Origin of the sequence: Fortiea sp. LEGE XX443, assembly GCF_015206815.1 — a bacterium.
In the GTDB taxonomy this organism is placed as follows: domain Bacteria; phylum Cyanobacteriota; class Cyanobacteriia; order Cyanobacteriales; family Nostocaceae; genus Nostoc_B.
Genome location: NZ_JADEXZ010000036.1, coordinates 1 through 55171 on the forward strand (window position 1 = coordinate 1; position 55171 = coordinate 55171).

Sequence of the window (55171 nt, forward strand, 5' to 3'; positions counted from 1 at the left end):
TGTTGGATGAGGATCTCTTGCCAAATGTTTAAGAATTTGTAATTCTACATCCATTGCCCTACTTTCCTTCCAGAGTTTTTTCTTTTCATCCTTTTATTCAGAATACTCGGAAAGTGACAGAAGAGGGGTATAGCCGTAGTCACTGAGCTTAGGACAGTGTTGATGACTCAAAGCCTTATAGTTACTGGTTTTATACTCAGCACTCAGCACTTTGCTATAAAGTAGCTTGTTCAACTGCACGGATGGAAAGCACAACAGCTTGAGCAGCGCGATCGCTCATGAGTTTCTCTTGGTCGTATCCTAGTACAAGTTCCCACCCATCACGCGGATACTGTTCTGCTAAAGGCAAAGCTACACTATCCAACATCCATTGACCGTGACGTTCATCTTCTTTGATGTGCAGTGCCCAATAACCCATCGCTGCTTCTGACAGTTGCAGTCGTTGCGCCGCAGCTAAATAGTTTCTGTAAGCCGCCGGGCCAGCCACTTCAAAATAAGTTAATGCGCCGCTGTAACGCAGAAAATAACGTTTGCGTTCCGTCGTTAAAAAGTTTTGATTAGCGCCAGCCAACACTTCCCAAGGCACTAAATCAAAGTATCCTTCTGGTTCAGTATTCATGCCAAACTCGGCTAACATTTGGGCAAAAAATGTCGAGTGCTTGCGAGATAAACGCCCATTGCCGTATTCTTCTAGCAGTACCCGCACTAACGTACACTGCACCTCATTCGCCGCACCACCCAAAATCCGCGACAGACGACTACCTTCGACTAAACCATCAAAAGAAGCGATCGCTAATAAGTGACGATAACCAACTTCGCTCATTTGCTCCCGGATGTAGCGACTTTCTGATGACAACGGCGGATCTAAATCGGCGGTAGCGCGTTCAATTAGTGCTTGTTTGACATTTAATTTTTGCAATGCCGGGACATCAATTTGTGCTAATTCCCAATCTTGCCAAGCAGCTTCAATTTGGTTACGGCAGCAACTCAAATAAAGCGATCGCTCGTTTGTGTAATGGCGTAAATCGTCGTACCAAAATAGCTTCAGCCGATTAATCCAATAAAGTATGCGCTGAAGAAACAGATGAGCGTGATCTTCACCATAGCCGTTTTGATAAGCAGCATCAATTGCTGTAGAGAGCGTTTGTTCAAACTCTCTGGCTTTTGCTGCTTCCTGATGTAGTTGATTGTCTAAATCGTCTATTGCCAGTAATTCTAAAAATTGCTGTTCAGCACGTTCATACTGCGTAGCTGTTTTTTCCTTTGGTTGTATAGTCTTTGCTACTTGCTCAAAGTTAGATGAGGTAACTAAATTACTTTGCATGGAATCTTAGATAGCTTTGCCAAAGAGTGAAACTGGTTTCATCTCTAATATCTAAATTTCCACACTTGTAGCTTTCTTAACCTCTTTCCCTGGTTATAAAGAAATATTAAATCGAAAGGAGCAGAAGTTTCTCTAGTCATTAGTTCTTCTCCCCCCTGTTTCTCTCTCCCTTCTACTAGCGTGGTGTTTCTGCTGCGGAATTTGCTTGTGGTGGTGGAAGTTGTTCTAGAGGAATCAGTGTTTCCATCACCGATTTGACAATTGGTGCAGCAACAGTAGAACCATAGGCGTTTTCTCCCTTCGGCTCATCAACTATTGCCAAAATCACATAGCGGGGAGCTTCTACTGGCAAAACTGCTACAAAGCTGGTGATTCTAGCACCAGGGATATAACCACCGTTGGGACTAGCTTTTTGGGCTGTACCTGTTTTACCCCCAATACGATATCCGGCAATTTTTGAAGGTTTACCAGTACCTTCAGACACAACTGTTTCCATCATTTCTACAACTTTTTGGGTAGTTTTAGTTGAAAAAATTTGGCGTGGTGCAGGGAGGGTTGGTGAATAATGTATTTTCCCTTTGCTATCAACTAACCCCCGGACTACATGGGGTGTAACCAATTTTCCACCATTGGCTAAAGCTCCGTGCAGTTGTACTAGTTGTAATGGTGTGAGGGAAAAACCTTGTCCAAAAGATGCAGTTGCTGGTTCAATTGGAGAGGAAATAAATTTTTGTTGACTTTTCAGCGAACCGCTAACTCCAAAAGGCAAATCTGTTTCTAAGGGTTGCCCTAAACCCATACGTTCTAACCAAGTGTGGTAGAGCGAAGGGCGCATTTTTTGGATGATTTTCACCATCCCAATGTTGCTAGAATTTTGCAGAATCTGAGCAATATTAATCCGCCCATAACCATTGCGTTGAGCATTTTTAATTACGCGGTCAGCAACTTTAATAAAACCAGGGTCATTAAAAGTATCATCTGGTTTAATTGCACCATTTTCTAATGCGATCGCCACATTTAATGGTTTGAACGTTGAGCCTGGTTCATAAAGATCAGCCACTGTCCAGTTTTTAAACAGGTCAATCTTGGCTTTGCCGTATTCATTCGGGTTATAAGTAGGCTGAGAAACTAGCGTTAGTAAGGAACCGTCTAACGCATCCATGACAATTACAGCTCCACGTTTAGCCTGAAACTTTTCCACCTGGGCTTTGAGAGCCAGACGAGCAGCGCGTTGTAGACGGGTATCAATAGTTAGTTGTAGTCGTAAGTCATCAGCATGGAGAAAACCTTCAGGAGCATTATCTGGCTTTAATTCGCCCTTGGCAGTTTGCATTAACCGCACCTTCTGCACAGAACGTTCTAGCAGTTTATCTTGACTGTATTCCACACCTGCTTGACCACGACGCTCAAGATCGACATAGCCAACTACATCGGATGTCGCATCTGATTGCGGATATAATCGGGAGTATTTTGGATTTAATTCTAAGCCATTTAAGCGCAATGCAATCACGCGATCGGCAATTTCTTCTGGTAGCGCCGGAATAATCATAATTCCACTTTTGCGGCTTTGAAAAGATTTGACTAAATCAGCCGCATTTTTATCGATGATTGGTGCTAACTTTTCGGCTATTTCTTCATTAGATTTATCAAACAGCTTAGGATGGGCATAAACAGTATACACAGGACGGTCAATAGCCAAGACATTGGCATTGCGATCGGTTACTAAGCGACGAGACATAAAAGGACGCAAGCTCACCATTTGCTGATTGCGAGCTTTTTGGGTTAGTTTTTGTCCTTGAAGAATTTGTAAGTTATATAAGTTAACAGCTAAACCTAATCCTGCTGCTATTAAAATAGCCCACACTATCAAGAGCCGAATTTTGCTACTTTGGATGGTTTCTTGAGCGTTGGGGGTTACTGTTCCCATAAACCTTTGTCGGGAAACCCTCTGTCGCTTTGTAACTGCTGGATTCCTGGAATTTCGGAATTTTAATCTACTTGATGACTTCTGCATCGGCTGCGTCCTTTGTGATTTGTCATTTGTCTTTTGAAAATGACTAAATGACTATTGCCCTTAATATCCCAATGGTGAGGAAGTTGGCTGTCGTGTTGGAGATAATGGTGTTGTGCCAGATGGCGTAGAACTGGGGGGATTAGATGCTGAAGGTAAGAAAATCGTCTTATCGGGCGCAGGTGATACCAATCCCGCACTTGGTTGTTCTGCTTCTTCAGCCATTTTGTTTTTTAGCATGGCGTTGGTTGTTGTTAATTGTCGCTCATTGCGTTGCAGGTTTTGCAAGCGGCGGAAATCTTGATTCCACATTTCTTGGGAATAGACTGTCCAACCATAAACTACGAGAGCCATTGCAACTAACAGAAATGTCACAATAGAGGAATAACGATGAACAGTGTACAATCGCAGCAACCAATGAGGTAAAGCTTCAGCAGTAGGCACAATAGGCAAATTCAAAGAACCTGACTTAGCCTTCTTGGATTGATTTCGGCTCTGAGAAACTTTTGGTTGAGCTAATTCTTGTAACCTGTTGCTTGCAGAACGTCGCTGACGTTTAGGCGATACCACTGAAAATTGATCTGGAAGTGTAGATGCACTTCGACTTGCGGAGCGCCGCCTCCTCACGGTTGAGTTGGAATTTTGCCAGAACCATGTACTGGGTGCAGACACAGCTGATTTACGAGCAGCAGCCATAAATTTTCTTGGATAGGAAATACTGTATTTTAGTCTGTTTATTTAATTTTGCTCAGGTTAGAATTGCCTTTTTTGCGATTTTCATGAGCATAGCTCAAACTTTAGACCTTGTTAGAAGTTTTTTAGGTAGCTAGATCAATATTTGTCTCACTTGAGTATTGCAATAGTTACAATTAGTGATTAACTCTTGGATAACTTGATATTTTAAATAGTGCATCTCAGTCTGGCAATACAAGACAAAAAGCAGCAAGTCAGCGCGATCGCCTGATCATCTTTGGCATGGTAAAGTCTGAAACAGAATAACTCAATCAATAATAATCAGCCCTAGGTAGTGTTTTTAAATATGTTATGGATAGGTCTTTAAAAATTTAGCAATAAATAGGTTATCGTATTCAAAAGGCACGAACTTTTGATTGCCACGATTGGTGAAAGAGGAGTTATGAAAACAAAAATCTTTGGATTAGCTGTAATGTTAAGTTTGGCAGCAGTTCTGGGAGCATGTGAAGGTGGTACTAATACAACCAGTCCTACAACTTCACCAGCTGCTACAGGCGAACCCTCAGATACTGGATCTACACCCACCACTACTACACCAGCTGTTACTACTTCACCCACTGCAAGTCCAACTACAACACCCTAGTACAATAAGGCAAAAGTAAAAAGGCAAAAGTAAAAAGAAAGAGTACTGATACCGCAAGCTTTTTACCCATTTCAAATAGTCTGCTTATTTCCGCCAAGCTGTACTAGTTTTTGGTATTAGATTCAGTTTTAAGCAAGCGTTTGGTATTGAGCTTCACTACAATTGCTTGAGTTAATGAGTAACAAGAGAGAACCTTCGTATTCTTAAGAGAGTAGATACCACACTCAAGCAAACTTCAGATATCTGTCAGGGTAAGACAGTTGTTATATTAGGACACTTGTAATGTCGGATTATACCGCAAGCAAGTGTCCATTTGAATTTGTAGCCTGATATTGTCAATCAATAATTTAGACAGATAAGTTTTTGGTTCATCTCTGCACTGTTTTGTGAGCCTTAAAAGCCGGATGACCAATATTTCAACACAAAAAAGAGAAGAAATCGAAATTAGATGGCAAGATTTGATTAGTATTTCTTTTATTTACCTGCTTAATTTTAACTTTAGGGTGGTGAGATGGGGAAAGGAAAATCGGCAAAGCGAATAATGTTTGGAATTTTAAGTATTACTACGACTATTGGTGTGTGGTTAATTAGCCATTGGGGATCTGCCGTCATGGCCTTACCACCACCAGAAGACATACCAGAGGAGATATTGCGGACAGAAATAATTATAGATGCGCGATCGCCCATTGATGGCAAACCTGTCAGCGCTGCCGAGTACGCAGAACTACAAGCACAACTGCAAATTGCTCCACCACCAGAATTAAACACTAAACTGCGGCAAACCGTCTTTCTGTTACGCATCCGTAAAGCCCTGCTCCAGTTTTTCCCATTCCTAGGCATTTAGTCAGAAGGCAAGAGAATAAAGCTTCATACTTCACACTTCATACTTCATATCGCCCTCGTCCCCATCTGATGTACTATAACGGTGGCGATAAATTGCAAATAAATGTAAAGAATATATATAGATATTACAAAAGTCAGTTTAGTTAATCACTTTATTCAACATAGGTAGCTTCATGTCCATAGCCACGATCGCTCAGGAACAGGTTGACCGCATAGTTTGGAATCAGCATGATGATCCGTTTGAAATACTTGGTTCTCATGCCATAGAACAAAATGGTAAAAAGGTGTGGGCTGTGCGTGCCTATCTGCCAAATGCAAGTGCAGCCTGGGTAATCGTTCCCGAAGAACGAAAAGAATACCCAATGCAAGCCGTACATCATCCCCATTTTTTTGAATGTACGATTGAAACCCCAGAACTAGCCAACTATCAGTTACGGATTAAAGAAGGAGAACATGAACGAGTCACCTATGACCCTTATGCTTTCCGTTCTCCCCATCTGACAGAATTTGATTTACATTTGTTTGCAGAAGGCAACCATCATAGAATTTACGAAAAACTAGGAGCGCACCCCACAGAAATCGACGGTGTGAAGGGTGTTTATTTTGCTGTTTGGGCCCCCAACGCCCGTAACGTTTCGATTTTGGGAGATTTTAACCTTTGGGACGGGCGCAAACATCAGATGCGTAAAGGCCCTACAGGTGTTTGGGAATTATTCATTCCTGAAGTTGGAGTGGGGGAACATTACAAATATGAAATCAAAAATTTTGAAGGACACATTTACGAAAAATCTGACCCCTTCGCTTTTCAACAAGAACCCCGCCCCAAAACAGCATCCATCGTTACTAATTTAAGTTCCTATCAGTGGAATGACGAAGACTGGATGGACAAGCGTCGTCACACAGACCCCCTTACCCAACCCGTCTCCGTTTACGAAGTACACCTAGGTTCTTGGTTACATGCCTCCAGTGCTGAACCTCCTAAATTACCTAATGGTGAAACTGAGCCTGTAGTTATTGTTTCTGAACTTAAACCGGATGCACGCTTTCTAACTTATCGGGAATTGGCAGACCGACTCATTCCCTATGTTAAAGATTTAGGATACACCCACGTAGAATTGTTACCAATTGCCGAGCATCCCTTTGATGGGTCTTGGGGTTATCAAGTCACTGGCTACTATGCACCCACCTCTCGTTTTGGTAGCGCCGAAGATTTCATGTATTTTGTTGACCAATGTCACCAAAATGATATCGGTGTAATTGTTGATTGGGTTCCTGGCCATTTCCCTAAAGATGGGCATGGTTTAGCTTTCTTTGATGGCACTCACTTGTATGAACATGCAGACCCCCGCAAAGGTGAACATAAAGAATGGGGAACGCTGGTATTTAACTACAATCGCAACGAAGTCAGGAATTTTTTAGCCTCAAATGCCCTCTTCTGGTTTGACAGATACCACATAGATGGCATTCGTGTAGATGCTGTAGCTTCCATGCTGTATCTTGACTATTGCCGTAAAGAAGGTGAATGGTTAACTAACCAATACGGTGGTAGAGAAAACTTAGAAGCGGCAGATTTCTTACGTCAAGTAAATCACCTAATTTTTAGTTATTTTCCTGGTGTACTTTCCATTGCAGAAGAGTCAACTTCTTGGCCGATGGTTTCTTGGCCTACCTACACAGGTGGTTTGGGTTTTAACTTGAAATGGAACATGGGCTGGATGCACGACATGTTGGATTACTTCAGCATGGATCCTTGGTTCCGTCAGTTCCATCAAAATAATATTACCTTCAGCATGTGGTACAACCACAGCGAAAACTTCATGCTGGCTTTGTCTCACGACGAAGTTGTGCATGGTAAGAGCAACATCATTGGTAAAATGCCCGGCGATAGATGGCAGAAAATGGCCAATGTGCGCTGTTTATTTACCTACATGTTTGCTCACCCAGGCAAGAAAACCATGTTTATGAGCATGGAATTTGGGCAATGGAGTGAGTGGAATGTTTGGGCGGATTTGGAGTGGCAATTATTACAGCATGAACCACACCAACAATTGAAAAAGTTCTTCCAAGAACTCAACCAACTTTACCGCTCTGAACCATGTTTATACACCTTAGATTTTGCCAGAGAAGGGTTTGAGTGGATTGATTGTAGCGACAACCGTCATAGTGTTGTTTCCTTCCTCCGCCGAGATAAGGATTCTGGCAATTTCATCATAGTGATTTGTAACTTCACACCCCAACCCCATTCCCACTATCGCATCGGTGTCCCAGAAAAAGGATTTTATACCGAGTTGTTCAACAGCGATGCTCGTCAGTATGGCGGCAGCAACATGGGTAACTTAGGCGGTAAGTGGACAGATGATTGGTCAATGCACAATCGTCCTTATTCCCTGGATTTATGTCTACCACCTTTGGGCGTGTTGATGTTCAAATTGGATCAAAAAAAGACATCTGAGGTATTGGAAGGTTAATTGAAAACCTAGGGTGGGCGTTGCCCACCTAGTCCTTGCCAAAACATTAAAAATTGGCACTAATTAGGGATTTCCAGTTTGCTAAGTCAGCCAGAGAGCGATCGCGGTAACGTCCGTAACGCTCCTGTTTACTCTTAATTTTTACACCTAAATCTGGCAAAATCCCAAAATTGGGCGGCATTGGTTGGAAATGTTTGGGCGAAGCCGAACTAATAAATTCTAATAGCGCCCCTAGCATTGTTGTGGCTGGTAAAATCAATGGTTCTTTACCCAAAGCCAGCCGTGCTGCATTAGTTCCCGCCAGCCAACCACCGGCGGCGGCGGCGGTGTAGCCTTCCGTCCCAATTAACTGTCCAGCGGCTAATAAGGTGGGACGTTGCTTAAATTGTAAAGTCGGCTGCATGAGTTGAGGCGCGTTGATAAAGGTGTTGCGGTGCATGACTCCCAGACGCACAAATTCTGCTTTTTCTAAACCGGGGATGAGTTGGAAGATGCGCTTTTGTTCACCCCAACGCAGGTTAGTTTGAAAGCCTACCATATTCCAAAGTTGACCGGCTTTATCTTCTTGTCGCAACTGCACCACAGCGTAGGGACGCTCCCCCGTACGACTATCAGACAATCCCACTGGCTTTAAGGGGCCGTAGCGCATGGTATCTTCTCCCCGTTGCGCTTGTTCTTCAATGGGTAAACAAGCTTCAAAAAATTTCGCCGTTTCTCGTTCAAAGTCTTTGAGTTCTGTTTGTTCAGCTTGGCAAAGTTCTGTCCAAAACCGCAAATACTGCTCCTTATTCATCGGACAGTTGAGATAGGCGGCTTCACCTTTGTCGTAGCGCGATGCCATAAAGGCAATATCACGGTTAATCGAGTCTCCCACAACAATTGGACTCGCCGCATCAAAAAAGCTCATGTATTCCATCCCGGTGAAGCGGCGCAAGTCTTCTGCTAAGTCGGGACTAGTTAACGGCCCAGTTGCCAATACTACAATTCCTTCAGGGATGGCGTTTACCTCACCACGCCGAAATTCCACTAAAGGATGGTTAGATAAAGCTTCCGTCAAGTCTTGGCTAAATTGGCCTCTATCTACTGCCAACGCCCCACCAGCCGGAACCGCGTGTTCATCGGCTTTAGATATGACAACAGAACTTAATTGTCGCAGTTCTTCGTGCAGTAATCCAGTCGCGCGATCGCTGGCCATTGCCCCAAAGGAATTACTACATACTAACTCTGCTAAATGTTCTGTATGATGGGCAGGGCTAAAACGCTTAGGACGCATCTCATGAAAAATTACAGGTACTCCCGCCTGGGCGATTTGCCATGCGGCTTCTGTACCAGCTAATCCACCTCCAATTACTTGTATCGGTTGTTGTTCCATAATCAAATTTGTAATGTATTAGTTCGTTATGTATAATTCAGGGTGGGTTATTGGCAACTCCCAAGATGCGGGGATGGTGTACATGCCTGCCGGATAAGGTGACACCCACGAGTTAGGATGATGTCCTGGCAATACAATTTTGACTCTACTCTCAGACACCCACAAAACATTGTAGATGTAACCGCGAAAGTAGATTTGCTTTCCACTTGTTAAATTATTCTTGCTTGCTTGCTTCATTGCCATCTTGCCTTTATTAACAGCGTGCAGAACGCGGCAGCATGAACTTCTGCCCTTCTGCTGCAAATTCACCACGCACCATCAGCACTCCATCTTCTAGTTGGTAGGGAACAGCTTGGATATCTTCTAAATCCAGCATTTCTGGACTAAAGTAAATGAAAACTTCGGCAATTAATTGGGGGATTCGAGCCAGAATTTCTGTTAACGGATATATTTGCGTTGCAACTACGTCAAAAAGATGCAGTTGATTATTTTCTATGTTCATACAGCAAATTAAATCTAAATCTGCTGCATAATATAAAATTCTACTGCCTTCATTGAAGCAAAATAAAGGTTTTTCGTTAACAACTCCAAGGATATGAGAAACAGGCGATCGCCTTTCTAATAATCTATGCAATAATTCTACATCCTGGTGATCAGCAATATTTAAAACGCGAAAGCCATTGCTACCAACTTGGGCTTTACACTTGGTTTTAAATATGTATTCTGGGATAATGCGAAAGCCAAAAGGGGTGTAAAATTCTGGGTTTGATGTCGTTAATACAAGAGTTTTATATAATTGGTCGCAGTATGTTAATACCTCTTCCATGACTTCACGATAATAGCCGCGTCTCCGAAATTCTGGATGAGTTGCTACTGCATGAATTCCTCCCACAGTCATAGTATCATTCATGATTTGCATGGGAATTTTCAATACTCCGACATGAGTAATAGCTATGTTGTTATGAAAATAGATAAACGGTGTTGAAGCATCTTCCCAAGCTACACCTAATTGCTTAATTTGTACTGCTCCATTGCTGATGCCTGGAAACACAATTTCTAATAATTCAAATAACTTCTCACTTACACCATATTCATCAGCAAATGAACGTTGAAAGCTATATTGACTCATAATGCCAGCATATTTATCAGTTCTTGTATTATATATAATACAAGAATCTAGATTATGGCGATCGCTACATGAACCTTACTCAACGATCAAAATCACTGATTAACTAAAGTAATGTGTCAATTTGTATATATTTTTTACAAAACCGCTTATTGTTTAACTGCTTTGGGATTAATAAGGCAATAAACTTTGTGGTTTTAGTTAATTATGCAGTATCCTCTGGAACTTACCTTCAAATTCTGGGCATTAGCGCCACAAATTTCTATTATTAATGCTCAGGGTAATTTGGTTTTCTACGTCAAGCAGAAACTTTTTAAACTCAAAGAAGCAATTACAATCTTTGCTGATGCTGAACAAACTACACCCTCATACTACATCAAAGCTGATCGCATTATTGACTTCTCGGCTCGCTATGAATTTACCGACACAAACAGTATAAATATCGGTGCAGTTAAACGTCGGGGTTTAAAATCTCTTTGGCGAGCGCGTTATGATATCTTTGATGGTGAGAGTACTTATTTAACTATCCAAGAGAAAAACCCTTGGGTGAAAATTGCAGATGCTCTATTTGCAGAAATCCCCATTTTGGGTATGCTTACTGGTTATGTATTTAATCCTATCTATTTGGTGAGTCGGGCTGATGGTACAGTGGTGATGCGTTTGGAGAAAATTCCTACTTTCTTGTCTAGGAAATTTACCATCAAAGCCGTTGATAAAATTAGCGATCGCGAAGAGCAGCAGATTTTGTTAAGTTTAGTTATGATGCTGCTACTAGAAAAGAATCGTGGCTAATGTAAACAGGCAGAAGAAATTCTCTTTTGCCTGTTTACACTACTAAGAACTAGCCAATCAACTTCTGCCAAGAATTTGGCCCAACAATCCCATCAGCAACTAAACCATTTTGCTGTTGAAATCTTTTGATTGCTGTTTCTGTTTGGGGGCCATAAATCCCATCAGCTTCTACACCCACACGGTATTGCAAATATCTTACAACTGTACCACCAGCGTGATTTGGTCTAATAATACGTTTTGCCAAAATCAAATTGATGGCATTCCATGTAGCTGTATTGGCAACTCCAGATATTGCAATCCCCACAATTTTTTGAAAGTTTTCGACAGCAGAACTAGTTATTGCTCCTAAAGCATTATCTTCAACTAAAGGCTTACCATTTTTATCGGTGATTTTTAACCGATTTAAAGCTTTCTGCAATCTAAGAGTTGTGGTATCAACATTCTGTTCTTCATCTGGAACTGGCGGAACTTGAGTAGTAGGTACTTTACCAGTTAAGCCTTTGACAATTGCACTAGCCATCGCTTCAGAGTTAAAAAGATTCATATCTTTTTGGGAATCTAGGAAGCAACATTCAACCAGAATCGCAGGCATATTAGTATTTCTGATCACAAATAAGTGAGAACCACTCTTAACACCTCGATTAAAAAAGCCTAATTTGACAATTTCATCTAATACAGGTTTTGCCATTCTTCTACTTGTCTCACTACCAGCAAATACTTCTGTACCGTTGGCTTGACCATTAAAGGCGTTAAAATGTATTGAGACAAAGAGTTCCACTCGATTAGCATTAGCTTTATTCACTCTTTGTGAAAGTGAATCTCTTACAGAAGAACTAGGGCGATCTGGTCTACATGGTATGACCTCATGCCCCAATGTTTTTAATTTTTCTATAACTTTGTTGCCTACTTCTACTGTTAAAATATCTTCAACTCTTATACCTCTAGCTCCAGTATCTGGCGGAGAATTATGCCCGATATCAATTCCAAATTTCATGTGCGATTCCTTGTTTTTATTTGATACTAGTTTTAAGGTTGAAAAGCTTGATTTTTCAATTTGAAACAATCAATATTTTCTCAAGTATATTGTCTAGCATAAAAGTTCAATTATCCATTTTTATTTTAACAAACGCTAATTGTTATTGAGTCTATTTATTAACATAAACAAAATTATCACAATTTATTAATTTTATGGTGAGAAAAAAATATGAACTTTATTTCTGGATTAACAATGTAGTACGACTGCTTTACTACATCCAATTTCAGAAGAATAGGCTGTGTCAAATCCCAGATTATAGATCACACTCACTAGATATCTACACTCCGTTTGGTTAATCTTCCGAATATGGTTTAAGCAAAACAAATTAAGAATAGCATGTGATGTGATCCATGCCTGATTCTCGGAGGGTTAAGTTGACCATGCCAATTTGAGCGATCGCAAACCCTAGCATAACTTGAGCAGGCGTTCGTGTGAGTTTGCCCACTGCTATACAATTGGGCTTAGTCTACGATAAGCACTCACAATTCTTGGTGACTGTAACTGTCATTACCCCATTGCCGCTTAACCTTTTGATAATATCAGCTGTGACTTGTATTACCCTCTTAACGAAAAATGCCCATTGGTAAGACTAATGCCAGATGCTAACTGCTCAGAAACTAGCAAAATGACTTACTAAATATGGGGGCAAACAATCGCCGCTAGGGTTGGGTAAAAGTATCTTTTTCGGGGAGTTGGTATGCCAACGGACTTGACTTGGCTAATACGCCGATCAAATCAGATCGGCAAGAGACTTGTATTGGTATAAGCATTTTCGTTAAGCTGGCAACCAAAGATGCAAATTAAGGTCTGAATTGCTTATAAACGTAATTTGGCTATGTAGTCATTGGTCAAGAGTCATTGGCAAAGACAAAGGACGAATGATAAATGACTAAGGACAAACCAACACGGCTTGTCCTGTTTTCGACCCATACCCACTTGAATAAGATAAAAATGGCAAACAACGAAGAATCACGCGGTTTAAAGTCTCTGTTTGATTGGTTTGCAAATCGACGAAAATCAGGTTCTACCAACCCAGAACGTCAAGAACGGGAAATTGCTGATGGGCTGTGGCACAAGTGTTCTAAGTGTGGTGTTTTAACCTATACAAAAGATTTGAGAGCTAATCAAATGGTCTGCGTTGAATGCGGACATCATAATCGCGTAGACAGCGATGAACGCATCCGCCAATTGATAGATAATAATACTTGGCAACCCATAGATGAGCATTTGCGCCCAACTGACCCCTTACAATTCCGCGATCGCAAACCTTACAGCGATCGCTTGCGGGAAATGGAAACCAAACTCGGTCTTATAGATGCAGTGAAAACTGGTCTGGGACAACTCAACGGAATGCCCGTGGCGTTGGGAGTGATGGATTTCCGCTTTATGGGCGGTAGCATGGGTTCCGTCGTTGGGGAAAAACTCACCCGCTTAATTGAAAAAGCCACTGGGCGACGCTACCCTGTAGTAATTATCTGCACCTCCGGTGGGGCGAGAATGCAAGAGGGTATGCTCTCCCTGATGCAGATGGCGAAAATCTCCGCAGCTTTAGACCGCCATCGTGAAGCCAAGTTATTATATGTACCCGTATTGACTAACCCGACTACAGGCGGCGTAACTGCCAGCTTCGCTATGTTAGGCGATATTATCTTAGCAGAACCTAAAGCAACCATCGGTTTTGCTGGTCGGCGCGTGATTGAACAAACCCTGCGCGAAAAACTGCCAGAAGATTTTCAGACAGCTGAAGATTTGCTTAAGCACGGCTTTGTGGACGATATCGTACCTCGTACCCAGTTAAAGAACACCTTAGCTCAGTTAATTTCTTTACACCAGCCAGTCATAACCGCCCCTCATGTGATGCTGTGGGAGACAATGACTTTAAGTTCTACAGCAGTTGAGTAAGACAGGCAAGGGAGCAGGGGAGCAGGGGAGCAAGGGGAAATTTGCTCTCCTCTACTCCCTGCACCCTGCCCCGTTTCCTCTTCCTCACTTTCCTGGTTCTTGCACAAAAAATAGTGGTACAAGTGCAGCTAGGCGCAACAAGCCAGAGAAGGCGAATAATCCGAGTAAGCCGCCCCAAATGGAAAATTGAGCGATAAAACTACCGATAGTTGTGCCTAAAGCACCGCTACCACCAGCTACAGCCGCAGCGATCGCAAAATATATTGACTGATTTTTAATTGGTGCGATCGCTAATTGCAAATTGTTATTACACAAGTCAATCGCTGCCCAAGTCACACCAGCTAAAATATGTAAAAGTGGTAACCACAGCCAAATATCAAGCTGATTAGCATTTATCCCCAACCAAAAAATTGGTGTCAATCCCACCATAATCCCTACAAAAATGAGGATGGGAAGATTACCTACCCTGTCTGCCAATTTGCCCCACCAAATTAGCATTAACAAATTTGCTCCTGCTTGCAAACTGCCATAAACTGTTACCCAACTCACATCTATACCCAAGGTATCTAGCATATAGAGGTTAAAAAAGGGAGCGCTTAAATGAACAGCAAACATCCATAGGCTGATATAAATCAAAAATATTAAAAAGTTATAATTTTTCCAAATACTGTTAGCAGAATGATTTGGGATAGTAGGTGAATGAACTAATTCATCTCTTGAGTTGGGTTTTGTAGACGTAGAACCCAAGGAATTTTGCAATTGGGGATTGATGTCTACTTTAAAGTATTGACAGCCAATACTGACAATTCCAAACACAATCCCCACTAGTAGCACTACCCCATAACCTTGTATAGTCCCACCATACCAATGAGATACACCTAGACCGGCTAAAGGCATACAAATCAAATTCATCAAGCTAACCGCACTATTGCGAATGCCAAAATATCTGCCACGCAATCGCCGGGGAACAATCATCGCCAACCAACTCAGCCACGATGCGCTACCCAAGCCCCCTAAAAGATGGCTGGCTAAGACAATCAACAACGTCAACCAAATCAACTGCTGGGAACTCATCCCTTCCCAACTAAAGATAGCAATAGCGATCGCTAACATCAGCCACAGTAGGCGAGCCGTTCCATATATCCCCACAGAATACCGAAAACGGCTGGTAGTGCGTTCTGAGAAATAAGCACCCAAAGGCTGAATTAAATTCACCAGCATGGGTATAGAACACAACAACCCAAATACTACTGGGCTTGCGTCTAATTCCACCAAAAAATTACTGAGTAGAATACCGCTAGTAGTTATAGAAAAACCTGTTGCTAAAACAGCATCCGCAGTGGAAGCTCGTAAACTAGTCCGAATAGCATCCTTAGGAATGCGGAAACTAGGTTTTGGCGCAGGAGCAGGTGTTGTAGACGTTGTCACAATCTGGGGAATTTCCAGACTCAGAGAAGCCGCTGTTTCAATCTGAACAGAATCCATAGTTTATGATTGGAAGTAATACACTTCAGCGCGGTTTTAGTTACAGATTGAGGAAGGGAAGCTTCCTAATCAGCTTTGGTGATAATTTTTAGATATTTTATCTTGTTAATTCTCAATAAAAATTCAAATTAGTTAAACATCTATCCTGGGCTACAGACGATATAAGTAAAGTGAAAGATACTGTCATCCATCTGTGAAAAGAATCAGCTTGTGGCGATTTTTGGGTGTGGTAATGGCGATCGCGATCGCTGTAATTAGTTGTCACAGTCTACCACTACCAAAATCAAACGCAGTAACCATTAAACTCAGTGGTTGGGCAGGTTCTCCGGTTGAGCAAAAGTTACTAAAACAAGTTCTGCAAGACTTTGAAACACAGCATCCAGATATCAAAGTCAAATATGAGGTCATTTCTGACCAATATATGGACATAATCAAAACCCGCTTGGTCGGAGAAGCGGCTCCCGATGTATTTTATCTTGATGCTTTAGAGGCTCCTTTTTTGATGAGTCAAAATGTTTTGCAACCTCTAGATGCCTACATTAAACCGAAATTTGACTTAGAAGATTTTGAACTGACTTTACTTGATAGTTTTAAATACCAAAACCATATTTATGGACTTCCTAAAGATTATTCTACATTAGCTCTCTTTTATAACAAAAAAGCTTTTACATTCGCAGGTTTAAATCATCCTCCAACTACTTGGTCAGAGCTACGCAGTTACTCTCAAAAATTAACAGGCAAACTCAACAAATATGGTTTTGGGGAAACTCCTGAATTAGCACGACATGTATACAAAATTAAAGCTTTTAATGGGCAAATTATTGATGAGAATGGTTATGCAACTTTTGCTAGTGAAGCCAGTTTAAAAGGATTGCAATTAGTCATAGACCAATATCGCCAAGACAAATCCTCTGCCCAAAAATATGATGTTGGCACAAACTCAGTTAGCGAAATGTTTGGTCAAGCAAAAGTAGCAATGGTGATTGATGGTAACTGGGCAATTCCTTACTTGAAGGAAACCTTTCCTCAACTAGAATTTGCTACAGCAGAAGTGCCTACAATTAATCATAAAAAAGGCACAATGGTATTCACTGTAGCCTATGTGATGAGTAAACAATCACAACATAAAGCCGCAGCCTGGGAGTTGATTGCCTATCTCACAGGCAAAGCTGGAATGCAGAAGTGGGCAGAAACAGGATTTGCCTTACCAACACGCAAATCAGTAGCACAGATTCTAGGTTACGATCAAAACCCCCTGCGATCGCCATTAGTTGCAGGAGTTAATTATGCGACACCGTGGCAAGTAGGTAAATATCCCGCAGCAATAGTAAACAACTTTGATAATCAGTTTGTCAGTGCCTTGTTAGGTCAACAATCATTAAAACAGGCAATGCTAAGGGCGGAAAATGCCGCGAATCAGCAGATTAAAGCGATGGAGTAAAAACTATATTTAATAATAGGACTTACGCAAGAACTCTCTAAAACCTTCTTAACTTTGTGTCCTTTGCGGTTCGTTTTTCCATAATTTTGTGTAAGTCCTAAATAGCAGACAAACTGCTCCTGATAGTAAGGTATGGTAATGCACTGGAAATAGCCCGCGATTTTAACCCCAGTTAGATAGGGTTAGAAAAAATTTTACAATAGAGCAGGTATCTATGCTTATTTCTTTTTAGAAGTTGAATAACCTTGTGATTGAGTTTCTTGGCGTAATTGTTGCCGCCCGTTGGTAATAATTCTTAACATATCTTTGAGGTCTTGCTCAATATTTTCCAAGACATGATCAGCGTATTGATCAGCACCATCTTCAATTTCTTGAGCTTGAGCGATCGCAATTTGACGCATTTGTTCCAATTCTTCCATACAAGCTTGTCGTTTGCTGTCAATTTCGGCAAGGGTTTCTTGCATCATGTCCTCACATTCTTGCTGAGTTTGTCGCCGTAGCTGTTCCGCTTCCCGTTCTGCTTGTCTGAGAATATCGCTTTCTGCCAAAATTTGCGCTCTTTTGGCTTGGGCTGCTTCTACAATCTGCTGTCCATATTCTTCGGCTTCTAACATAACTTCTTGCTTGTGTTGCAGAATCGCTGCTGCTTCCTGAAACACCGATGGCAAAGAAACTCGAATAAAATCAAGCTGTTCAAACAGTTTTTCTTCGTCTATGAGTGTGCGTCCTGTCAGGGGAACTCGCCAACCAGAGAGAATCAAGTCTTCTAGGCGGTTGAGTTCTTGCTGAATATCTACACTTCCGGTTCGGGAATTGTCCCCGTTGGCGACTCCATTGGAATAGTCTGGAGGGGGGGGATAACTGCCGTTGTGGCTAGGTTCGCTGTTGGATAGTTGTGGTTGTAGCATTTGGATATATCTAAAGCAATGTGGGGGGGAACAAGATGATCGACAGAACCACCGAATCTTGCGATCTCTTTTACCACACTACTACTTAAAAAACTATACTCATTTGATGTGGCAAGAAAAACTGTTTCAATTTGAGTAGACAGAGTTTTATTCGTGTGGGCCATCTGTAGTTCTACTTCAAAGTCAGAAATCGCCCGTAAACCCCTTAATAACACTTGTGCTTGGCGCTGTTGGGCATAATTGACGGTTAGTCCATCAAAACTATCTGCTTCGACATTCGACAAATGTTGCGTAGCTATCCGAATTTGTACTAGCCGTTGCTGCACAGTAAATAGTGGTGCTTTATGGGGATTTCGCAGTACAGCCACAACTACTTGGTCAAACAGCCGACTACCACGCTGAATAATATCGAGGTGGCCTAAGGTAATGGGGTCAAAGCTGCCGGGATAGATAGCAATCACAATATATTGGATGTATCAAAGTTATTGAGGTGATTATATCGAATTCTGCTGTGGCGATCGCTCATCTTACTCAATTAATCTAACTCATGCTGAGAAAAGCAATTTCGGATCAATTAATCGAAAGATGATTTGTTAACGGTATTCTCTTGGTTGAGAAATACCGTTAATTGATGGGTTTTCTGATGAAACCACTTAGAACGTAAAGGTGGTTCTTAATGTACCAATTATCGCATCTTCACTATTAGTACTTTGACCAGGATTGGTTAACCAAATCACACCAGGCGTAATCGAAATGTTATCGCTGACTCGGTATTTATAAAAGCCTTCAATGTGATATGGATTGCTGCCAGTACTACTACCAGCATAGGGTTGAGCACCGGCAAAAATGCCTAAAACGTTGCCTTTTTTACCAAAATCAGGTAAGGCTACTCCTAGCCCATAACTCCAAACATCATCATCATCGTTGACTCCAAAGCCTGTAATTTGACTGTAAAGCACAAAACCACTAATTGACAGTCTATCGCTAGGTTTAAAAGCTGCTTCAAAACCATAGGAATTACTAACGAAGGCGTTACCGCTACCGGGAAAATCTTGACGGTTAGCTTGTCGAGTACCTACCACACCAGTAGTTACAGAACCAAAATCAAATAAGGCGCTACCTGCACCATGATATCCGTTAACGTAGGTGGCAGCTAAGGTGAGGCGATCGCCAACATTCAAGTTCAGTTGTGCTAAGGCTGCATAGTTACCATTAAATAAACCTGCACCCGGACTGGGATCATTTGGTTCAGAGGCTAAATAGCCCAAAGTTAATGAAGGTTTAAAAGTTCCACCACCACCAAAGGCTAAGTTTAGCGCCGCACCTGCACCGCCACCGATGCGATAAATTGGACTTTCTGAAGCAAAGGTAGATAAAGCACCATTACCACCATCAAAATCTTCAAAGTAGGGATTGACGGTAGGAACGTAATCACTATGAATACCACCAGTAGCTGCAACATAAACTTGCGAGTTACCCACAGGAAAGTAATAAGCTAACCAATCGATAAACGCATTATTGTTACCACCGAGGAACACGTTAAATGTTTGCGTTCCCTCGGAAGTGTTGTTTGCTAAAGGTAAGACAGTAGCATTACCAGTTGCAATCCGAGTGTGTAAGATATCTTTACCTGTGAAGCTGGTTTGGAAGTCTAGACGCACCCTATTTTGAAAGACGGTGTTGTTGTTGTCGTTGTCGCCAAAGCTATCGGTGACAGCAAAAATTGCCTCACCAACTAGTTTAGTAGTAGTAGAAAATTGATTTGCTTCCAATTCAGCCGTGCGGGTTTCTAGCGCGTCTACTCTACCGCGTAAAGTTGCGAGTTCTGCCGAAAATTCTTCTTGCAAACGCTGAAGAGTTGCCAAGTCTTCTTTTTTTACTAAATCTGCGGTTGCTGTCGCAATCAGTTCATTAACTCTATCTAAACAAGCATTCAAACCTGCGGCGAACTCATAACGCGTCAAGGCACGATTACCGCGATAAGTGCCGTTAGGATAACCTGCAATACATCCGTAGCGCTCAACTAAAGATTGCAATGCTTGGAATGCCCAATCAGTTGGCTGTACATCCGAAAACTGCGAAACTGATGTGACTTGAGATCGTGAATTTTGGTTTTTACCTTCAAGACTGTATTGGTTTACTTGTTCTAAAACTTGATTTTCTTCAGTTTTGGCTTGAGAAACTATTGATGACTCTGTTTCAACTTCAGCAGCTACTACCTTCGCAGAAAATAAAACAGCTACTCCTAAACATACAGGAGATAACACTAGTGTTTTCCACAATAGATGAGACATGTTCTGTTTTCCTCACACTGTTTTGTTAGGATGACGCGATCGCCACCTGTAAAATGTAGTCTAGAATACTTTATTTATGCTTCTGCTAATTTTTGATTTATTGTGTCAAAATAGCCACATTTTCTGATTTTTCTCAGTGTAAACTCTTGTTTTAGCGATTTTAATTCAATTCTCTTAGCATCAAAAGTATCTTGGCTCTATCAGTAAAAATCAAGTTATTAACTGTTGCTGCTAACAAGCGATCGCTCAAATTGAACCGCAGATTAACATCACCGTTTGGACATTTTGGCAATATTTTTTTGATTTTGGATGAATAAGTCAGAGCGATCGCGTTTATTGCTAGAGTATCCTTGTTCCTATTGGATTTTTGATTAAAAATCTAAAAATCATGGCAAAGCTCACCGTTTACGGAATTCCCCTCAGTACTTATGTTCGTACTGTCCGGTTGCTGCTTGAGGAAGCGGGTGTAGACTATACCCTCAAGGGAATTGATATCTTCAAAGGCGAAAACCAGTCGCCAGAGTACCTCGCCAAGAATCCTTTTGGCAAAGTGCCAACACTAGAAATTGATGGGGAAATAATTTACGAAACGCCTGCAATTACCGACTACCTCAATACAGTCTTTGCCAATCATCAGTTCAGCCCATCTGAGCCGATGCTTCAAGCGCGGATGCGCCAGATTATCACAATTATTGATAACTATCTCTATCCTGCTGCGATCGGGACAATTGTCATTCAACGCCTGATTGTTCCAAGCCAGGGCGGTAAAACAGATGAGGATAAAGTAAAAAATGCGATCGCACCTGCACAAAAGGCTATGAATGCAATTGATTCAATAGCTGTTGTTAGCCCATATCTCCTTGGTAGCCAAGTGAGTCTTGCTGATTTCTACCTAATTCCTGTCTTCATCTACCTTTCCCAGACTCCAGAGTACGAGGAAATTACTGCTCAAACTCCCAAACTGCGGACTTGGTGGGATACAGTCAACCAGCTTCAGAGCGTTAAAAAAGTGTGTGCGTAATCGTAGTTCACTCATCAACTTACTCAGAAGCAGCCAGCTAGATTCATCCACATAACTAAAACGGGGAAAGAGTGGTGAGGTTTTTGAGTAATCTTCTAGAGATACACGAAACCTCACACTCTACCCGACAGATGTTTCTACTGAACAGCTATTACTAAATATGAGCGATCGCCACCTGTAGAGTAATTTTGCTAAACTCTCAATGGCAACTATCGAGATAAATTTGGTTCAACAACTGTGGGAAAATTCTCAAAATTACGCTTTACCCAATCCATTCCCACTTCATTATTTAATTTGATCTGCTTTGGCGTGTTAGGGTATATTTTTCCTAAAATCTTTGCATCTTGCTCTACAACCACATCAATTAACCTCAATAAATTGTTTTTGAGTAAGTGTGCAATTGGGGAATGAGCCTTCATATACATCAACACAAATACGCGAGACTGGCGATCGCTTTCTGGAAGATAAAAATGACATTCTTTGAGGCTGAGTAGTTTATCTTCACCATGCAGTAATCCCATAAACGGGAAAAAATTTTCTAAATGAGCTTCTAGTACTTTTGGTAATGCGAATTGAGCAGGATTTTTTAAAATGTCGCGGAAGGTAGGCTGCTTGCGAAGTTGTGACAAGTAAGCATGAGAATGTAACCCCTCATCGATAAACTGTTTTACCTCCACTTGTTCAATCTCGAACAAGTCTCGATGAGTGCCGTTTTGATGATTATAGTCGTGCATGTTCAGCAGTAAACTTAAAAGATCAGTCGGAATACTGCGTTCTCCTGTCACGCCGATGAACTCGTATTCTGCTGCAATCTCATTCATAATTGAGGGAATGGAAATTTTTGGTTCATGATCACCATAAGACCAGATAAAATCTCCTTGAATAATTAAATCCAGTGGTTTAAGCAGAGATTGAGTTTGTTTGTTAGATCCTGGTAGGACAGTGCAGCCTGAATGATTGAATTCCAACGCATGAAATGGACAAGCGATCACGCTACTACCATCAGTCTGCGTTACACACCAACCTTCAGATAGCATTGCACCCATATGAGGACAGGCATTCGGCAAGGCGCTAATTTTGCTATGAATATCTTGCCAAAGCACGTAATCATTACCCAGTAGTGAAATCTTTTTTGGCTGATTGGGTTTCAGCATGGAACGATGTGCTAAAAGCCACGGCGCACCTTGCAATTGATTCATATTCAGCTTACTTACTAATTAATTAGTAAGTTTAGCAAATGCTTGATATTTGGTCAATTTATCAGTAGATAAAGTGACTCTTTGGTAGGATAGAAAAGCAAACGCTCAATTAAGATACAGTGGTTCGACCGAGTAAACGAGTTGCGAAATCAGTCCGCCCATTCCGCGATGCTGAAATGACAAAACAGCAAATTCTCGATGCCGCAGAACAAGAATTTTCCCGGCATGGCTTAAACGGAGCGCGAATGAGTGCGATCGCAAATCTTGCTCAGGTGACAACCGCAACAGTTCATTACTACTTTGAGAATAAGGAAAACTTATATAGAGCAGTTTTACAACGACCGATTGATGAAGTTCAGGCTACACTTGGGCAATTAAACTTTGAGGGTTTATCTCCAGAAGAAGCACTGAAGCAAATTATTCGGATTGCGATCGCCAACGAAGCGAAAAATCCGCAACGACAAATGCTGTGGTTTCAAGAGTCCAGCCAAAATCAAGGAATATATTTTCAAGAGTGCAATGTTTTGAGCCTGCATGAACATTTGCTCAAGGTTTTAGAATTGGGAATGGCGCAAGGATATTTTCGTCCACTCAAGCCGTTTCTGGCTTTGACTCATATCTTGAGTGTTTGTCTGTTTTATTTCACAGTGCATGAAAACTGGAAACATCTCACACCAGAGATTGATCGCCTGAGTCCAGAAATGATAGAGGAACATACCCAAGAAGCGATCGCATTTATTTTGGCAGCTGTGAAGCAAAATTGATTAGGCGATCGTACATCGCTGAGATTGTAAACTGGAGAAAAATTTTGGTAAACTTTGGCTAATTGCAAAGTTGTGCAGCAGCAGATAAACTTGATTTCTAACCAATAATTGTATAGCTGCCAATCTATAATTTCCAACTGAGGCAAACACCGCCCCAAGAGTAAACATGAATTCTGAGCAAAGACTAGACTACCTTTACAAAGAGTATGTTCGACTAAGCCAACAAGCAGAAGAATATATCAAAAGTGCCTTTGAAGATTTTAAATTAATGGGCGTAATTGGGGCAACTATTGCGCTTTGGAAACCTATTGTAGATGTTATAGTACTTGCGAACCCCAAAATTGAATACAGTGGACTTTTATTTTTAGGTTTTCTCAGTCTTCTGTTAATTATTGCGATTATAGGATTCTGGAATCTGATAAAACAATCATTTATAATTTTTTTTGCAGATAATCTTCAAGGTTACGAGGAAGAAATTAGAAAAGAATTAAATGAGGTAGAAAACTCCAGAGTTTTCAGTTTGAATCTTGAAAAGGAAACAAAACTTCTTCACAGTTATAGAGTAACTTTTGCAGCTTTTCTTTCAGTTTTTGCAATTGCAACTACTATCTTACCATTTTTAATTTTACTTTCTTCTAAAATAATTTATTCAACTATTTACTTACTACTATCATTAACTATCTTCGGGATTTATTTTAAAGTACTTAAGAAGTCAACAAGGAAGTATTTTAATGGGTAAGATGTACTAGCCCAGAGCAATCGCATCTAACATTTTGACTAAATATTTTTTCAATTGAGCGATCGCTTTTTTAAATAATTCGGTCATCGCAAAAGCACTCCTACCAAAAAAGTACTAACTATTATTGCTTACTGAACTATTTATTAGCCCATAGCAGGATATCTCCATAAACTTTCGCAACATGGAATACTAACCGGCTTTGAGGAAAGAACGAACTGTTAAAATTGCATCGGGACGTAAAGCTTCTACCGCAGAAATTGGGACAGCTATCACGGCAAGAGATTCGCCAACAGCGTTGAAGACTTCCAGCAAACATCCCTGTTCACCGCCATGAGGGTGAGAAACAAAATCAACTAGTGTGGCAATATCTCCTGTTCTCAGACTATGTTCTGGTAAGTCACGAGTTAAGGCGACTTCCTGGTATAACTCAACTGTCATATCAAGGCTCCCTAAGAGGTTTGAGTGTCACAAACTGGAATTTCCTATCAATTTGTCGTTGTAACCAGATTGTAACAACAGAAAGGCTGACACCATTTACGCCAACTAACTCTCCAGCAACTTGATAGAATACTCCATACTCATTGCTTCCATCTTCAACACCTTCACCTATTGCTATAAGTGACTGGATAGCTGCAATTAATACTTCTGGATTTTCTAGGGTAAATCCAGCCTGTGCCAAAAACTTTGACTTGTCATTCCTAGCTTTTTGCACCAGTAGATAACGATTGATTTTATCATCTGGAATGAGCGCATCTTCAGGAATTCTCACGCCGCTACCTCTACTGCCTTGATCATTAGATCACTATAGAACTTTCACCTAACCACTCGAAAAGCGTAAAATAGGTTACATACACAGCACTGAACGAGTGATACCCGAACCTTGATAAGGTAAATGTCCGTAATAGCTAACAAGGGAAATTTTCAATTAATTTAAATTACAGGTAGCACATACCATGCTTTAGTTCCCGTATTGAGAATCTGAAGCAGTAAACAAAAGTTAGTCCGCAGGAACTTCATCCAAGCTGTAAAAATAACTGTAGATGGATTTGTCACGACTAAGTAACAATTCGGCTTCTAAATTTAGGTTGTGATTATGCGATTGTCCAAAATATCCCGTTCTATACGTCGACTTAGTACCCACATTTTCGCCATATTTTTGGGAGTCTTGCTCACCGTTAGCACTCTGCGGGTGTTACCTTCTTCAGCGGAATCTGCACCCAGTTCAATGAAAATGGGGGATGCACCAGAACTGATTGCCCAAAAGCAATCGCCAGCAACTGCTGCTATAGGTAATAGTAGTTTTGTCACAGCAGCGGTGAATCGTGTCGGGACAGCAGTGGTGAGAATTGACACGGAACGCACAATTACTCGCCGCCGTGTTGATCCGTTTATGGAAGACCCAATTTTCCGGCAGTTTTTTGGCGATGGTTATTCTCAACAATTACCTCCAGAGCAATTGCGTGGTCTTGGTTCTGGATTCATTATTGATAAAAGTGGTTTGGTTTTAACTAATGCCCACGTAGTTGACAAAGCGGATAAAGTTACAATTCGCCTCAAGGATGGTCGCACCTTTGAAGGTAAAGTTCAAGGTATTGACGAAGTAACAGACCTAGCGGTTGTAAAAATTAATGCTGGTAAAGATTTACCCGTTGCACCTTTAGGTTCTTCAAATGCCGTGCAAGTTGGAGATTGGGCGATCGCAGTGGGAAATCCTTTAGGCTTTGATAATACCGTTACTTTAGGTATTGTCAGCACCCTCAAGCGTTCTAGCTCCCAAGTGGGAATTGCTGACAAACGCTTAGACTTCATTCAAACCGACGCGGCAATTAACCCTGGTAACTCTGGCGGGCCATTGTTGAATGAGCGGGGTGAAGTGATTGGAATTAACACCGCGATTCGTGCTGATGCAATGGGTATTGGCTTTGCTATTCCTATTGATAAAGCCAAAGCGATCGCCACACAACTGGAACGAGATGGTAAAGTTGCTCACCCCTACTTAGGTGTACAAATGATCACCTTAACACCTGAGTTAGCCAAGCAAAATAACAGCGATCCCAACTCTACTTTTGAAATACCAGAAGTTAACGGTGTTTTAGTTATGCGAGTTGTACCAAATTCTCCAGCAGCTAAAGCAGGTATTCGTCGTGGTGATGTGGTCTTCCAAGTAGATGACCAAGCAATCACCAGTGCAGAACAGCTACAGAACTTTGTGGAAAATACCAACCTTGGTCAAGCATTACAGGTAAAAATCCAACGGGGTAGTCAGACAAAACAGCTATCAATACGCACAGCTGAGTTACAAAATGCTTCTTCATAAGTGCTGAGTTTGTCAAAAGTTAGATCCCCGATTTCTTTAAGAAGTCGGGGATCTGAATATTAGCAATCATCAAAAATTCACTCATGCTATATAAAAGATTTGGACGCACAGAATTACAGATGCCGGTGTTTTCCTGCGGCGGCATGAGATATCAGTTCAAATGGCAAGATGTTAACCAGTCAGAAATTCCCGCAGACAACCAGAAAAATCTGGAAGCAACTATTCGTCGGGCAGTTGAAGTAGGAATTAATCATATTGAAACTGCCCGTGGTTATGGTAGCTCGGAAATGCAATTGGGGAGGATTTTGCCTAAATTTCCCCGTGAAAAATTGATTGTGCAAACTAAAGTTTCACCCGTAGCTGATGCCAAAGAATTTCGTAAAACATTTGAGCGATCGCTACAATATCTCCAGTTAGATTATGTAGATTTATTAGGTTTGCATGGGATTAATAATGCTGAATTACTAGACTACAGCATTCGTCCAGGTGGCTGTTTGGATGTAGCAAGGCAGTTGCAGGCCGAGGGCAAAGTTAGATTTATTGGTTTTTCGACCCACGGGGCTACAGATTCAATTATTCAGGTAATTAATACTAACCAATTTGACTATATAAATTTGCATTGGTACTACATTAATCAATGGAATTGGCCAGCCATTGAAGCTGCTACTCGTCTTGATATGGGGGTATTTATTATTAGTCCTTCCAATAAAGGCGGGAATCTATACAGTCCACCGCGAAAATTAGTAGATTTGTGTGCGCCTCTAAGTCCAATGGTATTTAATGATTTGTTTTGTCTGAGTCACCCACAGGTGCATACTTTGAGTATCGGCGCAGCAAAACCCCAAGATTTTGATGAACATTTGAAAACATTAGCATTACTGGATGATTCATCAGAAATTTTGCCGCCAATTTTGACGAGATTGGAAGCAGAAGCGATCGCCATTTTAGGAGAAGATTGGGTAAAAACTTGGCATGTCAACTTACCTACATGGGAAAATACACCAGGAGAGATCAATATCCCAGTGATTTTGTGGCTGTGGAATTTGGCCACCGCCTACGATTTAGTAGACTACGCCAAAATGCGCTACAACCTACTAGGCAACGGCAATCACTGGTTTCCCGGTAACAAGGCAGATAAGCTAAAAGAATTAGATTTACGCCAATCTCTTGCCAACAGTCCCCACGCTGATCAAATTCCCCAAATTCTCACTCAATCCCATCAAATGTTGAAGGGTGAAGAAGTGAAACGATTATCACAGAGTTGATGAATAAATGCTTAGAAACACCGGGCGATTGAAAATCGCGGCTATACAGACTAAACCCGCCTGCGCAGGTTTGTAGACAGTCCGTGTGGTGCGCCAAGCGCAGCGCAAGCGTGATAGGCAGACTTTGTTTGTATAGCCCCAGACTTCAGTCTAAGGGGCTATTTGGTTACTTGTGCCGTTTTTGATGCCACTGCCAAGCATGGCTGACAATATCTTGAATGGATGGGTATTGCGATCGCCAGCCCAGAATTTTTTGAGCTTTTTCACTACTACCAATCAAAATAGGTGGATCACCAGGACGGCGATCGCATTCTTTGACTAAAATGGGTAATCCTGTAACTGATTCAGCCGCCGCAATGACTTCTCGCACAGAGAAACCATTCCCATTACCTAAATTGAAAACTTCGCTGTCTCCACCCTTTAATAAATATTCCAAACCCAAAACGTGGGCATCTGCTAAATCGTTAACGTGAATATAATCACGAACACAAGTACCATCAGGCGTGGGGTAATCTGTACCAAAAATTGAGATAAACTCTCGCTTACCCAAGGCTGTCAACAATACCAAAGGAATTAAATGCGTTTCTGGATTGTGGTCTTCACCTAGCAAGCCGTCGGGATTAGCACCAGCAGCATTAAAATAGCGGAATCGAACTGACTTTAAATCATAAGCGACATCAAAATCAGCAAGAATTCGCTCCACCATTAGCTTAGTAGCCCCATAGGGATTAATTGGGTCTTGGGGATGGTTTTCGGGAATTGGAACGACTTCTGGGACTCCGTAGGTGGCACAGGTGGAAGAAAAGACAAACTTGTTAATTGATGCAGCCAACATTGCTTCTAACAAAGTTAGCGTGCCGACAACATTGTTGCGATAATATTTTGCTGGGTCAGTTACCGATTCTCCTACGTAGGCGTAGGCAGAAAAGTGCATGACTGCGGCAAACTTGCGAGTTTTGAATAAATCGTCTAATAAAGGGCGATCGCTCGTATCACCCACGACCAGTTCTACTTGTAAAACCTTTTCTACCAACTCTTGATGACCATAAACCAGGTTATCAAGTATTACCACGTCATAACCCGCTTGCTTAAGAGCAAGTACAGTATGGGAACCGATATATCCTGCTCCCCCTGTGACTAAAATTCTGGGCTTTTCAGGCGACATAGTTTTTCCCTCTGAGTTGACAATTTCTCAATTAATTTAGTCTACTGGTGCTACATGAACCACCTGGAAAATTATAAATAATAGACGCAGTGTGAAAAAATTGCTCTAAAATCACTACGACGGTAGTCTTTAGGTGTAAAGCAGGTAATATTTGCAGTCAAGTAAAAGTGCGATTACAATTTGACGGTCAAATATACATCTTGCTCCAAACCCTAGGCTGACTGCACTAGAAAATTTGAGAGTTAATCTATGTTCATATTGTTAAGCCGCGTACTGCTGTGGCTGCTTGTTGGCACTATCGTATATTCTTTGTTCCAGAGGTTCTATCCTCAAGGGACTTTTGCTGGGCGAGTAGTTTTAGTAATCGTTTTAGTTGTCCTAGCTTTGTCATTCATTAACCCCAATGAACCAGCTGTGGCATCTTTATGGAGGGTGGTATCATTTCCACTCAAGCCTTTGGGAGCATCAGTATTGCTGATGATTTTTGCAGCCCAGAAAATTAAGGGTGGTGGGATAGAGAAACCAGGAGGGTATTTGCTGGGGTGGTCTCTGACAATTTTACTGTTGTCCAGTACACCAGCGATCGCTTACTTTTTGGTCAGAGCGCCAATCGCCACAGTCACTAATCCCACATCTGGAGTACTTGTAGCATTAGCACCAGCAACTATAACTACCGATTTAGTGGATAGTAAATTAGGGCGGACTGCTTTGGCCCAGTCCACCTTAGGCATGAACATCCCACCTTATTTGTTACAAAATCCTCAGCAAATTCGAGACCGAGGTTTGCGACTTGAGGACTTTGTACCCAGTGCTGAAACACTACAACTTACCACCCAAGTCTGGGAAAGTTATCTCAACCAGGTTTACTTTTTCTTGCGTGGTCGCCAGTCCTAGGGTTAAAAAAGTAAAATTAACAAGGCCGCAACGCTACGCCCTAGTGGCTGGCCTTATTTATAGCAGGTGACAGGGAACAGGCTTCCGCCGTGAGCGTCAGCCGAACGGTGACAGGTGACAGGGTTAAAAGTCTTTTAGTGCATGAGTTTTATCATTGGCCGATGTCCTAACTGCCTTGGCTACTGCTATAAAAAAAGAATCCCGAATTCAGAAGACAATTTAGATGGGTCAATTCTCCTCTATACTGACTTCTGTTGCTGCACGCGAGGAAACCTCGCCAACGCAGTTCTCTTTAGAATTTTTTCTAGATAAAATATAAACCTACGATCCGTTGGTTTAGGATGATGGAGTTGCAAAATCGCTGTCATGGCAAAATCTCGACGGCTGGCTAAACTCGGTGCTTACCTGCGTCCTCATTGGCTAGAGGCAACATTGGGCATTTTTGCTTTGTTGTCTGTCAATGGCTTGGGTGTTTATATTCCTTGGTTAATTCGTGGCTGTGTTGATAAACTTTCAACCCAATTTAGCTGGGATCAATTACTACATTATGTAGTAATCATCATTTTGTTGAGTTCAGCAATGTGGTTAATCCGCATGGCATCACGGATCTGGCTGTTTGGCGTAGGACGACAGGTAGAATTTGACCTAAAACAACGGATTTTTGAACATTTACTCAAGCTAGAACCTGCTTATTTTGCTACAAATACCGCTGGAGATTTGATTAGTCGAGCTACCAGCGATGTCGAAAATATCCGGCGATTGTTGGGTTTTGCGGTGCTAAGTTTAGCAAATACTTTTTTTGCCTACACTTTGACTCTGCCGGTGATGCTGACGATTAGTAGAGACCTCACACTGTATTCCTTAGCAGTTTATCCCTTCATGTTCTTGCTGGTACATTTGTTTAGCGATCGCCTACGCAAACAACAAGCAACTGTACAAGAGCAACTCTCTGAGATCAGTGAACTGATTCAAGAAGACATTAGCGGTATTGCTTTAATTAAAATCTACGCTCAAGAAGAAAACGAGCGTCGAGCTTTTGCTAAAAAAAATCAGCAGCTTTTAAAAGCTAACCTGCAATTGGCAAAAAGCCGCAATGTCTTGTTTCCCTTGATTGGTGGTTTAGCTAATATCAGTTCTTTAATCATCATTTGGTTAGGAACAACACGCATTTCTGGAGGAAGTTTAGCAGTTGGTGACTTTTTAGCACTGTTGATTTATGTAGAGCGTTTGGTATTTCCCACTGCTTTGTTAGGCTTCACAATTACTACCTATCAACGAGGTGAAGTCAGTATTGATCGCCTAGAATCGATTTTCAGTGTCACACCCAAAGTTCAAGATGCAGCTGATGCTGTACATTTACCACTGGCCGAAATCAAAGGAGAAGTTACAGCGAAGAACTTCAGCTTTACTTACCCAGAGGCGATAACACCTGCTTTAGATCATGTCAACTTTACAATTTCCCCTGGGGAGACAGTGGCTATTGTCGGAGCAATTGGTTCTGGGAAATCAACTTTAGCCAATGCCTTACCTCGGTTGTTGGATATTGGGACAGGACAACTATTTTTGGATGGCGTAGATATCACCAAAATTGCATTAGCCGATTTGCGGAGTGCGATCGCTTATGTTCCCCAAGATAGCTTTTTGTTCAGTACTACAATCAAAAATAATATCCGCTACGCTGACCCAGTAAGAGAACAACAAGATGTAGAATCTGTGGCTGTCATGGCTCAGATTAATTCCGAAATTACTAATTTTCCCCAAAAATACGAAACTCTTGTCGGTGAACGAGGTATTACCCTTTCTGGCGGGCAAAGGCAACGCACTGCTTTAGCTAGGGCTATGCTAGTTGATGCCCCAGTTTTAATTTTGGATGATGCGTTATCTAGCGTAGATAATCAAACAGCCACAAAAATTCTCAAAAACCTTTCTAGTGGAACTGACCGCAAAACTGTGATTTTTATTACCCACCAATTATCAGCAGCAGCAGCGGCTGACCGAATTTTGGTGATGGACAAGGGCAAAATTGTTCAAACTGGCAATCATATCGAACTTGTGCAGCAAGAGGGTCTTTACAGAACATTATGGAGCCAACATCAAGTCGAAGAATTGCTGCGTTAGTGTTTAATTACTGAAGACGATTTTTAAGGTAGCGAGTATAATTTGTCATTCTTCACCGACAATAATATACTTGTTTCCTATGTTGCAATTTCTCCAGGAATTTTTCGCTGATGGCTCGTTTATTCCACATGGCCATTGCTACCTTTGGCGGCCGAGTTTGGTATGGTTACATATCTTATCAGATGCGCTAACTGCTCTAGCCTATTATTCTATCCCCGTCGCTCTGGTTTATTTTGTCCGCAAGCGACAGGATTTGCCTTTCAAATCGATACTTGTATTATTTGGAGTTTTTATTGTTTCCTGTGGTACAACCCATGTCTTAGAAATCTGGACACTTTGGCATCCTACTTACTGGCTATCTGGTTCTATCAAAGCTTTTACGGCTTTTATCTCGGTTTACACAGCAATTGTTTTAGTGCCAATAATTCCCCAAGCATTAGCTTTACCGAGTCCGGCAGCATTAGAAGCAGCTAACAGCCAATTAAAACTTACCCTAAAAGAATTGGCGAATACCCAAGCACAATTGATTCAAACTGAAAAAATTTCTTCTTTAGGACAATTAATTGGTTGCCTTGCCCATGAAATTAATAACCCGATTAATTTCATTTATGGCAATACCACACTCATCAAGAACTATACGGAAAATTTATTAGAATTAATAGAAATTTATCAGCAAAAATATCCCAATGTAGAACCAGAAATTGCAGATGTTAGTGAGAAAATTGACCTCTCTTTTATCCAGGAAGAATTACCAAAAATCTTAGTTTCTATAACAGTTGGAGTAGAGCGCATTCGCAAATTAGTCTTATCTCTGCGTAATTTTTCAAGACTAGATGAAGCTGAGTTAAAGTTAGTTGATCTTCACGAAGGTATTGATAGCAGTCTTTTGATTTTACAAAATCGTTTGCGAGGCACGGTAAATTATCCAGATATTAAAATCGTTAAAGAATATGGAAATTTACCAAAAGTCGAGTGTTATCCTCGACAAATCAATCAAGTGTTGATAAATATTTTGAATCATGTTACTGAAAATTTAAAAAAATCAATACACGGTAATCAAATATCAACAATTAATCAAAAAAGCACAACTAAAAATCCTCGAATTTATATTTCCACTGAGATTGTAAATAGCAATCAAATTATGATTAAAATTTCTGATAACGGTTATGGAATGACAGACGAAGAAACACAAAAAATATTTGACCCATTCATGAATACTCAACCTACGGCATCAGGGACAAATATGGGATTATGGATTAGCCATCAAATTGTCGAAAATTATGGTGGTCAACTGAAGTGTACTTCCATACCACTGCAAGGTACAGAGTTTTTACTAGCAATTCCAGTACGCATCAATCCCTTAAATCATGTGTAAACCAAGAGATACCAGACTGCTTAAAAAGGCTGGGTATCTAACGCTGATGGCGTTAGTTTTTTTGGTACTTGGGCAGTATAAAGTACCAAAAAACTAATGTGGTATATAGTTATGTTGAAAGATAAATTACTCCAGCGTCACATTGGCGCGATCGCTGCTTTAGCTATCATTAGCTTGCTGAGTTCATGGAGTGGACTACCATTTCACCATGAAATTTATAACTCCTGGGATGGCTTTTTGTGGGGAATGGCAGATCCGGTGCTGGCGTTAGATAAATTAGTTGGTATCTTGACAATTGGTTTACTAGCGGCTGGGAATGTGCGCGGTAGATGGATAGCCGTTGCCCTTGTATAGCAGGTGACAGGTAACAGGTAACAGGTGACAGGGTTAAAAGTCTTTTAGTGCATGAGTTTTATCATTGGCCGATGTCCTAACTGCCTTGGCTACTGCTATATTAGCCAACATTTTCGGAACGGTAATTCATCTATTACAGATAAATTTACCAGTTACAGAAATAGCGATCGCTATTGTCAGCATTGCTTGTGGTATGGTTCTAGTTATGCCAAAGCAGCCTAACTTGTTCACACTGCTAATGCTAACGGCGATCGCTGGTTTATTTCAGGGTTATTTTAATAGTGACTCGATTCTTGAGGCAGGAACAATGCCTTCAGTGATTTATATTTTTGGTGCTGCCTTGACACAGTATGCAGTGGTGATGAGTACTAGAGAAATTGGCACTAAAGTTAGTCAAGCAGAGTTGTCAGGTATTTTGCCAAGAAAAATGAGTTTAGTAGGCTTCGCTATCTGCGCTCTTGGTATTGTCTCTTTGAAACACTGGATAAACTAATTAAACTAAGTATTTGGTGTATGGCTTCTAAGTTTAGCCACAGTTAAGATTTCTCTGCCTTAAAAAGCTCCAACTTTACCAAAGATGACGTGGAAGGTTTTTGTAATCAGAAATAAGTCATACAATGGATGCCATTTTTCTTGGTAACGCAAGTCTAAATCAACTATTTGTTCAAAATCTTTGACATGAGAACGACCATGAACTTGCCATTCACCAGTTAAACCCGGTTTGACATTGAGACGTTGCCAATGGCGCTGATTGTACTTGGCTACTTCGTCAGCAGTAGGTGGACGTGTTCCTACCAAGCTCATTTCACCTACAAGCACATTCCAAAATTGAGGTAATTCGTCTAAGCTGGTACGACGTAAAAAACGCCCCACTTTTGTGACTCGGAAATCATTCTTGTTTTTAAAGATTAATCCGTTAGCTTCGTTTTGGACAAGAAATTTTAGTTGTTCAGCATCGTTAACCATTGAGCGAAATTTACGGAGTTGAAAAGGCCGTCCCTGGAGTCCATAACGCTCTTGAGTAAAGAAAACAGGGCCTGGGCTGTCGAGTTTAATCGCGATAGCGATCGGTATAAACACAACAGCTAAAATTATTAAACCCACCAAACTCCCCAAAATATCCAAACAACGTTTGAATTTAGAATCTACAGAAGAGTGTGGCGTATCTAATTTCCAAGTTTTGTAAGTAGCACCTTGACTGACGCTTTGCAAATGTGTTTGGTACATTATCTAGCCAGATGTATATTAATCAGGGTAAAATCACTTAAATTTGTTTCCGAATATAAACTTTGTATTATTATCAAAAGTGCTTTTATACGGTATATTTACTGAATCTTCATCAAGTTTACTAAACATATGAAATTTTATAAATTTTACATGAAGTATATTTTATCTATCTTTTGGAGGATGTTTAAGTAAATCTAATATGTATAAAAAAATGCGTGAATATTCAAACTAGCTACTAATTTATTAGATGAGCCAGAAAGCTAAACTGAAGTATCTAAGAAAAATATCTAAGTATTATGGGCAGCACATCCCTAAATAAATGATGTAATCAGACTAACTTCAGATGGCACCTCTTGTTTGTAGATATGGGCAGATGTCATGAAATATGTACATCAGCATGAATACATAAAGACACACTGAGGCTAGAAACTGTGACTGGTATTTTTATGATGGGGTCGTGGAGATATGATTTCAGGTGGAGTCGAAGTTAAAGTTAGTCGCTTAGAATCTATTGTTGAACAGATTGGAGAAGCAGTACTTACCACTACTGAGACGATTGAAAGTCTTGCAGAAAGATTAGATCATCTCAGTATGCAAGTTGAAGCCCAAGGAAAGCATTTGCAACAGCAAAGCAATCAAATTTTTGCATTGTGTGATGCCCTTCAAAACCTAGCTCAATCTCAGGATTATACTGTGCAGAAACTCGCCCAACTTACACAAACATTAGACAAGCTAACATCCTTGATTCAAGGGTTAGACGAGGAAGTATGAAGTATGACATTACCCCTAACATTACTGCTTTTTCATCACCTCTAGGGAGAGTATAATATGATCAAATATTCAATTTGAGAGTATAGAAAAATACTTATACTTAGTTGATTCATCTCGCATTTATGCAAGGCTATTTTTCATGCTCAAAAATGCCAGAATCATCAAGTATTATTTTGGCTATTGCATAATCATCTGGGCTACTTGATCCATAACTTGACTAAAGGGATGTTCTGGATGACGTAAGCAGAATAAATCGCTACTGGCTAGTTGAATCAATTCTTCGGACAGTGGTAAAACACCAGCTACAGGTGCGTTGTAGGTTTTTTCTACCTGTTGTTTGAGAACATCAAAATCTAGGGCTGGTAGTGCTTTGTTGATTAACAATAACATCTTTGGTACTTCTAGTTTGCGGGCAACTTCCACTGTTACGGCTGTACCTTGAAAATCTTGGCGATCGGGGCGTAAGATGAGAACCAAGATATCAGAAATGGCAATTGAGAGTAAGGTTTCTTCGTTGAGTCCTGGGTGGGTATCAATAAATAGGTAATCTAATTTCAAAGTAATCAGCAGTTTTTGAAAGCCTTCATTGAGTAAGTTAAAATCGAATCCTTCCCGCAGAACTTTAGTAATATCTCTGGCTTTAATACTAGAAGGTGTTAAATAAATTCGTCCTTTTGCTCCTGCTGTTTGACCTAAAATTGAGGTAACGTCGTAGGCAGATTCTTCAATATTACAGCGTCCCCAAAGATAATCGTTGAGGGAGTATTTAATTTTCTGCTCATCAAAACCAAACAGGACGTGAATACCTGGAGACTGAATATCTGTATCAACAATACCAACCCGATAGCCATAACGTGCAACTATTGCTGCTAAGTTAGCGGTGGAATTTGATTTACCTGTACCGCCGCGAAATGAGTGGATGGATACAATTTTTGACATGGTGAAAATAGTTTTTTTAACCGAACCGCAGAGACGCAGAAAGTGCAGAGTAATAGTTTTAGAGTTTATCCCATATATTTTGAGGCAGTTTACTTTTCTTCTGAGTAGAAAAAAGTGGCTGATAGTGAAGCAAGCCACTAGCATTTAATTCTTGAATAAATCCTTGCTCTATGAGATTTTGCAGATGTTGTTGTGTTAGTTCTTCAGAAATTTTGAGATGAACTGCTACTTCAGATAAAGTAACTTTTTGCTGGTGAGTTATCCAGTTAACAAGTTGTCGCTGTTCGTCGGGTAAGTTCATTACGTCTAAAATATTGTTTTGGGGCGATGATTCGATAAATTCTTGGGGATTCATAATTATTATTTATTTTCTTTCATTTTTTTACTACGACGTTGTAAATCTGCCAAATATTCTAATTCTTCTTGTTCTTCAATTGTTGTTGGTGTTGTGGTTATTTCTAAGTTATGAGTTTGGGGTTCTATAAGCGTGGTTTCTTCAGAGTTGGTTTTGTTTCGCTTGTTGCGTACTTGCTGTAAGTAATCTATTTCTGTAGTTTCGATATTTTTTGGTTTAGAGATTATTGTTTCAGGTAAAAGATTATTGGGATCTAAGTTATTGACAACGGGAGTAATTGTGATTGGTAAGATTTCTTGATGATCTCGAATTCGTAAATCTTTGGCTTTTTGCTGTAATTCTAAAAAGTAGTCACTTTCGGTGATAGCAGCTACTTCTTGATTTTTTTTGTCTTCATCAATGTCAATGTTAATTTTAAGAAAACCTTTAACGGTTTTAACGATTGTGGCGGCGTATCTATCTATTAATACAACACCAACAGCAGTGGCTAAAAGTCCTAAAACTGGGGGGACTAGAGGTATCCAACCAGCTTGAAGAAATATTAGATAGGTGCTACCCAATAGTACAGCGATCGCAACTCCTCCACCCAATACCAAAAGCCAAGGTTTGCGAATCCGCCAAGCTAAAAATCCTCCCACTAATGACCAAGCAAATACCCATAAACCTTCTTGCGATTCGTTCCAAAACCAAAATAGAGGTCGTTTATCCAAAACTGCACTCAATATCTGACTGGCGTTTTGGGCGTGAACTATTACCCCCGGCATTTTTTGGCTATCTGCTGAACCCGCGCTGTAAGGCGTATAAAAAGTATCTTTGACAATTTGGGCGGTGTAGCCAATCATCACAATTTTGTCTTTGATTAAAGCTGGGTCAACTTTATCAGCGAGGATATCTCTGAGTGATACTTGCTTGACGGCGTTTTTAGCAGAACGGTAGTTAAGCAGTATTTGGTAATCTTCTGTATCAATTTTGTGATACCCACCCGATTTTGGTGTTAAGCGTTTGAGAACTGTCGAACCTAATTGCAATTCACCAGATTTTGTTGGTTGTGCTTCAATTCCCTGTTCGGCTAAATAACGCACCGCCATTTGTAAACTTAAGGATGGCAATTGATTTTCTGAGTCAGCAATATTGCAGATATGTTCGTTAGGCTTTGGCAATTTTGAGGCTTTAGGGACGGAAATCAGCATTCCTTGACGGACTGTACCGCCTGCATCTACGGGAAAGTCAGCGATTCCGACTCTATCTTCTGTAACACCGGGTGCGGCGGCGATACCAGGAGAATCTGGTTTACTCAAGACGCAAACAGCTACAATATTCTCTGTTTCTGATAATATTTGTACCAATTCTGTACGACCTGCGGCTGCACCTTGCTTCACATCCCGCAAAATATCTATACCAATGACTCGCGGTTCGTGTTCTTCTAGTTTTGTCAATAACTGCGCCATTGTGCCGTCTTCAATGGGATACTCTTTGCGTGTTTGAATATCTGTATCATCGATACCGACTACTAAAAAGCGATTGTCTGAACCTTCATCAGGGCGCGATCGCATTAACCAATCAAATGCTGCTAACTCCATTCCCTGCAAGCTACCGAGTTCTCGTAACCCCACAACTAATCCAGCGATCGCTACACTGGTAAGAACTACCGTACCTCCAATGGTTAATGCTGTTTGACGTAAATTGCGGAGCCTGGAATCTCGATTTACCATTGGTTTTTCCTCTTGATCTATGAGCTAAAAGTGTGAATGTTAAAAAATAGCCTGATTTTTCCAAGAAATTTGTATTTGGTAAATTTCTTTGTATTAACTAATATCCAATTAATATGTATCCAACTTACCTAGTTTCTTAAGATTGTCATTGTTTTTTAATATTTCTAAATGAAATTGATGTGTGAAAATCAATAAATTAAGATTCCTGAATTTTGTGATGATTCGGGAATCTGATCACGGGAATGCTATAGTGATTTCGCTGAAGCTACAACAATGTAAAATTGACTAGATTCAAGCAGATAATATTGATCAAACGGAACTTTAAGTATTACGAAATAGTCATTAAGAAAAACATACATATTGTAAATAAATATGATCAAAAAAACCTTACTATTAATTACACTAGGCTTAACTCTAATTCCAGATTTGCTACTGACTACAGTCACAACAATAGCCGCACCTACCAATAGCGTTTCCCAACTGACTATTCCACGTCCAAAACCCAGATTTGCACCACGTCGCCGTTCTTTATTAAGATTTAAAGTCCCAGGAATTCGCGGTTCTCGCAATCTCGAAGCCGGAGCAGCACGGGGAAAATGCAGTCCGCAAGATATTAATGGAGTTTTACCACCAAAACCTGCGACGATCGCTGCAAATCAAATTCCGGTGGAACTAACCATCAGCGATCGCCCAACATTTTTTGTGAGTGTACCGCGCACTTCTGCAAAGCAAGCAGTATTTTTACTCAGGGATGAAGCGGGAGAAGAGATAGTTGACAAAACTTTGCCATTAACAGCCAGCAGCGGAATTATGAGCTATACCTTACCTGCGGATTTTCAGGGGTTGGAAGTGGGTAAGAAGTATCGATGGCGCTTTTCTCTACTGTGCGATCCGACAAGAGGCGATCGCAGTGGTGATCCAGTTGCCAGTGGATGGATAGAAAGAACAGAATTACCGGCAACAGTAGCTAAAAAGTTAGAAACAGCAACAAATAAACAGCGTATTCTCATTTATGCAGACAATGGTTACTGGCATGACACCCTCAAAACCCTCGCTGACTTACGTGCTGCTAGTCCCAATGATTTAACTTTAGTACGTGATTGGGATGACCTCTTGCGATCGGTGGGATTAGAAACAATTTCTAAGCAGCCTTTAATTCAACTCAGTATCACCACAGCTTCTAGCCCATAAAAATTCTCTAGTTTGCCTCAAACAAAAGTTCTAGCCCACGAAGGTGGGCTTTAAGATTCTATGACTAAAATTATGGGTTATCATGCTATTTTTATGGTAAAAATTTAAAAAGAGCGCCACCAAAATTAATTTCATTTTTACCTAATAATGTTAAACCAAAAAATCATTAAATATACTTCAAGATTACCTTTGCATTTTCCTTGGTTTATTATTGTTATTTTTTCTGTTTTTGGTTTAATAGGCATTCTCAACCATTCGATGTGGCGAGATGAACTAAATCCCTGGTTGATTGTCAGAGATAGTGAATCTTTTGGGGATTTGATTGCAAATATTCATTATGAAGGTCATCCTGTTCTATGGTATTTTTCTCTGGCATTTCTGAGAAAAATAGTAGATAATCCCATTATTATGCAAGTTTTTCATTTGACAATCACAGTTATTTCTGTTGCTTTTTTTTGCCTATATAGCCCTTTTAACTATCGACAGAAATTTCTGTTTTCTTTTGGTTTTTTTACTTTTTATGAATATCTTTTAATTTCTCGAAACTATGCCTTTAGTATGTTGTTCATTTTTGCATTCTGTACGGTATTTTCATCCAGGAAAATAACTTATGTTTATTTAGCAATTTTATTAGGATTGCTCGCAAATAGTAGCGCTTATGGATTATTAGTATCATTTTCTTTATCATTGACTTTGCTTGCTGAATTTTTATTTGATACTAGACATCGCCAGCAATATTTTAGTCAAAGTCAAAAATATGACTTATTTTTAAGTATTATAATTGTCATATTTTCTTTTATTTTATCTATTTATATTATTACTCCTCCAACAGACTCTTATCTTCATGGAGGTTTAAATAAAGGATGGCAAATACAATTAGATATCCATCATTTTTTGAGAAGCATAGGTAGAATATTTGGTAGTTATTTATTAATTATTCCTACATCAAAAAGATGGCTAGATTTAATTGTTTGTGCCGCAATTGCTGTATTTATTGTAATTTTAACTTTGATTAAATTATCTAAAAAGCCAGTTCCTTTATTTTTTTACATTACAGGTACTTCTCTAATATTTGCCTTTACATACTTGAGATTTATAGGTGTACATCGGCATTTTGGACATTTCTATTTAGTTTTGATAGCAGCTTTATGGCTGGGAAGTTATTATCAAGAGTCTACAGTTTTACTGGATAAACTTTCGATTCGGACAAATTCAATTACATTTGTGCATAAATGGCATCATATTGCATTGATGCTAATTCTTTATATCCAGTTTTTTGGAGGAATTTATAGTTTTTCCAGAGATTTATTTATCCCATTATCTAGCAGTCGGGAAACATCTCAATATATTCAAAAAGCTGGATTAGATAATGAGTTTATTGTTGCCAGTCGAGATGCAAATATGGCTCCTTTATCTGGCTATCTCAATCGAAAGTTTTATTATCCTGAGCTTCAAAAAATGGGAAGCTTTACTTTATTTAAAAAAGGGCGTAAAGATGTAGAACAAGCTGAGATATTAAGCCAAATTAATGATTTATTCAAAAATCAAGGTGAACACAAGAAAATTTTGCTGATTTTAAATAAAAAGCTGAATGTCGGCCGCAATGATTTAAAGATTGTTCCGATTAAAGATTTTCAGAGGGGCTGGGTAGATAATGAACGATATTATCTTTATTGGGCAGAGAGATTTTTTCAGGAGAGATGAGCGAAAAAAGCCCTCTTACTCAGATTTGTGAAAATTGAGAGCTTCAATGACGGTCATTGAACAAACATTGTTGTCCATAGTTTCGGACTGTTCGCCATACTTCTTGAGAGACTGCAAGTTTTGGTTTAGTTACCTTAATCTTGCCGTTTCCTTTCTTTTTTGCTAACTCAACTTAACATATCAATCCAGGGATAATTTTTAGTTAACCATTATATAACCTCAAAATAATTCTTGTTAATTAAGTTAATTAAAATCTGAGACACGCTCTGGTATCTGAGCAACAGGCATCGGTATCAACCTGTTATTAAAAGCAGGTTAACTGGAGTTTAAATAGAGAAAAAACTCATATAGATTGAGTAATTTCTTCAGCATTGAAAAGCGTTGATTACGGCTAAATCTACTCTGATCCAAAAGAGGAACATTTTGATGTCTACATTAAGTCGAAGACAGCTTCTAGTATTTTTTGGTGGTAGTGCTGCGGCTACCGTATTGGGAGACAACCTATTAGGAGGTTTGTCTAATTTTGCAGGAGCAAGCACAACACCACTCAGCTTTACGCCAATACGCTTACCTCATCCTTTACCGATTTATCAAACTAAGTCTAGTTTCTTAGCAACAGGAATTGGACAAGGGCAAAACATCGCTCCGTCTGCAAGTCCAAATTTGCCTAGCTACACCGTTCTTGATGATGTTATCGTACCACCAGAATATGAACGTTACGTCATTGTAGGCTGGGGCGATCGCGTATTCTCTAACCCTGATGAATACGTTGGCTACAACTGCGACTACACTGGTTTCATCTCTTTGGGCAGAACGACAGACGAAGGCTTTTTGTGGGTTAACCATGAATATGTCAGCTTCCCCTTCTCCGGTTTAACCCCAGGCGCACCCGCCGATGTCCAAGCACTAACAACCACATTCCCCACAGTCATTGGTCGGTCTTTACCAGCAGCCAGAAGTGTGGAACTTGATGGAGAATTTTTATACAACCTTGGTGGTTCAATCGTCCGCATCTCTCGCCGCAACCCTGCTAGACGTTATACCGTAGTTAGAGATGCGAGAAATCGCCGGATTCACGGTCTATCTGGCTTGGGAATCAGCAGCGAAAGAACCGATGGATATCAAAACGTTACTAGCTGGGGAAGCCTCAGCTATCAACAAGGCGACCAGAATTTCTTAATTGGTACTGGCCCAGCAGCAACCCAAGTATTTGAAGGCGTGAATGCTGATGGACTGGGTAATAGAATTATTGGTACTGCTTACAACTGTTCTGGTGGTACAACTCCTTGGGGAACCATCCTTAGTGCAGAAGAAAACTTCCAAGGTGGCGGTACATTTTTCGTGGGTGTGACGGAAGCAGTTCTACCCAATGGAAGCCAAACAGGTTACACTCCCGGTACAACTGGTCAAACTTTTGGCTTAGTTGGCGAAAAATATGGCTGGATGGTAGAAATTGACCCTGTTAACCCTGGTTTCCGTCCCCGGAAACATTCTTGGTTGGGTCGTTTCCGCCATGAAAATATCACCATGCGTGTGGAAACTGGTAGAAAACTAGTTGCTTACATGGGTGACGATAGAAACGGCGGACACACATGGAAGTTTGTCAGTGAAGGTACAGTAACTTCCCCAACTAGTAAAGCCAATAGCAGTTTGTGGGAACGCGGTCGTTTATATGTAGCCCGTTTCAATCCTGGTGGTACTGGTGAATGGGTACCTCTACTGTTAACTACCGCCACAAATCCGCTTCCTCCTACAGTAATTTCTTCTGTAGAATTTGCGGCGCGTGGTTTAGCCACAAACCAGGGTCGTTTACCATTACCCAGACGTAACGGTATAGCTGGACAAACTATCGATGGTGGCGTATTCATTTGCGATCGCACTAACGAAGCCACCACATTACCCCCATATCAAAACAGAACACTAGCAGATTTCTATCCTAACCAAGGTGCGCTGCTCTGCGATGCTTTCCTCGCTGCTAACTTGGCTGGCGGAACTCCCACAGGCCGTCCAGAAGATTTAGAAGTGCATCCCATCACCAAAGAAGTGTTCATTGCCTACACCGATGGTGCGCCTAGTGGTGATGGTTATCCTGATTCTCGCATTTTCCAAGTCGCTAAGTTAACCGCTGATATCAATGCGACCCAACAATCAGGCGGACTGTACAAAATTATCGAAGACAGTGCCGATGGTACAGGACTCACCTTCAGATGGGAAAGATTAGCCCAAGGTGGTGAAGCCGGGTCAGTAGATGGTGCTGGTTTTGCTGCTTTGGATAACTTGGTATTTGACAATCAAGCTAACGTTTGGGGTGTAACGGATATGTCCACCAGCACCCATAACGGTTTCAACGTGGGCGCTGCTGGTAATCCCACAAATATCAATCACACAAATGTTGGTAATGTCTCTAGTTTTTCAGGTGTGTTTGGTAATAACTGGCTGTTCTATATCCCCACTACTGGGCCTGACGCTGGAAAAGTCATACCTTTTGCCCACGGGCCTGTGCGTTGTGAAATGACAGGGCCGACTTTTGTGGGCGATACACTGATTCTTGCGGTGCAGCACCCCGGTGAAGATTCTCCAATTAATGATGGTACAACTCTCAGCCGCTCAATAGAAATGCTGGCTTTGAATGGTACAGTCTTCAATCAGACTCGCTCTGTCCCTCGTGGTAGTAGCTGGCCTAGCAATATGTCTACTGCTGATGGTGGTCAAAGTCAACCCCAAGGTGTTCCTCGTCCAACTGTAATTGGTATCCAACGTCGTAACCCGATCAGCGGCAGATTTGTTTAAAATCTTGCACTCAGAGAATCTGAATATTTAGAAATAAGGATGTACATGGTTTACGTTATGTACATCCTCACATTAAGTAGGGTGGGCATTAGAATGCCCACCCTACTGCTACTATGCTGCGGATGCTTTTTTCTTGCGATTTACCAAAAATCCGGTAGCTGTAGCGATCGCAGTGCCAAAAATCGCAAAAGGTTCTGGAACTCTGGTATAAGTAACAGTACCTTCTTGTGTAGTAGATAATAAATCAGCACTCAGAATGCTATAAAATCTATCTCCAGCAGTTGACGGAGTATCTACATCACCAATAAAGAACTGATCTTCCACTAAATAGCTGAGTCCTACAAAGTTGCCATTGTTAAAGCTAACCAAAGGTGCTATTCCTGATCCAAAGTCAAAATCATCAACTTCTGTGTACCGAGTACCTAAATAATCAAATACAACGGATTGTAATCCATTGCTAACATTTAGACTCTCTTCGCCTACACCATTTAAGTTGCTGTCATCATAGCTAAAGGAACCAAAATATTGACCTCGGTTAACGCCAGATGTCACATTGGCTGTGAAATTGAAATTAAATACAGCAGCTTGTGTCGGTTTAACTTCAACAACAGCCAAAGATAAAGCAACAGCAAAAGTAGCAATGCCAAAGTTTTTGGTTAATTTCATGAGACTAAGCTCCAAAGCTCAAAAGTATAGATTGTGGCTACATCACTTAAATAAGCTTTGAAGTTATCTCCAGAGGTTAAGAAAAATAGAATAAATGGTTAAGCAGAATCAGATAGAGCCGTCATAAATCATTCTTAGGCCAAAAGATACCTGACTTATTTGAAAATCTGGTTATCTAAGCCTCTCAATTTCCAATCCCTAACATAGACGAATTACTAGAGTGACACTGAGGTTCTGTTCAATTTTTGAAGATTTTTTCTACTAAGGACTTTGCTTCTTTACCATTAGAATACGAGTTTACCTCTGTTATTTTCTTGTCTTCAGAGGGAACTTTCACATTCTCCAGATTTTCGTTCTTTATGGGAGTATTTAAATCAGAAGTATCGATGATGGGCAAAGTAATTTTCACAGTTGTCCCTTGATTCAAACCAGCACTTTCTAGGGAAATGCTACCGCCCATGAGTTCAATTAAGTTGCGAGAAATTGCTAGTCCCAATCCTGTACCATCAAACTTACGTGTAGAACTACCATCTATTCGCACAAAGGGACGAAATAATTTGTGTTGTTGGGCAGGTTCAATACCTAAACCTGTGTCTGTAACAGAAACGACTACTTGAGAATTGCTATTGTGATCTTCAATTGTAGTAGCGATCGCAATGCTGCCTTCATCGGTAAACTTAGTAGCGTTGCTAATAATATTAATCAGTACTTGCCGCAGTTTTGCTGCATCTGCTTTGATGAGAATTGGCTGATCATCCAAGATAGTTTTTAACTGTAAACCTTTTTGTTGCACAGTAACTGATTGTAAATTAATTACCTCCAACAGTGTGTGTCGGAGATCCATTGGCACTGTAACCACTGACAGTTTACCTGCTTCAATTTTGGAAATATCAAGTAAATCGTTAATAATGCCTAGCAAGTGGATGGCGGTTTCGTCAGCGCGTTTAAGAAACTCCAATTCTTCTTCGCGGCTATCGCACATGTCCTCTCTCACTAAGCGCACACAATTAATAATGATATTAAGCGGATTACGCAACTCATGAGAAGTTGTTGCCAAAAACTGACTTTTAATTTGGTTGGCAGTTTTTGCTTCTTTCCAAGCTAGTTCTAGTTCGTCAGCCCAAGCTTTGAGCCTTTCAAACATTTGGTCAATTGCTTGTGCTAGTTGGTTAAATTCGCGGATTTTGAAGTTTTGCGGTACTTTTTGGGCAGCATGATGACTGTGGATATTCAGCACATAATCTCGTAATTCTTCTACAGGGGCGGCTAAATAAGGAGCCAAATATAACGATACCAACAAACTTGCACCAATTAAACTAACTGTCAAGACAATTAAGATGAGTTTGATTTCCTCTAAACCAAACAGCGCATTATCTACACTAGTAACGGCTAAAATGATCCATTTCTGCGGCTGCTGGGAGATCGGATTAGCAATGACACTATAGCCAGCGACTAATTCTTCATCTTCTTGAAAAGATAAGTTGATAGAATTACTTTGTCCGGCCATTGCATTCTGAATAATGCTTTGAATTCTATCGGCATCTGAGTACTCTTGAATATTACTACTGACACGCCCTGGTATTGGGTGTGCGAGTATTGTTCCATCTTCCTCAATCACTAGTGTTGATCCTGCAAGGGAGCCTGGATGATTTCTGGTTTGCTTGTACAATGCCAACTGCATTCTCAAAACATACTTTAATTGCCCGCTTTGACTGTGAACTGGGGCAAACATTACCATTTGCAGTTGGTTTTCTGTATCTCTTTGACCAGTTGTACCTGCTTTTGGCGGTAACATTGCCTTGATTTCAACTCCTTTGTCAGCAAAGGGCAATTGCGGTTCTGTAATTGTTTTGTCACCACAACTACTAGCAATGATGTCGCCGTCTTGCAAATTAGTTAACTGTAAGCACTCAATGTAGGTTGGTAGTTCTTGCGCTACCTGATTGAGAAATGCTTGTACTTCAGTCGGCGAACCCGATCGCAATACTGATGCTTGACTGGCAATTAATAAACTAGTTTTGAGGGTAGCGATCGCATTTACGATCTTCTCACCTTTGAGAACAGCACTTTCTGTCAGGTTTTGACGTGCAGTGTTCAGCAGGCTAGAACGCGCTTTATTCAAGGCTACAATTTCCCCCAGCAGTAAAACTGGGACAAACAGCAGCAAAATTCTGGTTACTAAAATACGTCTAAATGACGATTCACGGAACTTAGCCATCGAGTGTCTCACTTCACATCTGCAAACCACAACAGCAAACGATATGCAATTAGATTAGCTAAATGAGACATTTTTATGTTGTGAGAGTTTTATGAACAACACCCAACATTATCAGATATTGAAGGCTCAAAAAGAAAGATGTTATACCAAAACTCTTATGGGTTAAATAGAATTGCGACGTATGTTGCATAAAGATAAAGTTACGAAATTGGTAAACAGTAACTTGCTGGGCAGAGATTTTTTGACAATCAACGCACTAGCAAGGAAAATACTAAGACTATCAAACCAATCCAATGGCGCAACATCGTCCTCATACCACAGTAGTTTTGGCAATGAGTGCAGATGGCAAGATAGCAGATTTTAAGCGATCGCCTGCTCGATTTGGCTCAAGGGCTGATCAAGCACACCTAGAAAAACAGATCGCTGCTGCTGATGCCATTCTATTAGGTGCTGGCACTCTCCATGCTTACGGTACAACACTTACCGTATCACAACCAACACTGCTGCAACATCGAATCCAAGAGGGTAAGTCGCCCCAGCCGGTTCATATAGTCATTACACACTCTGCGAATCTCAATCCGGAAATCAAGTTTTTTAAACAGCCGATCAAACGCTGGTTGTTGACAACAACTGTGGGGGCAAGTGTTTGGCAAGGACGCTCAGAATTTGAACAGATTTTAGTTTTTGAAACCTCAAATGGAAAAATTGACCCCGTTGCTGCTTTGCAACACCTGGCATCTATACATATAACACGCCTAGCAGTCTTAGGTGGTGGTCAATTAGTAGCGTCTATGGTGAACTTAGATTTAATCGATGAGTTCTGGCTTACCATCTGTCCGTTGATTTTGGGCGGTGCTACAGCACCCACACCTGTAGAAGGGCAGGGATTTTTAGCTAATTTGGCTCCTCGGCTCAAACTTTTAGACGTTGAACAAGTTGAGCAAGAAGTCTTTCTACACTATCAGGTGCAACGACATTAAACTAAGGAAAGTCAAAAGTAAAAAGGCAAAAGTCAAAAGCTTCTTTTAGTTTTTTACTCTTGACTTTTACCTTCCTAGTGCCTAATCTTCTAAAAAGATGGTGGAACAAATTAAGCCGCGCTATTCTATTGCTTGGATTAATAAAATCGCCGAAGTACCCCAAGATGCCTGGGATGCTTTAGCACTGTCCTTAAAGACTCCATTTTTAGAGTGGCAATGGCTAAAAAATCTCGAAACATCTCACAGTGCTACAGACAAAACTGGCTGGTTGCCAAATCACTTAACGTTGTGGCGAGACAGAACCCTGATTGCAGCTGCGCCTTTTTATCTCAAAGGACATAGTTATGGCGAATTTGTTTTCGATCATCAGTGGGCAGAATTAGCCGATCGCATCGGTGTGCAATATTATCCCAAACTATTGGGTATGGCTCCATTTACCCCGGCGGAAGGTTATCGGTTTTTAATTGCGCCAGGAGAAGATGAAGATGAAATCACCGCCATGATAGTGCATGAAATTGACACTTTCTGTACCAAATATAAAATTTCTGGTTGTCACTTTCTCTATGTTGATCCCGAATGGCGAGCAGTTCTAGAACGCAATGGATTTAGCACTTGGTTGCACCACAGCTATATTTGGGAAAATCTTGGATTTAATACTTTTGATGACTATTTAGGAGTTTTCAACGCCAATCAGCGCCGAAATATCAAGCGGGAGCGCAAGGCTGTAGAAAAGGCTGGCTTACGGCTACAACCACTGACTGGTGATGAAATTCCCAAATCTTTGTTTCCTTTGATGTACCAATTCTACGCCGATACTTGTGATAAGTTTGGCTGGTGGGGAAGCAAGTACCTCACAAAGCAATTTTTTGAACAGCTACACGCCGATTATCGCCATCGGGTGGTATTTTTTGCAGCATATAGCGAACAAGATGAGCGTCAACCTGTGGGTATGTCTTTTTGCCTTTATAAAAACGATCAATTATATGGGCGCTATTGGGGTAGTTTTCAAGAAATAGATTGCCTACATTTTGATGCTTGTTATTACACACCAATTGAGTGGGCGATCGCAAATAATATCCAATTATTCGATCCCGGTGCTGGTGGAAGACACAAAAAACGGCGTGGATTCCCGGCTGCACCCAATTACAGCTTGCATCGCTTTTATAACCACCGTTTGGCACAAATTTTACTTCCTTATATTAAAGAAGTGAATCAACTGGAACAGCAGGAAATTGCAGAAATTAATGCGGAAATGCCATTTAGTCAGAAAGTTAACGATAAATAATCAGGTAAAATCCGCTTCAAACAAGCTGAAGTTATTATCAAGGCACTGTATTTTCATTGCTCCTGTCGACACAGGCAGTTTACGATAATTAGTATGCAAGCACGAAAACACTACTCACGCGCCCCAATCACTGAAGCGTTAATTGATATACAAGTTCAACTTCCACAAGATGTTAAACTTGACGTTTTAGCACAGGTGTACTCAAGTATTAAGACTAAGTACTCCAAGCGTGAGGAAATGCTTGTATTTCAGGGTCAAATGATTGCTGGTGCTAGTTTTGGAGCGACAGCAAGCCAATCTCAAATCGGCTATAGAGTCGTCAGCGACGATCAAAAACAAATCCTTCAAGTACGTTTGGATGGCTTCACCTTTAGTCGGCTTGCTCCCTACGACTGCTGGGAAACTTTCCGAGATGAAGCAAAGCGATTATGGAGCATATATCAGTCGTTGACAAATCCAGCCGCTATTACTCGATTAGCCGTGAGATACATTAACAGGCTGGATATTCCTCTACCTGTTAGTGATTTAAACAATTACTTAAGGACATTTCCGGAAGTCTCCTCTGACTTACCACAAGGATTAAGTGGCTACTTTATGCAGCTACAAATTCCTCAAGAGAAACTAGAAACAATGCTTGTTCTCAATCAAGCACTCGTTCCTCCTCCAAGTCCTGATTTTATTTCTATACTATTGGATTTAGACTTGTTTGTAGAACAGGATATTCCCAAAGATGAAAAAGAACTTTGGGAAATTGTGGAACAAATGCACGAACAAAAGAACAAAGCTTTTGAAGCTTGCATTACAGAACACACAAGGGAGTTGATTAATTAATGGCGACAATAACCCCTCCACGTCCTAATGACACCGCAACCAAACCCAGATTAATTGTACTTGAGCCAAGAACTACCTCTGTTTTGCAAAGTCCAGAAGGACGAAGGATAGCAGAGGTAACTGAAAATGCTTTGCAAATTTTGGCTCAGATAAAAGAATACATAGAGTATATTAAAAGTATTAGTGAAGTAGATTACAATCCACTTCCACCAAAGCGCTCAGAGCGGGTAGTTATGCGTGCCAAGTTCAAAGGGCGTAAAAAACCTCTGCCTTATCTTTTAGATGAAGAATGACGATAGACCCTTTCTGGGTGCAGGTTAATGAACCGACTCTCAGGCAAGGTGATTACCTACCTGGGTGTCTCGTACCAGTACCATTATTTGACCCGACAACTTTTGGAAAAAAAGACAATGAAACTCAAGAAGTAGAGGTAGAAGTCAACGAATTAGATTTAATTGTTTTAACTCAAAGTTGTGATCTGGAACAAAAAAAAGTTAGTCAAGTAGTTGTGTGTGCAATTTACCAGATATCAGAATTTGAAGTGACTAACTCAGAATTTGCAAGAAAGGGCAAATGGAATGAGGTTTTAGCGGGTAGAATAGCGGACTTACATCTACTTGCATCGCCAATTAACCCTGAAAATAACAGAGAAGCGTTGGTTGTAAATTTTAGAGAGATATACAGTTTACCTTACGAATATATTTTGAAATACGCCACCGATATAGATTGTCGGTGGCGATTAAAGTCTCCTTACTTAGAACACTGTTCTCAAGCATTCGCAAGATTATTCATGCGGGTGGGCTTACCATCTTCAATTCCACGTTTTTGATAAGTTAACCGTTATCTACTTGGTTGTCCAAAAGAAACTGGCACATCTCCTGGTTTCGCTGGTGTTTCCTCTGGAGTTGCGGGGGTTGGTTGGGCTGGTGTTGCTACATTCTCAGTAGGTGCGGGTTTTTTGCCAGCTTGACGTTGCTGTTGCTCTTGTAATTTCTGTTGAGCAATTTGTTGGGTAATTTGCTGCATTAATTGTTCAACTTTTGCAGTTTGCTCTGTGCTACCTTGTTCGCGGTAGTTATTACGCGCACGCTTCAAAGCTTCATTAGCCTTCTTGAATTCGCCCTGATTGTATAAAGTGATGCCCAAGTTATGGTGAGCCGTAGCATCTTTAGAGTTTTGGCGAATTGCTTGCTTATAAACGGAAATCGCCTCAGCAGTTTGACCTTGAACTACCAGCAAACCAGCCATATTATTGTAGGCGGTGGTATTTTTCGGATCTAGCTGGATAGCTTGGCGATAAGCTGCGATCGCTTGTTCTAATTGTCCTTGTTCTTGCAGGGCGATCGCAAGGTTAAAGAATGTACTAACATTACCGCTATCGAGATTAGCTGCTTGCTGATATGCTGCGATCGCAGCTTGCGGTTGTCCTATTTCATATAGTGCCACACCCAAGTTATATTGGGCGGCTGCCATTTTTGGCTCTATAACTAAGGCTTGGCGATAAGCTGTAATTGCTGCTTCTTTTTGTCCTTGCCTGTGCAACGCTAACCCTAAGTTGTAATAAACCTCACTTTGATTCGGGTTGATTCTAATCGCTTCGCTATATTCTTCGACGGCTATATCCAGGCGATTTTGTCTTAGGAGAATATTGCCCAAGTAATTCCTAGCCATGCCTATATTAGGATCATGCTCTAATGCTTGGCGAAAGGCAGATTCTGCACCGTCTAAGTCTTTGCGGTTATAGAGTGTAACTCCTTTTTGGTAATGAATAGCTGCATCCAAATCCTGAGAGATCACATTCTCGGCCAGTAACTTGCTTCCTGGTAAATTCGTTACTGATGGTGTAGCCAACACCAAAAACGCCGAGGCAGCTGAGATAATTGTCAAATGAGACTTCCGCCAATTGATTACTCGGTGAAACCCCAAGCTAGAAAAGCAGCAATACCACTGACGAAATTGATGCTGTTTATACATAAATTGCAGCCTGTATTTGTAGTGAGATCCTATAAGTCAGAGTACCCACTACATTAGGAAAAATTAAAAAAGTGGCATGAAAAACATAAAGGGTAGGGGTTAATAAAATTCAGGAGTTATTTTTTCTCTCCCTTGCGCCCTGCCCTCTGCCCCCTTGCTTAATTCTTCGCTTCTGGCAAAATCAGCATGGCATCACCAAAGGAGTAAAAACGATATCGGGAGGCGATCGCTTCTTGGTATATTTTCAATAATCTTGGTCTACCAATTAAAGCACTTACCAGCATCAACAAACTAGAACGCGGCAGGTGAAAATTAGTAATCAACCCATCCACCACCCGCCATTGATAGCCAGGATAAATAAATAAGTTGATTTTACCACAAAATGGTTGTAATTCTCCAGATTGAGCCGCACCTTCTAAGGAGCGTACTACTGTTGTACCAACGGCAATAATTCGACCACCAGCAGCTTTAGTGGCGCGGATTTGTTCTACTGTGGCAGCAGGAACTTCAATCCATTCTTCGTGCATTTCGTGGCTAGTGACATCTTCCACTTCCACGGGGCGAAATGTGCCGACACCAACATGCAGAGTTACAAAAGCTTGATGGATATTGCGATCGCGCAACTTTTTTAGTAATTCTGGAGTAAAGTGTAACCCAGCTGTGGGCGCTGCGATCGCACCCGGTTGTTCGGCATAAACTGTCTGATACTGTTCATCAGCCGCTGCTGTTGTGGTGATGTAAGGCGGTAAAGGAATTTCACCAAACTTATCTAACAGTTCTACTAAAGATTTTCCTGGTGGCACATCAAATTGCAACAAACGTCCGCCTGTCGCCCCATCGGTTTCCAAAACAGTCGCAGTTAACTGGGATAGCCCATCTCCTAATCGCTTACAGGGAAAAATAATCTTTGAACCTGATTTAAAACGCTTTCCCGGCTTGACGAGGGCTAACCAACAGTTATGTTGTCGCTCTTCTAAAAGCAATACCTCAATTTCCGCTCCGGTAGATTTATAACCATAAAGTCTTGCCGGAATAACTTTTGTATTATTCATTACTAACAAATCCCCAGAACACAGAAGTTCAGGTAAATCGCGGAAGATATGGTGTAGTGGTGCTAAATCATTACCTGTGCTGGGAGAGTTGACTACTAATAACCGAGAACTATCTCTTGGAACTGCCGGATTTTGAGCAATCAATTCTGGAGGTAGTACATAGTCATACCCAGTTAATGAACAATCTAAGTGTTCGTCTTCTACTCCTGTGAAGGTAACTTTATTAAAATTTCCTTGTGTTATTGGTGTCTCCATTGACATTTATGCTATGTTCTAGGCGTTTATTAGAGATTTTCTCAGGAAAAACCCAATTTTATTCATAGAGTTTTTAGACTGGCATCATTAAGTAATACGTAATGATTAATCATTAAATTGGGTAAAACTCCCCATCCAAAGACGGGGGCTTCTACCCTACCGGGAAAGTAATCTATTGAGGATGATAGAAGTGTAGGATTGGCATTGATCCCAAGCACCAACATGGAATATTTGTATTACCTGGCAAATGCCAGTCTAACTTTAAGGGTTGTTCAACATCTGCACGCAACACCCCAAATACCTGTCTCGTTCGTTACCGTGATTCATCAAATTGATGGCTGGGTGGTTAGGATAAAACTTAACTGTCAAGTCTCAGCCCAACAAGATGGAGACTTTCGGGCTTTTATGAATGAATTGGGAATTAGCTACGAGCCACCTATGCGGGTACAAATGGCACTTTGGAGTTTGGAAGCAGGGCAATGTCCTGTGGACGTAATGCGCCGCTATCAAGTAGCGATCGTTTCTCATGGTAGCCCAGAGAGAGACGAAATTGAAGCATTTCGACAACAGTTTGTCCGAGGGTTAGGTTACTGTCCCGAAACTCTAGCGTGAAACTGTTTACTGTGAGGGCGGCTAGTAAAGAATTTGTAAATGGTACTTGCTCATAAAGATATTTGAGCAATTATAAATTATCATTCGCCCTCATTCTCATCAATCAACTAAAGAATCGAAAGCTGCTGGGATATATTCTTGAAGATAAAATTTGTATCCAGCAACCGATGAACTAAATAGAGCATCTTGGTTTGATGTGAAGTTAGTGGGTAATTTTGATATTCGCTGACAACACACAATAGCTACATCAAAGCGACAGGGATAATCGGCTTTTTCAGGATATTTAGTTAAAAACATTTCTGCTGTTCGCCAGAGTTTCGTCTGTTTTTGTGGGGTGATAGCACTTCTTCCTCCTGCATCCCAATTACCGAGACTGCGGGTTTTCACCTCAACAAAAGCTAGTGCCGAGTTTTGAGTGCTGTTAGTAGGGTGTTGAACCCATGTTGAGTTTTTAATACTCCCCTGCCCCCTTGCTCCTCTGCCCCCTTGCTCCTCTGCTTCTTCTCCTGGATATTCAGCAATAATATCAATCTCTCCCCAACGGCAAGAAAAGCGCTGATGCAGAATCAACCAACCTGTAGACTGTAACCATTGTGTAACTAAGTCTTCACCTAATTGACCAATATTTAAGAGTTTCATATAAGTCAAAATTATAAGAAACAAATGTCAATATTTAAGATTAAAAGTATAGTAAGAGTGGTAGTGGTCGCCTCAAAATCATTCTCATAAATTTATAACAGATAATTAAGGATAAGCTGTTAAAGTTGATACTTGTAATTTAGGAGTCTACAATATACCGCAGTATTGTCATAATCTCCAAAATGGTAAATTATCGAAGAAGCTATGAAGAACTTGAGAAAGTTGCTTCTAAGCATTGGCCGTTAGAACTGCTAAAACAAGAATCAGAGTTAAGCATTATACCAATTCTTATTGGGGACTTCCAGAGAATAAGATATACAAGCCATAAAAATGATAATCATTCTGAAGGGGGAAAGAGCAGTTGCCGTCGGCAACTGCTCTTTCCTCCCAAATATATGCAAGATAAATGTCTGCACTCAAC

The 55171-nt window shown here is 40.8% G+C and carries 50 protein-coding genes; 27 read left to right on the forward strand and 23 right to left on the reverse strand.

What is annotated here, in order from left to right; translation table 11 throughout:
* Positions 1-214: 214 nt before the first annotated feature.
* The 3 genes from IQ259_RS14715 to IQ259_RS14725 all read right to left on the reverse strand — a co-directional run bounded on the left by IQ259_RS14715 (position 215) and on the right by IQ259_RS14725 (position 4031).
* Complete coding sequence (locus IQ259_RS14715; RefSeq protein WP_193885980.1) at positions 215-1324, reverse strand: iron-containing redox enzyme family protein; 1110 nt, start codon at positions 1322-1324, stop codon at positions 215-217.
* A 175-nt stretch (positions 1325-1499) separates the two neighbouring features.
* Positions 1500-3338: a penicillin-binding protein 2 gene (locus IQ259_RS14720; protein WP_193885982.1), complete on the reverse strand. Its 1839-nt coding sequence runs from the start codon at positions 3336-3338 to the stop codon at positions 1500-1502.
* Between the two features lie 60 nt (positions 3339-3398).
* Positions 3399-4031 (reverse strand): hypothetical protein, encoded by a 633-nt coding sequence (locus IQ259_RS14725; protein ID WP_193885984.1) that lies wholly within the window; start codon positions 4029-4031, stop codon positions 3399-3401.
* Between the two features lie 439 nt (positions 4032-4470).
* On the opposite strand from IQ259_RS14725, the gene IQ259_RS14730 reads away from it, so the two are divergent.
* From IQ259_RS14730 to glgB, 3 genes are all read left to right on the forward strand, one after another.
* Positions 4471-4671, forward strand: a complete 201-nt coding sequence (locus IQ259_RS14730; RefSeq protein WP_193885986.1) for a hypothetical protein — start codon at positions 4471-4473, stop codon at positions 4669-4671.
* A 541-nt stretch (positions 4672-5212) separates the two neighbouring features.
* Positions 5213-5515, forward strand: coding sequence for a hypothetical protein (locus tag IQ259_RS14735; protein ID WP_228014548.1), 303 nt, complete (start codon positions 5213-5215; stop codon positions 5513-5515).
* A gap of 172 nt (positions 5516-5687) precedes the next feature.
* The gene (glgB, locus tag IQ259_RS14740; RefSeq protein ID WP_193885990.1) at positions 5688-7982 is read left to right on the forward strand and encodes a 1,4-alpha-glucan branching enzyme; all 2295 of its coding nucleotides are present in this window, start codon (positions 5688-5690) and stop codon (positions 7980-7982) included.
* Between the two features lie 46 nt (positions 7983-8028).
* Here the strand turns inward: glgB and trmFO are convergent, their stop codons facing one another.
* Entirely contained in the window at positions 8029-9354 is a 1326-nt protein-coding gene (gene trmFO / locus IQ259_RS14745; protein ID WP_193885992.1) for an FADH(2)-oxidizing methylenetetrahydrofolate--tRNA-(uracil(54)-C(5))-methyltransferase TrmFO, read from the reverse strand.
* A 253-nt stretch (positions 9355-9607) separates the two neighbouring features.
* The gene (locus IQ259_RS14755; protein ID WP_193885996.1) at positions 9608-10483 is read right to left on the reverse strand and encodes a GNAT family N-acetyltransferase; all 876 of its coding nucleotides are present in this window, start codon (positions 10481-10483) and stop codon (positions 9608-9610) included.
* Between the two features lie 204 nt (positions 10484-10687).
* Here IQ259_RS14755 and IQ259_RS14760 point away from each other — a divergent pair, with 204 nt between their 5' ends.
* Complete coding sequence (locus tag IQ259_RS14760) at positions 10688-11272, forward strand: hypothetical protein (protein ID WP_193885998.1); 585 nt, start codon at positions 10688-10690, stop codon at positions 11270-11272.
* A gap of 49 nt (positions 11273-11321) precedes the next feature.
* Here IQ259_RS14760 and IQ259_RS14765 read toward each other — a convergent pair whose 3' ends face one another.
* Positions 11322-12266, reverse strand: coding sequence for an N-acetylmuramoyl-L-alanine amidase (locus IQ259_RS14765; protein WP_193886000.1), 945 nt, complete (start codon positions 12264-12266; stop codon positions 11322-11324).
* Between the two features lie 993 nt (positions 12267-13259).
* On the opposite strand from IQ259_RS14765, the gene accD reads away from it, so the two are divergent.
* Positions 13260-14210 (forward strand): acetyl-CoA carboxylase, carboxyltransferase subunit beta, encoded by a 951-nt coding sequence (gene accD / locus IQ259_RS14770; protein ID WP_193886002.1) that lies wholly within the window; start codon positions 13260-13262, stop codon positions 14208-14210.
* A gap of 84 nt (positions 14211-14294) precedes the next feature.
* On the opposite strand, the gene IQ259_RS14775 is transcribed toward accD, so the two are convergent.
* Complete coding sequence (locus IQ259_RS14775; protein ID WP_193886004.1) at positions 14295-15695, reverse strand: MFS transporter; 1401 nt, start codon at positions 15693-15695, stop codon at positions 14295-14297.
* Positions 15696-15927: 232 nt separating this feature from the next.
* Between IQ259_RS14775 and IQ259_RS14780 the strand changes: the two genes are divergently transcribed.
* Entirely contained in the window at positions 15928-17136 is a 1209-nt protein-coding gene (locus tag IQ259_RS14780) for an ABC transporter substrate-binding protein (RefSeq protein WP_193886076.1), read from the forward strand.
* Between the two features lie 218 nt (positions 17137-17354).
* On the opposite strand, the gene IQ259_RS14785 is transcribed toward IQ259_RS14780, so the two are convergent.
* The 3 genes from IQ259_RS14785 to IQ259_RS14795 all read right to left on the reverse strand — a co-directional run bounded on the left by IQ259_RS14785 (position 17355) and on the right by IQ259_RS14795 (position 20338).
* A complete protein-coding gene (locus tag IQ259_RS14785; RefSeq protein WP_193886006.1) occupies positions 17355-18044 on the reverse strand; it encodes a DivIVA domain-containing protein in 690 nt (229 codons plus the stop codon).
* Positions 17930-18505: a pantetheine-phosphate adenylyltransferase gene (gene coaD, locus IQ259_RS14790; RefSeq protein WP_193886008.1), complete on the reverse strand. Its 576-nt coding sequence runs from the start codon at positions 18503-18505 to the stop codon at positions 17930-17932. The genes IQ259_RS14785 and coaD overlap by 115 nt, the downstream gene beginning before the upstream one ends.
* Before the next feature lie 192 nt (positions 18506-18697).
* Positions 18698-20338: an iron uptake porin gene (locus tag IQ259_RS14795; RefSeq protein ID WP_193886009.1), complete on the reverse strand. Its 1641-nt coding sequence runs from the start codon at positions 20336-20338 to the stop codon at positions 18698-18700.
* 191 nt (positions 20339-20529) lie between these two features.
* Here IQ259_RS14795 and IQ259_RS27585 point away from each other — a divergent pair, with 191 nt between their 5' ends.
* On the forward strand, positions 20530-20655 hold the full coding sequence (locus IQ259_RS27585) for a hypothetical protein (RefSeq protein ID WP_255525391.1): 126 nt from the start codon (positions 20530-20532) through the stop codon (positions 20653-20655).
* A gap of 71 nt (positions 20656-20726) precedes the next feature.
* On the forward strand, positions 20727-21359 hold the full coding sequence (locus IQ259_RS14800; protein ID WP_193886011.1) for a glutathione S-transferase family protein: 633 nt from the start codon (positions 20727-20729) through the stop codon (positions 21357-21359).
* Positions 21360-21568: 209 nt separating this feature from the next.
* On the opposite strand, the gene IQ259_RS14805 is transcribed toward IQ259_RS14800, so the two are convergent.
* Positions 21569-22558, reverse strand: a complete 990-nt coding sequence (locus tag IQ259_RS14805; RefSeq protein ID WP_193886019.1) for a Rieske 2Fe-2S domain-containing protein — start codon at positions 22556-22558, stop codon at positions 21569-21571.
* Between the two features lie 176 nt (positions 22559-22734).
* On the opposite strand from IQ259_RS14805, the gene IQ259_RS14810 reads away from it, so the two are divergent.
* Positions 22735-23322 (forward strand): TetR/AcrR family transcriptional regulator, encoded by a 588-nt coding sequence (locus tag IQ259_RS14810; protein ID WP_193886078.1) that lies wholly within the window; start codon positions 22735-22737, stop codon positions 23320-23322.
* Between the two features lie 166 nt (positions 23323-23488).
* Positions 23489-24061 (forward strand): hypothetical protein, encoded by a 573-nt coding sequence (locus IQ259_RS14815; protein WP_193886021.1) that lies wholly within the window; start codon positions 23489-23491, stop codon positions 24059-24061.
* 189 nt (positions 24062-24250) lie between these two features.
* On the opposite strand, the gene IQ259_RS14820 is transcribed toward IQ259_RS14815, so the two are convergent.
* Positions 24251-24499, reverse strand: a complete 249-nt coding sequence (locus IQ259_RS14820; RefSeq protein WP_193886023.1) for a DUF4926 domain-containing protein — start codon at positions 24497-24499, stop codon at positions 24251-24253.
* A gap of 1 nt (position 24500) precedes the next feature.
* Positions 24501-24830, reverse strand: coding sequence for a DUF6883 domain-containing protein (locus IQ259_RS14825; protein WP_193886025.1), 330 nt, complete (start codon positions 24828-24830; stop codon positions 24501-24503).
* Positions 24831-25154: 324 nt separating this feature from the next.
* Here IQ259_RS14825 and IQ259_RS14830 point away from each other — a divergent pair, with 324 nt between their 5' ends.
* Positions 25155-26378 carry an HhoA/HhoB/HtrA family serine endopeptidase gene (locus IQ259_RS14830; RefSeq protein ID WP_193886027.1) on the forward strand — a complete coding sequence of 408 codons (1224 nt, stop codon included), beginning with the start codon at positions 25155-25157 and terminating at the stop codon, positions 26376-26378.
* Positions 26379-26461: 83 nt separating this feature from the next.
* Positions 26462-27643: an aldo/keto reductase gene (locus tag IQ259_RS14835; protein WP_193886029.1), complete on the forward strand. Its 1182-nt coding sequence runs from the start codon at positions 26462-26464 to the stop codon at positions 27641-27643.
* Between the two features lie 166 nt (positions 27644-27809).
* Here the strand turns inward: IQ259_RS14835 and galE are convergent, their stop codons facing one another.
* Positions 27810-28808: a UDP-glucose 4-epimerase GalE gene (gene galE, locus IQ259_RS14840; RefSeq protein ID WP_193886031.1), complete on the reverse strand. Its 999-nt coding sequence runs from the start codon at positions 28806-28808 to the stop codon at positions 27810-27812.
* A gap of 249 nt (positions 28809-29057) precedes the next feature.
* Between galE and IQ259_RS14845 the strand changes: the two genes are divergently transcribed.
* The 5 genes from IQ259_RS14845 to IQ259_RS14865 all read left to right on the forward strand — a co-directional run bounded on the left by IQ259_RS14845 (position 29058) and on the right by IQ259_RS14865 (position 34042).
* Positions 29058-29702: a hypothetical protein gene (locus tag IQ259_RS14845; protein ID WP_193886033.1), complete on the forward strand. Its 645-nt coding sequence runs from the start codon at positions 29058-29060 to the stop codon at positions 29700-29702.
* 366 nt (positions 29703-30068) lie between these two features.
* Positions 30069-31820: an ABC transporter ATP-binding protein gene (locus IQ259_RS14850; protein WP_193886035.1), complete on the forward strand. Its 1752-nt coding sequence runs from the start codon at positions 30069-30071 to the stop codon at positions 31818-31820.
* Between the two features lie 79 nt (positions 31821-31899).
* Positions 31900-33195, forward strand: coding sequence for a sensor histidine kinase (locus tag IQ259_RS14855; protein WP_193886036.1), 1296 nt, complete (start codon positions 31900-31902; stop codon positions 33193-33195).
* A gap of 111 nt (positions 33196-33306) precedes the next feature.
* Positions 33307-33549 (forward strand): hypothetical protein, encoded by a 243-nt coding sequence (locus tag IQ259_RS14860; RefSeq protein ID WP_193886038.1) that lies wholly within the window; start codon positions 33307-33309, stop codon positions 33547-33549.
* Between the two features lie 64 nt (positions 33550-33613).
* Positions 33614-34042, forward strand: a complete 429-nt coding sequence (locus tag IQ259_RS14865; protein ID WP_193886040.1) for a HupE/UreJ family protein — start codon at positions 33614-33616, stop codon at positions 34040-34042.
* A gap of 59 nt (positions 34043-34101) precedes the next feature.
* Here the strand turns inward: IQ259_RS14865 and IQ259_RS14870 are convergent, their stop codons facing one another.
* Entirely contained in the window at positions 34102-34776 is a 675-nt protein-coding gene (locus tag IQ259_RS14870) for a sugar transferase (RefSeq protein WP_193886042.1), read from the reverse strand.
* 465 nt (positions 34777-35241) lie between these two features.
* Here IQ259_RS14870 and IQ259_RS14875 point away from each other — a divergent pair, with 465 nt between their 5' ends.
* A complete protein-coding gene (locus tag IQ259_RS14875) occupies positions 35242-35547 on the forward strand; it encodes a hypothetical protein (protein ID WP_193886044.1) in 306 nt (101 codons plus the stop codon).
* A 177-nt stretch (positions 35548-35724) separates the two neighbouring features.
* Here the strand turns inward: IQ259_RS14875 and IQ259_RS14880 are convergent, their stop codons facing one another.
* From IQ259_RS14880 to IQ259_RS14890, 3 genes are read right to left on the reverse strand one after another with little or no spacing between them, the layout of a single operon-like run.
* Positions 35725-36486 carry a MinD/ParA family protein gene (locus IQ259_RS14880; RefSeq protein ID WP_193886046.1) on the reverse strand — a complete coding sequence of 254 codons (762 nt, stop codon included), beginning with the start codon at positions 36484-36486 and terminating at the stop codon, positions 35725-35727.
* A gap of 58 nt (positions 36487-36544) precedes the next feature.
* Complete coding sequence (locus IQ259_RS14885) at positions 36545-36841, reverse strand: MarR family transcriptional regulator (RefSeq protein WP_193886047.1); 297 nt, start codon at positions 36839-36841, stop codon at positions 36545-36547.
* A 5-nt stretch (positions 36842-36846) separates the two neighbouring features.
* Complete coding sequence (locus IQ259_RS14890) at positions 36847-38553, reverse strand: CHASE2 domain-containing protein (RefSeq protein ID WP_193886049.1); 1707 nt, start codon at positions 38551-38553, stop codon at positions 36847-36849.
* A 372-nt stretch (positions 38554-38925) separates the two neighbouring features.
* Here IQ259_RS14890 and IQ259_RS14895 point away from each other — a divergent pair, with 372 nt between their 5' ends.
* From IQ259_RS14895 to IQ259_RS14905, 3 genes are all read left to right on the forward strand, one after another.
* Positions 38926-39744 carry a DUF928 domain-containing protein gene (locus IQ259_RS14895; RefSeq protein WP_193886051.1) on the forward strand — a complete coding sequence of 273 codons (819 nt, stop codon included), beginning with the start codon at positions 38926-38928 and terminating at the stop codon, positions 39742-39744.
* 147 nt (positions 39745-39891) lie between these two features.
* Positions 39892-41448 carry a hypothetical protein gene (locus tag IQ259_RS14900; protein WP_193886053.1) on the forward strand — a complete coding sequence of 519 codons (1557 nt, stop codon included), beginning with the start codon at positions 39892-39894 and terminating at the stop codon, positions 41446-41448.
* 426 nt (positions 41449-41874) lie between these two features.
* Complete coding sequence (locus tag IQ259_RS14905) at positions 41875-44238, forward strand: PhoX family phosphatase (protein ID WP_193886055.1); 2364 nt, start codon at positions 41875-41877, stop codon at positions 44236-44238.
* A gap of 111 nt (positions 44239-44349) precedes the next feature.
* On the opposite strand, the gene IQ259_RS14910 is transcribed toward IQ259_RS14905, so the two are convergent.
* Positions 44350-44904 carry a PEP-CTERM sorting domain-containing protein gene (locus IQ259_RS14910; RefSeq protein ID WP_193886057.1) on the reverse strand — a complete coding sequence of 185 codons (555 nt, stop codon included), beginning with the start codon at positions 44902-44904 and terminating at the stop codon, positions 44350-44352.
* A 238-nt stretch (positions 44905-45142) separates the two neighbouring features.
* Positions 45143-47122, reverse strand: a complete 1980-nt coding sequence (locus tag IQ259_RS14915) for a hybrid sensor histidine kinase/response regulator (protein ID WP_193886059.1) — start codon at positions 47120-47122, stop codon at positions 45143-45145.
* Positions 47123-47415: 293 nt separating this feature from the next.
* On the opposite strand from IQ259_RS14915, the gene IQ259_RS14920 reads away from it, so the two are divergent.
* The 5 genes from IQ259_RS14920 to IQ259_RS14940 all read left to right on the forward strand — a co-directional run bounded on the left by IQ259_RS14920 (position 47416) and on the right by IQ259_RS14940 (position 51047).
* Positions 47416-48102, forward strand: a complete 687-nt coding sequence (locus tag IQ259_RS14920; RefSeq protein WP_193886061.1) for a RibD family protein — start codon at positions 47416-47418, stop codon at positions 48100-48102.
* A gap of 97 nt (positions 48103-48199) precedes the next feature.
* Complete coding sequence (locus IQ259_RS14925; RefSeq protein WP_193886063.1) at positions 48200-49387, forward strand: GNAT family N-acetyltransferase; 1188 nt, start codon at positions 48200-48202, stop codon at positions 49385-49387.
* A 93-nt stretch (positions 49388-49480) separates the two neighbouring features.
* On the forward strand, positions 49481-50218 hold the full coding sequence (locus IQ259_RS14930; RefSeq protein WP_193886065.1) for a TIGR04255 family protein: 738 nt from the start codon (positions 49481-49483) through the stop codon (positions 50216-50218).
* The gene (locus IQ259_RS14935; RefSeq protein WP_193886067.1) at positions 50218-50511 is read left to right on the forward strand and encodes a hypothetical protein; all 294 of its coding nucleotides are present in this window, start codon (positions 50218-50220) and stop codon (positions 50509-50511) included. Before IQ259_RS14930 ends, IQ259_RS14935 begins: the two co-directional genes overlap by 1 nt.
* Positions 50508-51047 (forward strand): hypothetical protein, encoded by a 540-nt coding sequence (locus IQ259_RS14940; protein WP_193886068.1) that lies wholly within the window; start codon positions 50508-50510, stop codon positions 51045-51047. Before IQ259_RS14935 ends, IQ259_RS14940 begins: the two co-directional genes overlap by 4 nt.
* An 11-nt stretch (positions 51048-51058) precedes the next feature.
* Here IQ259_RS14940 and IQ259_RS14945 read toward each other — a convergent pair whose 3' ends face one another.
* Positions 51059-52192 (reverse strand): tetratricopeptide repeat protein, encoded by a 1134-nt coding sequence (locus tag IQ259_RS14945; RefSeq protein WP_193886070.1) that lies wholly within the window; start codon positions 52190-52192, stop codon positions 51059-51061.
* 158 nt (positions 52193-52350) lie between these two features.
* Entirely contained in the window at positions 52351-53499 is a 1149-nt protein-coding gene (gene queA / locus IQ259_RS14950) for a tRNA preQ1(34) S-adenosylmethionine ribosyltransferase-isomerase QueA (protein ID WP_193886072.1), read from the reverse strand.
* 222 nt (positions 53500-53721) lie between these two features.
* Here queA and IQ259_RS14955 point away from each other — a divergent pair, with 222 nt between their 5' ends.
* Complete coding sequence (locus tag IQ259_RS14955; protein WP_193886080.1) at positions 53722-54111, forward strand: hypothetical protein; 390 nt, start codon at positions 53722-53724, stop codon at positions 54109-54111.
* Positions 54112-54210: 99 nt separating this feature from the next.
* Here the strand turns inward: IQ259_RS14955 and IQ259_RS14960 are convergent, their stop codons facing one another.
* Positions 54211-54750 carry a YraN family protein gene (locus IQ259_RS14960; RefSeq protein WP_193886074.1) on the reverse strand — a complete coding sequence of 180 codons (540 nt, stop codon included), beginning with the start codon at positions 54748-54750 and terminating at the stop codon, positions 54211-54213.
* Between the last annotated feature and the right edge of the window lie 421 nt (positions 54751-55171).

What these genes read in the sequence shown, in the direction of transcription:
- IQ259_RS14715 (WP_193885980.1), bottom strand. Translation starts at nt 1,324, where the DNA reads ATGCAAAGTAATTTAGTTACCTCATCTAACTTTGAGCAAGTAGCAAAG.
- IQ259_RS14720 (WP_193885982.1), bottom strand. Translation starts at nt 3,338, where the DNA reads ATGCAGAAGTCATCAAGTAGATTAAAATTCCGAAATTCCAGGAATCCA.
- IQ259_RS14725 (WP_193885984.1), bottom strand. Translation starts at nt 4,031, where the DNA reads ATGGCTGCTGCTCGTAAATCAGCTGTGTCTGCACCCAGTACATGGTTC.
- IQ259_RS14730 (WP_193885986.1), top strand. Translation starts at nt 4,471, where the DNA reads ATGAAAACAAAAATCTTTGGATTAGCTGTAATGTTAAGTTTGGCAGCA.
- IQ259_RS14735 (WP_228014548.1), top strand. Translation starts at nt 5,213, where the DNA reads ATGTTTGGAATTTTAAGTATTACTACGACTATTGGTGTGTGGTTAATT.
- glgB (WP_193885990.1), top strand. Translation starts at nt 5,688, where the DNA reads ATGTCCATAGCCACGATCGCTCAGGAACAGGTTGACCGCATAGTTTGG.
- trmFO (WP_193885992.1), bottom strand. Translation starts at nt 9,354, where the DNA reads ATGGAACAACAACCGATACAAGTAATTGGAGGTGGATTAGCTGGTACA.
- IQ259_RS14755 (WP_193885996.1), bottom strand. Translation starts at nt 10,483, where the DNA reads ATGAGTCAATATAGCTTTCAACGTTCATTTGCTGATGAATATGGTGTA.
- IQ259_RS14760 (WP_193885998.1), top strand. Translation starts at nt 10,688, where the DNA reads ATGCAGTATCCTCTGGAACTTACCTTCAAATTCTGGGCATTAGCGCCA.
- IQ259_RS14765 (WP_193886000.1), bottom strand. Translation starts at nt 12,266, where the DNA reads ATGAAATTTGGAATTGATATCGGGCATAATTCTCCGCCAGATACTGGA.
- accD (WP_193886002.1), top strand. Translation starts at nt 13,260, where the DNA reads ATGGCAAACAACGAAGAATCACGCGGTTTAAAGTCTCTGTTTGATTGG.
- IQ259_RS14775 (WP_193886004.1), bottom strand. Translation starts at nt 15,695, where the DNA reads ATGGATTCTGTTCAGATTGAAACAGCGGCTTCTCTGAGTCTGGAAATT.
- IQ259_RS14780 (WP_193886076.1), top strand. Translation starts at nt 15,928, where the DNA reads ATGGCGATCGCGATCGCTGTAATTAGTTGTCACAGTCTACCACTACCA.
- IQ259_RS14785 (WP_193886006.1), bottom strand. Translation starts at nt 18,044, where the DNA reads ATGCTACAACCACAACTATCCAACAGCGAACCTAGCCACAACGGCAGT.
- IQ259_RS14795 (WP_193886009.1), bottom strand. Translation starts at nt 20,338, where the DNA reads ATGTCTCATCTATTGTGGAAAACACTAGTGTTATCTCCTGTATGTTTA.
- IQ259_RS14800 (WP_193886011.1), top strand. Translation starts at nt 20,727, where the DNA reads ATGGCAAAGCTCACCGTTTACGGAATTCCCCTCAGTACTTATGTTCGT.
- IQ259_RS14805 (WP_193886019.1), bottom strand. Translation starts at nt 22,558, where the DNA reads ATGAATCAATTGCAAGGTGCGCCGTGGCTTTTAGCACATCGTTCCATG.
- IQ259_RS14810 (WP_193886078.1), top strand. Translation starts at nt 22,735, where the DNA reads ATGACAAAACAGCAAATTCTCGATGCCGCAGAACAAGAATTTTCCCGG.
- IQ259_RS14815 (WP_193886021.1), top strand. Translation starts at nt 23,489, where the DNA reads ATGAATTCTGAGCAAAGACTAGACTACCTTTACAAAGAGTATGTTCGA.
- IQ259_RS14820 (WP_193886023.1), bottom strand. Translation starts at nt 24,499, where the DNA reads ATGACAGTTGAGTTATACCAGGAAGTCGCCTTAACTCGTGACTTACCA.
- IQ259_RS14830 (WP_193886027.1), top strand. Translation starts at nt 25,155, where the DNA reads ATGCGATTGTCCAAAATATCCCGTTCTATACGTCGACTTAGTACCCAC.
- IQ259_RS14835 (WP_193886029.1), top strand. Translation starts at nt 26,462, where the DNA reads ATGCTATATAAAAGATTTGGACGCACAGAATTACAGATGCCGGTGTTT.
- galE (WP_193886031.1), bottom strand. Translation starts at nt 28,808, where the DNA reads ATGTCGCCTGAAAAGCCCAGAATTTTAGTCACAGGGGGAGCAGGATAT.
- IQ259_RS14845 (WP_193886033.1), top strand. Translation starts at nt 29,058, where the DNA reads ATGTTCATATTGTTAAGCCGCGTACTGCTGTGGCTGCTTGTTGGCACT.
- IQ259_RS14850 (WP_193886035.1), top strand. Translation starts at nt 30,069, where the DNA reads ATGGCAAAATCTCGACGGCTGGCTAAACTCGGTGCTTACCTGCGTCCT.
- IQ259_RS14855 (WP_193886036.1), top strand. Translation starts at nt 31,900, where the DNA reads ATGTTGCAATTTCTCCAGGAATTTTTCGCTGATGGCTCGTTTATTCCA.
- IQ259_RS14860 (WP_193886038.1), top strand. Translation starts at nt 33,307, where the DNA reads ATGTTGAAAGATAAATTACTCCAGCGTCACATTGGCGCGATCGCTGCT.
- IQ259_RS14870 (WP_193886042.1), bottom strand. Translation starts at nt 34,776, where the DNA reads ATGTACCAAACACATTTGCAAAGCGTCAGTCAAGGTGCTACTTACAAA.
- IQ259_RS14875 (WP_193886044.1), top strand. Translation starts at nt 35,242, where the DNA reads ATGATTTCAGGTGGAGTCGAAGTTAAAGTTAGTCGCTTAGAATCTATT.
- IQ259_RS14880 (WP_193886046.1), bottom strand. Translation starts at nt 36,486, where the DNA reads ATGTCAAAAATTGTATCCATCCACTCATTTCGCGGCGGTACAGGTAAA.
- IQ259_RS14885 (WP_193886047.1), bottom strand. Translation starts at nt 36,841, where the DNA reads ATGAATCCCCAAGAATTTATCGAATCATCGCCCCAAAACAATATTTTA.
- IQ259_RS14890 (WP_193886049.1), bottom strand. Translation starts at nt 38,553, where the DNA reads ATGGTAAATCGAGATTCCAGGCTCCGCAATTTACGTCAAACAGCATTA.
- IQ259_RS14895 (WP_193886051.1), top strand. Translation starts at nt 38,926, where the DNA reads ATGATCAAAAAAACCTTACTATTAATTACACTAGGCTTAACTCTAATT.
- IQ259_RS14900 (WP_193886053.1), top strand. Translation starts at nt 39,892, where the DNA reads ATGTTAAACCAAAAAATCATTAAATATACTTCAAGATTACCTTTGCAT.
- IQ259_RS14905 (WP_193886055.1), top strand. Translation starts at nt 41,875, where the DNA reads ATGTCTACATTAAGTCGAAGACAGCTTCTAGTATTTTTTGGTGGTAGT.
- IQ259_RS14910 (WP_193886057.1), bottom strand. Translation starts at nt 44,904, where the DNA reads ATGAAATTAACCAAAAACTTTGGCATTGCTACTTTTGCTGTTGCTTTA.
- IQ259_RS14915 (WP_193886059.1), bottom strand. Translation starts at nt 47,122, where the DNA reads ATGGCTAAGTTCCGTGAATCGTCATTTAGACGTATTTTAGTAACCAGA.
- IQ259_RS14920 (WP_193886061.1), top strand. Translation starts at nt 47,416, where the DNA reads ATGGCGCAACATCGTCCTCATACCACAGTAGTTTTGGCAATGAGTGCA.
- IQ259_RS14925 (WP_193886063.1), top strand. Translation starts at nt 48,200, where the DNA reads ATGGTGGAACAAATTAAGCCGCGCTATTCTATTGCTTGGATTAATAAA.
- IQ259_RS14930 (WP_193886065.1), top strand. Translation starts at nt 49,481, where the DNA reads ATGCAAGCACGAAAACACTACTCACGCGCCCCAATCACTGAAGCGTTA.
- IQ259_RS14935 (WP_193886067.1), top strand. Translation starts at nt 50,218, where the DNA reads ATGGCGACAATAACCCCTCCACGTCCTAATGACACCGCAACCAAACCC.
- IQ259_RS14940 (WP_193886068.1), top strand. Translation starts at nt 50,508, where the DNA reads ATGACGATAGACCCTTTCTGGGTGCAGGTTAATGAACCGACTCTCAGG.
- IQ259_RS14945 (WP_193886070.1), bottom strand. Translation starts at nt 52,192, where the DNA reads ATGTATAAACAGCATCAATTTCGTCAGTGGTATTGCTGCTTTTCTAGC.
- queA (WP_193886072.1), bottom strand. Translation starts at nt 53,499, where the DNA reads ATGGAGACACCAATAACACAAGGAAATTTTAATAAAGTTACCTTCACA.
- IQ259_RS14955 (WP_193886080.1), top strand. Translation starts at nt 53,722, where the DNA reads ATGGAATATTTGTATTACCTGGCAAATGCCAGTCTAACTTTAAGGGTT.
- IQ259_RS14960 (WP_193886074.1), bottom strand. Translation starts at nt 54,750, where the DNA reads ATGAAACTCTTAAATATTGGTCAATTAGGTGAAGACTTAGTTACACAA.